Source organism: Kribbella sp. NPDC051137 (genome assembly GCF_040682535.1).
Lineage (GTDB): Bacteria > Actinomycetota > Actinomycetes > Propionibacteriales > Kribbellaceae > Kribbella > Kribbella karoonensis.
Genome location: NZ_JBFBBI010000004.1, coordinates 472914 through 527908, shown reverse-complemented (window position 1 = coordinate 527908; position 54995 = coordinate 472914). Strand labels below are relative to the sequence as shown.

Here is a 54995-nt window from a genome sequence, read left to right as displayed (position 1 = left end):
TCGTTCATCTGCTGGATGTCGTGCGGATGCAGCCCCACTGTCGGCTCGTCGAACACGTACGTGACGTCACTGAGGCTCGACCCGAGATGCCGGACCAGCTTCACCCGTTGCGCCTCGCCGCCGGACAGCGTCGACGACTCCCGGTCCAGTGACAGGTACCCGAGCCCGATCGTCACGAACGAGTCCAGCAGCTGCCGCAACCCGTCGAGCATCGGGCCGACTCCGGAGTGCTTGACCTTGGCAACGAACTCGGCCAGATCGCTGATCTGCATCGCCGAGCACTCGCCGATCGTCCGCCCGTCCACGGTCACCGCCCGGGCCGCCGCGTTCAGCCGTACGCCGCGGCACTCCGGGCAGGTGTCCTGCCGGATGGCGCGCTCGGCGAACGCCCGCGCGTGGCTCTGCATCGACTGCGGGTCCTTGCTCAGGTACTGCCGTTTGAGCTTGCTGACCAGCCCTTCGAAGGTGAGATTGCTCTTCCCGACCCGGACCTTCGTCGGCTCCTGGTACAGGAACCGCTGCCACACCTCGTCCGGGTAGTCCCGCAGCGGGAGGTCCGGGTCGAACAGCCCCGACCGCGCGATCAGCTGCCACGGCCAGCTGTCGATGGCGTAGCCAGGGGCCTTGATCGGGCCTTGGTTGAGGCTCTTCTCGCGGTCCACCAGTTCGTCGAGGTCGAACTCCGTGGTCCGGCCGAGGCCTTCGCACAGCGGGCACATGCCCTCGGCGCGGTTGAAGCTGAACACCGACGGCGGCCCGGCGTACGGCGTGCCCGCGCGGCTGAACAGCACCCGGAGCATGGTGTGCGCGTCGGTCGCCGTACCGACGGTGGAGCGGGCGTTCGCGCCGATGCGTTCCTGGTCGACGACGATCGCGGCGGACAGGTTCTGCAGGGCGTCGACGTCCGGGCGGCCGAGACTCGGCATGAAGTTCTGGACGAACGCGGTGTAGGTCTCGTTGATCAGCCGCTGCGACTCGGCCGCGACGGTGTCGAAGACGAGTGAGGACTTGCCGGAACCGGAGACCCCGGTGAAGACGGTGAGCCGGCGTTTCGGGATGTCGAGCGAGACACCGGCGAGATTGTTCTCCCGGGCGCCGCGCACCTGGATGACGTCATGGCTGTCAGCAGGAAACATCCTTCAATGGTGTCATTGAAGCGGTCGTAAGAACTTTGCTCGTCGATCTACGCTGACGTGGTGACAGAAACCCTCAACGCCGTCAGGAAGGTTGGCGGGCCACCTTCGTGACCTCGTCGAGGAGTTCCTGCAGTTGCGAGGCGAGCCGGGTGCGGCCGCCGGGGGAGAGGGACGCGACCAGTTCGGACTCACGGGTCAGCACCTGGTCGACGGTTTGCTCGATCAGGTCGTGCCCGGCCTCGGTGAGCGCGACGAGCACCGCGCGGCTCCCGTCGTCGGCCGAACGCCGCGTGACCAGCCCGCTGTCCTCGGCCCGGGCCACCCGCTGGGAGATCGCGCCCGCGGTGACGAGCGTCCGGCGGGTCAGCTCCCGGGTGCTCAGTTCGTACGGCGTGCCCGCGCGGCGCAGCACGCTGAGCAGGTCGAGCGTGGCGGGGTCGACGCCGGCGTCCGCGAGCACCCGGCGCCGGTCGTCGGCGAACAGTTTCGCCAGCCGCCACAGGGGAGTGACGATCTCGATCGAGTCGGTCGGCGTCCCGGGCCGCTCACGCTGCCAGGCCCTGGCGATCTCGGCGGCCGGGTACGGGCTGGGGGCGTCGAGCGGATAGTTGTCGGTCACAGCGACCATGGTACGTTTAGGTCTAAACATTTAGCTCTAAACGATGGGAACGAGATGCGAACGATCGTGGTGACCGGCGGGGCGACCGGGATCGGGCGGGCGACCGCGGCCCGGTTCCGAGCGGACGGGGACGACGTGGTGATCACCGGACGCCGGGCCGACATGCTCGAGAAGACGGCGGACGAGCTCGGGGCCAGGGGAGTGGTGTGCGACGCGACCGACCCGGTCCAGGTCGAGCGACTGCTCGGGGAGTTGCCCGAGCGGATCGACGTACTGGTCAACAACGCCGGTGGCAACACCGACTTCGGCCGCCCGGACGGCGATCTCGCCCAACTGAAGGCGAACTGGCTCGCCAACCTCGAGGCGAACCTGATCAGCGCGGTCCTGACGACCACCGCGCTCGCGCCCCGGCTGACCACCGCCGTCGTCCATCTGGGCTCCATCGCCGGCGTCCGCGGCCCAGGCTCGTACGGCGCCTCGAAGGCCGCGCTCGCACTCTGGAACGCCGACGTCGCGGCCGAGCTCGGCCCGCACGGCGTGACCTCGAACGTCGTCGCGCCGGGCTTCACCGCCGACACCGAGTTCTTCCAGGGCCGGTTGACCGGCGAGCGCCGCCAGACGTTGCTCCAGGCAACGCTGACCAAGCGGGAGGGACAGGTCGATGACATCGCCGGTACGATCCACTTCCTGGCCTCATCGGCCGCGCGTCATCTCACCGGGCAGGTGCTGCACGTCAACGGTGGTGCGTACGTCACCCGTTGACGGCTGACAACGTGAGCCAGGTGTGACAATGGGCGACATGCGTCCCACCGTCAAAGATGTCGCCAAGCTGGCCGGGGTGTCGCCGAAGACGGTGTCCAACGTGATCAACGGCGTCGTGTTCGTGCGGCCGGAGACCCGCGCCCGGGTGGAGAGCGCGCTCGCCGAGCTCGACTACGTGCCGAACATGAGCGCCCGCGGCCTGCGCAACGGCCGTTCCGGCATGATCGCGCTCGCGCTGCCCGACCTGCTCCGTCCGTACTCGGCGGAGATCGTCCACCTGGTCGTCGAGCTCGCCCACGACCGCGGCTGGGGTGTGCAGATCGAGCAGACCGCGTCCGAGCCGAACCGTGAGTTCCAGCTGCTGTCCAAAGCGCGGGCCTACCTGGTGGACGGCCTGATCCTGAACCCGGTCAACCTCGACGACAGCGCGGTGATGTCGGCCGGTCCGCTGCCGCCCGTCGTGCTGATCGGTGACGTCGACCAGGACGTCGTCAGCCAGGTGGCGATCGACAACGTCGCCGCCGCCCGCGACATGACCAGGCACCTGCTGGCGAAGGGCTGCCGGCGGATCGTCGCCGTCGGCACCCCCGAGGTTCCCCGCGGCTCCAGCGGTGAAGGTGTGCTCGTCGGCTCGGCGGAGTCCCCGGGTACGGCGGCATCGCGGCTGCGCACCACTGGGTACTGCGAGGCGCTCGAGGAGGCCGGCGTACCGGTCGATCCTGCCCTGCGGATCCCGCTGGACCGCTGGCGACCGGAGGGCGCGGCGACTGTGGTGGCGAAGTACCTGACCGAGCACGAGCTGCCGGACGCGTTCTTCTGTTTCACCGACTCGATGGCGTCCGGGACGCTGTCGGCGCTGTGGGGCGCGGGCGTCGACATCCCGGGGCAGACGCTGGTCGCGGGGTTCGACAACATCCTCGAGAGTCAGTTCATGATCCCGCCGCTGACCACGATCGACTTCGACCGGCGGGCCTTCGTGGCGGCCGCGCTGGACCTGCTCGAGGAGCGGATGGCGGACAAGAACGCCCCGCCACGCAGGGTGATGATCCCGCACCGGGTGATCGAGCGCGCCAGCACCGCACGCTAACGGATACGTTTACACAAAATCACACACGAAGATGCTTGTCTGATCATTCCAACGATGTAATCATCGGTCCCGCCCCCAAAGGAGACCGAATGAGTGAAGATTTCTCCCGGCGCAGCCTGCTCAAAGCGGCGGCTGCGCTGGCCGGTGGCGGGTTGCTCGTCGGCTGCGCACCCGGTGCGTCACGCTCGGCGACCGACCTGAGCTACTGGCACCTTTTGACCGGTGGTGACGGGACGGTGATGGCCGGCCTGGTGGACGCCGTCAACGCCGCGAACCTCGGCTTTCACGCCACCCAGACCGTGCTGGCCTGGGGACCGCCGTACTACACGAAGCTCGCGATGGCCTCGGCCGGCGGGCGTGCTCCGGACGTCGCGATCATGCACGCTTCCCGGCTCGCCGGGTACGCGCCGGGCGGACTGCTCGAGCCGTGGGACGTCGACCTGCTCGCCGAGGTCGGGCTGCACGAGAGCGATTTCCCGGCCCGGGTCTGGGAGAAGTGCCACTACGACGGCAAGCTCTACGCGATCGCGCTCGACACGCACCCGTTCGTGCTCTACTACAACACCGAGCACGCCGAGAAGGCCGGCGTGACCGAGGCACTGCACTCGATGAAGAGCCCGGAGGAGTTCACCGAGGTCGCGACCAAGCTGCAGGCGGTGACCAAGAAGCACGGCCTGTCCTATGGCTATCTGGGTGACGGTGCTCAGATGTGGCGGCTGTTCTACACGCTCTACCGGCAGACCGGCGCGGACATGAAGCTCGTCCCCGGTCAGCAGGCGCAGGTCGACAAGGACGCCGCGGTGAAGACGCTGACCTTCATCCGCTCGCTGCTGAACGACAAGATCGCCTCCCGCAGCGGCGACGGCGGTACGGCGACCAGCGAGTTCCTGCACGGCGAGAGCGGCATGTTCTTCGGCGGCGTCTGGGAACTCCCGGTGCTGAAGGACGCGAAGATGCCCGTCGACGCGCTGCCGATCCCGACCTTGTTCGGCACCCAGGCCGCGTACGCCGACTCCCACACGTTCGTGCTGCCGCGGCAGTCGAAGGCGTCGCCGGAGCGCCGCAAGCACGTGTACACGATGGTGGCGGAGATCCTGAAGCGGTCGGTGAAGTGGGCCGGCGGCGGCCACATCCCGGCGTACCAGCCGGTGGCCAAGGGCGCGGAGTACCAGGCGCTGAAGCCGCAGTCGAACTACGCGGGGATCCCGGCGTACGTGAACTACGACCCGGAGGTCTGGTTCAGCGGCGCGGGCAGCGACTTCCAGAACTACTTCGCCGAGAACGTGCAGAACGTGTTCCTCGGCAGTGGTGATCCGGCGGCCGGCTTCGACGGATTCGTCGCCCGGCTGAACAAGTTGCTCGACCGTCCGCAGCCGGTGTGAGAGGAGACCTGGAAATGTCGACTGTCATCGACTCTCCGGCCGCGGTAGCGGAGGAGAACCCGGCCAAGGGCCGGGCGCGCGCGAAGCGCGGTGAGACGCTCACCGGGTGGGCGTTCGCCGCGCCGTTCGCCGTACTGTTCGTGCTGTTCCTGGTGGTTCCGGCGGTGTACGGCCTGTACCTGAGCTTCACCGGCGAGACGCTGACCGGTGCCGGCAGCGGACTGGTCGGCTTCGCGAACTACGGCGAGGCACTGACCGACCCGGACATGTGGAAGTCGCTCGGCAACACGTTGTGGTTCACGGTGCTGAGCACGATCCCGCTCGTGGTGCTGTCGCTCGCACTGGCCCTGCTGGTGAACCTCGGCCTGCCCGGCCGCTGGCTGTGGCGGCTGTCGTTCTTCATGCCGTACCTGCTCGCGTCCACGGTCGTGGTGATGTTCTGGAGCTGGATGTACAACCCGACCCTCGGGCTGATCAACGGCGTACTGGCGAAGTTCGGGGCCACGCCGGTGGCCTGGCTGCAGGACCCGAAGGTCGCGATGATCTCGGTCGTGATCACCACGCTGTGGTGGACGATCGGCTTCAACTTCCTGCTGTACCTCGCGGCGCTGCAGAACATCCCCGAGCAGCAGTTCGAGGCGGCCGCGCTGGACGGCGCCGGCAAGTGGCGGCAGCTGTTCTCGATCGTGATCCCGCAGCTGCGGCCGACGACCGCGCTGCTGGTGACTCTGCAACTGCTCGCGTCGCTGAAGGTGTTCGACCAGATCTACATGCTGACGAACGGCGGTCCGGCCGGGAAGACGCGCTCGATCGTCGAGTACATCTACGAGTCCGGCTTCACCGGCTACCGGTTCGGCTACTCGTCGGCCATCTCGTACCTGTTCTTCGCGCTCATCGTCCTGGTGTCGCTGGCGCAGTACAAGCTGATCAACCGCAGGAGCGCCGCATGAGCACATCAGTGATCAAGCAAGGACACAAACCGGGGGAGAATCCCTGGAGCCTGTCGAGAATCGCGGCGCTGCTGGTGCTCGCGTTCCTCGCCGTCACCTGGCTGGTTCCGTTCGCCTGGTCGGTGCTGACCTCGTTGAAGAGCGAGGCCGACGCCGGTGCCTCGTCGCTCAGCTTCAACCCGCCGGACGGCTTCAGCTTCGCGGCGTACCGCAAGGTGCTGTCGGCCGGGGACATCCCGTCGTGGGCGTGGAACAGCCTGATCACGTCGGTCGCGATCACGCTGATCACGGTCGCCACCTCGGCGCTGGCCGGGTACGCGTTCTCGCGGGTGAACTTCAAGGGCAAGCGCTGGCTGTACGCCGCGATCATCGCGGCGATCATCATCCCGCCGCAGTTGCTGATCGTCCCGTTGTTCCGGCAGATGCTCGCGTTCAACCTGGTCGACACGTACTGGGGCATCATCCTGCCGCAGGCGTTCGCGCCCGCGATGGTGCTGATCCTCATACGGTTCTTCGACCAGATCCCGACCGAACTCGAGGAGGCGGCGCGGGTGGACGGCGCCGGCCGGCTGCGGGTGTTCTGGTCGATCGTGCTGCCGTTGTCGCGGCCGATCCTGGCGGCGGTGGCGATCTTCGTGTTCATCGGCGCCTGGAACAACTTCCTGTGGCCGTTCATCGTGACCACCGACGCGCACCTGATGACGCTGCCGGTCGGCCTGCAGACGGTGAAGAGCGCGTACGGCCTGCAGTACGCGCAGAACATGGCGTCGGCGATCCTGGCCGCGCTGCCGCTGGTCGTGGTGTTCCTGTTCTTCCAGCGCCAGATCATCAAGGGGATCGCGACCACCGGCTTCGGCGGCCAGTAGTTACCTGAGTTTTCTGAGAGAGCCGGTTCCGGTACGCGGGATTCCGGTCACGATCCCTTGAAAACATCGTCACTCTCAGCAAGGGTTGGCTGATCACTTCCGCGTCGTGACCGAGTGCGGGAAGGACGGGGAAGTGTACGGCCGTGCCTTGAGGAAGCGCGCGACCGTTACCGCCAGCACTCGGGGGCAGTAACGATGAGAAGGGGGAAGTGTGTCAGCGATGAGTAGGCTCGCCGGGCAGTGCCGTGATGCGAGGAGTCACGGCAACGCAGGTCTCGGACGAGCTGCGATCCAACCGGCGGTCTGCACCGGCATCCACGAGGTGAACTCGTCGATCCCGTCGGTGCGGCCGCGACGCGTGGCGGTGCTCAGGTTGAGCAACGGTTTGACCACCACGCTCCGACTCAGGTCCGGTGCGGAGGCACCGGTGCCTGGCAGCACGGTCTACGTCCAGGGTGGCCGGGGCATGGGTGACGAGCCTGTCTCAGGTGGGGTCATCCTCGCGTCGAGCGAGCCCGTCCGGACGTGGGCGAACTGAGTCAGTGACTCGCCGGTCTCAGGTGTCCAACGCCCAGCTGAGGCCGGCAAGTACCTGGAACGGTCAGGACTCCATCGGATCCGTGAACTCACGGATCTCGATGGGGGAGTACGGCGCCTCCGGGAGCCGCGCGGCGATCTGCGTCGCGCGGTCCAGGTTCGCGCAGTCGACCACGTAGTACCCGGCCAGCACTTCCTTGGCCTCGGTGAACGGCCCGTCGGTGACCGCCGGCACACCGTCCCGGACGCGGACCACGCGGGCGTTCTCGACGGTGAGGCCGATGCCGTCGACGAGTTCACCGCTCGCCGTCAGTTCGGCGCTGAGCTTGTGATGTTGTTCCATCACCCCGTCGATGCCCTGCGCGTGCAGGGCATCCCAGGTCTCGTCGTTCCCGTAGATCAGCAGCATGTACTTCATCGCCTCACGGTAGCGACTACCAGGTGGCACCGGCAGGCTGGCGCACCGTCGTGTTGAGGCGGTTGAACATGTTCGTCAGCCCGATCATCAGGACGATCGCGGCGAGTTCCTTCTCGTCGTAGTGGTCGGCCGCCGCGTTCCAGATCTCGTCGGAGACCGCGGTCGGGTTGTCCGCCAGCCGGGTCGCCGCCTCGGCCATCTCGAGCGCGGCCCGCTCGCCGTCGGTGAAGAGGTCGGAGTCCCGCCAGGCGGCCACCTGGTGCAGCCGCTCGTCGGTCTCGCCGTTCTTCAGCGCCGACTTGATCCCGCCGAACACACAGGGCGAGCAGCCGTTGATCTGGCTGGCCCGCAGGTGCACGAGCTCCAGCACCTTGCCGTCGGTGCCGGACTGCCCGATCGCCTTGTAGATGTTCTGGATGCCCTTGGTGGCGTCCGGCAGGATCATGGCGGGGTTGGTCATCCGTGCTTGCATCGTCGTTGTCTCCATCAGGTCTTGGTTGCTTTCATTCCCCTGACGGATGCTGCGCGGCGGATGTGACAGCGAATCGGAGATCTTTCGCGAGCCGGGTTTCCACCGGTACGGCGGGGTCGGAGTACTGCCCGGTCAGGCAGATCGGACCGGCGTACCCGAGCTGCTGCAGCGCCGCGAACACGGCCGGCCAGTCGGACAGCCCGTCCTCGGCCTCGACGAAGTTCGGCTTCCAGGCGCTGCCGGTCCGGACGTAGTGCACGTTCTTCAGGTTGACGATCCCGAGGCGGTCCGCGCCGAGCTCCAGCGTGACCGCGGGATGATCACCGGCCAACGCGTCGTGCGCCGCGTCCCAGACCAGCTTGAACCGCTCCGGCAACCCGTCCAGCAACTGCAGTACGCCGAGCGTCGACGACACGTACCGCCCGTGGTGCGGCTGGACCCCGATCTGGACGTCGTACCGTTCCGTGAGTACGACGGACCGCTCGAGCAGCGCGCGGTTCCGTCGTACCGACGCGGCATAGCCGTCCGCGCCGAGCTCGGCCATGATTCTGATGATCGGGACGCCGGCCTCCGCACAGGCGGCGAACACCGGCTCGGACAGGTCGCTCGCGACGCTGATCGGCGCGACACCTTCGGCCCGCAACCGCGCCGCGAACTTGGGCAGCTCGGCCTCGGCGTTCGCCGGCGTGACGTACGCCGTGTCCCGCACCGGCACCTCGGCGCCGCCGAACCCGATCCCGGCGACCAGCCGACCGAGCTCGGCACCGGGCATGCCCGCCCACGGTTTGGTGAAGACGGACCACAAGTAGGACATCAACGGCCTCCCAGGCCACTCATCGTGATTCCACGGACGAACCATCGTTGGGTAAGGAAGAACAGGACGATCAGCGGGATCGTCGTGACGGTCGCGGCCATCAGCAGCAGGTTCCACTGGGTGCCGTTGGTGTCCTGGAACACCTGCAGCCCGACGGACGCCGTACGGGTCGCGTCGCTGTTCGAGATCACCAACGGCCAGAGCAGGTTGTTCCACTGCCCGATGAACTTGAAGACCGCCAGCGTCGCGATGGCCGGTACGGCGAGCGGCACGATCACCCGGACGAACGCCTGCCAGCGGTTCGCGCCGTCCAGCCGCGCGGCCTCCTCGTAGTCCCGCGGGATGCCCAGGAAGAACTGCCGGAGCAGGAACACCCCGATCGCGGTGAACGCGTGCGGAAGGATCATCCCCGGCCAGGTGTCGATCCCGTGCAGCTTCGCGACCAGCACGAACTGCGGGATCAGCGTCACCTGCGACGGGATCATCAGCGTCGCGAGGTAGATCCCGAACAGCCAGCTCCGGCCCGGGAAGTTCAGCCGGGCGAACGCGTACGCCGCGAGCGCCGCGGTCACCGTTTCGAGGATCGTCGTACCGGCGGCGAAGTAGATCGTGTTCAGCAGGTACCTGCCGAGCGGGACCAGGTCGAACGCGCGGGTCAGGTTCTCCGGGTGCCAGCTGCTCGGCCAGAACGACGGCTTCGCGGCCATCGACTCGGCATCGGACTGGAACGCGACCAGCACCATCATCACGACCGGGATCAGCGTGACCGCGGTGACCAGGAAGCAGGCGAAGACGACGAGCTTGCGCCTGAGCTGAGCTGTCTCAGTTGTCATAGTGGACGAGCCTCCGCTGGAACAGGAACTGGCCTGCGGTGATGATCACGATGAACGCGAACAGGACCAGCGACTGCGCGGCGGCGTACCCCTGGTCGTAGTTCTCGAAGCCGGTCCGGTAGATGTACATGACCAGCGTGGTGGTGCGGGTGCCCGGTCCGCCGTTGGTCATGATCAGCGCCTGGTCGAAGACCTGGAACGAGCCGATCACCGACGTCACGATCACGAAGAACAGCGCGGGGGACAGCATCGGCAGCGTGATGTGCCGGAAGCTGTTCCACGGCGACGTACCGTCCACGCGGCCGGCCTCGTAGAGCTGCTGCGGGATCGCCTGCAGGCCGGCCAGGAACACCACCATGCCGAACCCGAAGCTCTTCCACACGCTCATCAGGATCAACGCCGGCATCGCCCAGGCGTCCGAGATCAGCCAGGACGGGCCGTCGATCCCGAACCGGCCCAGCACGGCGTTCACCAGTCCGTCGTGCGGGATGTACAGCCAGATCCAGACGAACGCCACCGCGACCGTGATGGTTGCGTACGGCAACAGCAGGAGGCTGCGGAAGACCGCGATCCGTTTCAGGCCCTGGTTCAGCAGCAGCGCGAGGGCCAGGCTGACCAGGATCGTGAGCGGGACGCTGACCAGCGTGAAGTACGCCGTGTTGCCGAGTGCGGCCCAGAATGTCGGGTCCGGGCCGAGCCGGGCGAAGTTGTGCAGACCGGCCCAGGTCGGGGCGCTGAACAGGTTCCAGTTGAGGAGCGAGATCACGCCTGCGGCGACGACCGGTCCGGCGGTGAAGATCAGGAATCCGGCGAGGCTCGGGAGGATGAAGAGCCAGGCGGTGAGCGCCTCGCGGCTGCGCCACCGGGGCGTCGGGGCGGAATCTGCTGTCATGGTGTCACCCCTTCCTGGCCGTGGCTTGCCGGACGGTGTCGAGATGCTGCCGCATCAGTACGTCGAGACGTGGCGTCAGGCCGCGGATCGCGTCCGCGACCGTGACCTGGCCGAGGAACGTCCGCGGCAGGTCCTGGCCGAGCAGTTGCTTGACCTGGTTCCAGTTAGTGGTGACGTCGAACGCGTGCCCGCCGGCGAGCCTGCCGGCCAGGATGTCCTGCACGATGCCGAGGTTGTCCGGCGGCGGCTGGAACGCACTGCCCGCGCTGAGCCGCGCCGGGTTGTTGCGGCCGGCCTTCGCGTAGATGTCGAGTGCGCCGGTACTGGTGAGCGTCTTGAGCAGCTTCCACGCGAGGTCGAGCTGCGGCCCCTCGCGTACCCCCGACGGAATCGCGAAGCTGGATCCGGACACGCGCGGCGTACTGCCGTTCGCGCCGGCCGGGAACGGGATGATGTCCCAGTCGAACTTGGCTTTCCGGGCATTCACCACCTGCCACGGGCCGTTCTGCATGAACGCGACGTTGCCCTGCAGGAAGTTCGACAGCGAGCTCTCGGTGACCAGGTTCTTGATCGGCGGCGTCACCTGGTCCTTCACGAACAGGTCGATGACGAACTGGAGCGCCTGCATCGCCTCCGGGTCGCCGAGCGTACTGCGGCTCGCGTCGGCGCTCATCACGTTCCCGCCGGCGCAGTAGATCCAGGAGACCAGGTCGTCGATCGCCGGCGCACAGGTGAAGCCGTACTGCTCGCCGGGTCGGGTGAGCTGCTTGGCGAGGTCGCGGAACGTCGCCCAGGACATCGGCTCGGTCGGCGAGGGCAGCGGGATGTTCTGCTTCTTCAGCAGGTCCTTGTTGTAGTACATGACGGTCGGCGCGACGTCGAAGCCGATCGCGTACGTCGTGCCGTTGAAGCTGGAGATCTTCCGGCTGGTCTCGTAGAAGTCGTCCAGCCGGAAGTCGGGGTCCGCGGCGATCAGGTCGTCCAGCGGGCGGTGCGCGCCGCGAGCGGCGTACGTCGGGATCAGCGTGCCGTTCAGCGCGGTGACCAGGCTCGCCGTACCGCTGACGAGTTGCAGGTCGAGCTTGGTCGGGTAGCCGGGGGACGGGGTCAGGGTGGCGATCGACTTCACCTTGAGCTGCTGCTCGACGTACTTGCCGAAGGCGTCCCAGACCTTCTTCTCGGCGGCGCTGCTGGACCACATGGACCAGGTCGCCGTACCTGCCGACGGACCTGTCGAACATCCGGCCGCCGCGATCCCGAGACCGGCCGCGCCGGTCATCCTCAGGAAGCCGCGGCGGGACAGCTTGGTGTGCATAAGACTCCTCACCGGTAGAGCAGGTCGATCGACTCGGCGCGGATGCGCTCCTCGTCGACCTCGACGCCCAGTCCAGGGGCGGTGGGGACCGTCGCGACGGCCTTCGTGATGCTGAGCCCGTCGACGTACAGATCGGTCAGCAGCTCCGGCCCGTTGAGCTCGGCGGGCAGGGCGAGCTCGAGCTGACTGAACACGTGCAGGGCGGCGGCGAACGCGACGCCGCAGTCGGTGAGGCCGCTGGCCAGGATCTCGAGGCCGCCGGCGAGCGCGGTCTGGGCGGTCTTCAGCGCGTTCCGCAGACCGCCGGACTTGCAGACCTTGATCACCACCAGGTCGGCGGCGTCCAGCCGGATCGCGCGGGCCAGGTCGGGGGCCGAGAAGCTGCCTTCGTCGATCGCGACCGGCAGGTCGATCAGCCCGCGGAGTCGCTGCATACCGAGCGTGTCGGTGCTCGGCACCGGCTGCTCGACACAATGGATCGTGCGGATGTCCCGGGTCCGGTCGAGCAACTGGCGGAGCGCGGCCGGGCGGTACGACTGGTTCGCGTCCAGCCACAGGGGCTTGCCGTCGGCAACGTCCGCGACGGTCTCGATCGCGGCCGCGTCCGCATCCAGGTCGCCGCCGATCTTGACCTTGTACGCCGCATAGTCCGACGACTGCGCCGCGTGCGCGCGGACCGTGTCCTGGTCGCCCACCCCGATCGCCGAGCAGAGCGGGATCTCGTCGTACACCTTGCCGCCGAGCAGCGCGTGCACCGGGACGCCGGCGAGCTTCCCGGCCGCGTCGTGCATCGCGACGTCGACGGCCGCGCGGGCGAACGGGAAGCCGTTCGACACCGCGGGGCTGAGTCGCTTGGCGGCGCGCTGGTGGAACAGCTCGACGTCGAACGGGGTGAGTTCCTCGAGGATCGGCGCCAGGTGGCGGCGAATGACGACGGCCATCGTCTCGGCGGTCTCGTAGCTCCAGCTCGGCAGCGCACGCTGCTCGCCCCAGCCGACGACGCCGTCCTCGGTGGTGAGCTTGACGAACACCACCGCACCGGACTGGTCTGACGCGGCCCCGGGGGAGCCGACGGCGCCGCTGCCGAGCACGAACCGCCTCGCGAACGGCACCGCGACCGGGAACACCTCGACCCGCACGATGCGACTCATGCCGCTCATGCCGCTCATGCCGCGATCGACCAGGTCGCGGGGTCGACGAAGCTCGGTCCGCGGGTCCCGTCCGCGAGCCACCGGATCGCGTCGCGCAGCACGTAGCCGGCGAGCGCCAGGTGTCCCTCGGCGGTGTCACCGGCGATGTGCGGTGTCAGCAGCAGGTTCCCGGACTGCAGGACGTGCTCCGCGAAGGAGGGCGGCTCGGGATCGTAGACGTCCAGCGCCGCGTAGATCCGTCCGCGCAACGCATGTTCGAGCAGCGCCGCCTGGTCGACCGCCGGTCCGCGGGACGAGTTCACCACGACCGCCCCGTCGGGCAGGTTCTCGATCAGCTCGCGCGTGATCATGCCCTTCGTCTCCGGCACGTTGGGCACGTGGATGCTCAGGAACGGCGCAGCGGCAACGTCGTCGAGGGTCGTCGTACGGACGCCGAGCTCCGCGGCCCGCTCGTCCTGGAGGTACGGGTCGTAGACGGCGAGGTCGCACTCGTACGGTGCGAGCATCGCGATCAGCGCCCGCGCCGTACTGCTCGCGCCGACGATGCCGACCTTCGCCCCGCGCAGCTCGTGTCCGCGGTACGCCGTCTGCTTCCACCCGCCGCCCCGGACCGCGGCGTCGAACCGCGGCAACCGCCGCGCCAGCGTGAGCATCGCCCCGAGGCAGTACTCACCGACCGACCAGGCGATCCGGGGCCCCGCCGTGAACACCCCGACGCCGGCCTGGAGCACCTCCGGATCCACGAGGTTCTTCACCGTCCCCGCCGCGTGCGCGATCACCTTCGGCCCCTGCCCCTCGGCCCAAAGCTCCTTCCCGAGCCGAGGCGTCCCCCAACTCGTGAGCAGGACCTCCGCCCCGGCCGCCAACTCAGCGACTGCCGCCGGATCCAAGGCCGGAGGCTTACCCGGCTGCGCCGGGCCGGCCGAGTGCCGGTCCTCGGCCCACACGACCTCGAAGTGCTGATCGAGGAGTGCGCGGGTGTCGGCGTCGATCACGTCGTCGGCACGTTCCGGGGACATCAGCACGGCGAGTCTTGGCACCGGAGTAGCTCCTTCGGTCGGGGTGTGGGGTTGACGGTAGGCGCTTTCCGTTATGCAGGTCCAAGCCCATTTCCGTATGAACCGATACCGTGCACGCATGGACCTGTCGCTCCAGCAACTCCGGGGATTCGTCGCCGTCGCCGAGGAACTGCACTACGGCCGAGCCGCGCAGCGGCTGAACCTCACCCAGCCGCCGCTGACCCGCCAGATCCAGGGTCTGGAGCGGACCCTCGACGTCCGCCTCTTCGACCGCACCGGACGCGGCGTCCGGCTGACCGCGGCCGGCGGCGTCTTCCTCGAGCACGCCCGCCGCGTCCTCGCCCTTCTCGAAGTCGCGCCGGAGGCGACCCGTCGCGCGGCCGACGGCACCACCGGCACGCTGCGACTTGCCTTCACCGCGATCGGTGCGTACGCCGTACTCGCCGACTTCCTGACCATGGTCGGCAAGCGCACGCCCGGCGTGACGGCGGAGCTGACCGAGCTCGTCAGCCCCGCCCAGTTCGAGGCGCTCGCGAACCTGGAGATCGACCTCGGCCTCGTCCGCCCGCCGATCCCCGACCGGTTCGAGTCCCTCCTGGTCCACTCCGAGGACCTTGTTCTCGCCGTACCCGCCGCGCACCCGCTCGCGTCCGGCGCCGGACCCGTCTCACTGGTCGACGTCACCGACGAGTACATCGGCTACAGCCCGGAGGGATCGCAGTACCTGCACGACATCTGCGCCGCGATGATCGGCATGGACCGGTACGCCGTCAGTCAGCTCGCGTCGCAGGTACCGACGATGCTCGCGCTGGTCCGCGCCGGCCTCGGCTGCGCGCTGATCCCGCGTTCGATCATGGCGATGGGCGTCGACGGCGTCCGGTACCGCGAACTCGACGCTTCCGACGCGCACTCGGTCACGCTGCACGCCTGCTGGAGCCCCGACAACCCGAACCCGGCCCTGCAACGCCTCGCCGAGTCCCTGCGCGCCGACCCGCATTTGACTTAGAGCGAACTCTCATTCGTACGCTGCGAAGCATGACTGCTCAGCACAAGATCGGCTCGGGATTCGGGCATGACAATACCGCGGACGACGTCCTGGCCGGGATCGACCTGACCGGAAAGCTCGCGATCGTCACCGGCGGATATTCCGGTCTCGGCCTGGAGACCACGAAGGCGCTGACGAAGGCCGGCGCCCACGTCGTCGTACCGGCACGCCGCCCGGAGGTCGCGCGGGAGGCGCTCGCCGGGATCGATGCCGTGGAGGTCGACGAGCTGGACCTCGGCGACCTGGACAGCGTCCAGGCGTTCGCCGACCGGTTCCTCGCTTCTGGCCGGTCGATCGACCTCATGATCGACAACGCCGCGATCATGGCGAGCCCGGAGACCCGGGTCGGCCCGGGCTGGGAGGCGCAGTTCGCGACCAACCACCTGGGGCACTTCGCACTGGTGAACCGGCTGTGGCCGGCGATCGCGGCGGACGGTGGTGCCCGGGTGGTGTCGGTGTCCTCGTCGGCGCACCGGCGGTCGGACATCCGCTGGGACGACCTGGAGTTCCGGCAGGGGTACGACAAGTGGGCGGCGTACGGGCAGGCGAAGACCGCGAACGTGTTGTTCGCCGTGCAGCTCGATGCCCTGGGCAAGGATTCCGGGGTACGGGCGTTCGCGCTGCATCCCGGCGGGATCCTCACGCCGCTGCAGCGGCACCTGCCGCGGGAGGAGATGGTCGCGTTCGGGTGGATCGACGAGGACGGGAACCTGCTGAGCCCGCACTTCAAGTCGCCAGCGCAGGGCGCGGCGACGCAGGTGTGGGCGGCGACGTCGCCGGAGCTCGACGGGCTCGGCGGTGTGTTCTGCGAGGACTGCGAGATCGCGGAGGTGTCGGAGGACAGCCCGCACGGCGTCAGGCCGTACGCGATCGACCCGGTGTCGGCGGCTCGGCTGTGGACGGTGTCGGCCGAGCTCACCGGCGTGAACGCGTTCGGATAGGGTCAGCGGTTTGTGGAGGCCTTGGAGATTGTCGAGCGGCTGCGCGCGTCCGGTTGTGTCTTCGCGGAGGACGAGGCTGCGCTGATCGTCGAGACCGCCCGGGATGCGACCGAGGTGGCGGCGATGGTCGAGCGGCGGGTCACCGGGGAGCCACTGGAGTACGTCGTCGGCTGGGCGTCGTTCTGCGGGCTGCGGATCGCCGTCGAGCCGGGGGTGTTCATCCCGCGCCGGCGCACCGAGTTCCTGGTCGCCGAGGCGCTGCGGGTGGTGCATGACGGCGCTGTGGTCGTCGACCTCGGCTGCGGCTCCGGCGCCCTCGCCGCCGCCGTCGCGGCGCAGACCAACCGCCACTCGACGGCGGCCGGGGGATCCGCGGCGCGGGGCTCGGCGGGAATCGCGGGACCCGAGGCGCCGTCCACGGCGCGTACCGCGGGACCTGGGGTGCGGCGGTCGGTCGGGGTGTATGCGGCCGACATCGAGCCGGTGGCGGTGCGCTGTGCGCGGCGCAACCTGGCGCCGTTCGGCGGGGTCGTCTTCGAAGGTGACCTCTTCGCCGCGCTGCCGGACGACCTGCGCGGGCGGGTCGACGTACTGCTCTCCAACGTCCCGTACGTACCGACCGACGAGATCCGGCTGCTGCCGCCAGAGGCGCGGCTGTACGAACCGCGCGTGACCCTCGACGGCGGCCCGGACGGACTCGCCACCCTGCGCCGGGTCGTCGCCGGCGCAGGGGAGTGGCTCACACCGGGCGGCCACCTGTACGTCGAGATGAGCGACCGCCAGGCACCCGTCGCGCAGGCCGTGATGGCCGCGGCCGGCATGCCCGCCGAGGTCGTCACCGATGACGACCTCGGCGCGAACGTCGTCCACGGATGGCTAGACCCGGCGCTGGACGTGGAGTAGGTATTCGCGCCGGTTGAGCGGATCGTGGTCGGTGCGCGGGCGGTCCGGCACCGGCCCGCTCACCGGCTGGTAGCGGTCGAACGACGACTCCAGAACGCCTTCGCCGCGGGTCAGCGCGGGGAGTTGCTGTTCGAGTTCGTACACCGCGGCCGCTGGGATATCTCCTTCCAGCGTTGAGGTTTCCGCGGCCAGGGCCGGTACCTGCGGGATCGCCCGGAGCCGGGCGAGGGTCGCGAGTACGGCGCGGGTCGTGTCGGTCGGGATCTCCAGCCGGAAGCGGTGCAGCGGCTCGTGCACCGTCGTACCGGCCTGCTGGAGAGCGGTCATCAGGACCAGCGGGGTGAGGAACCGGAAGTCGCCGGCCGTACTCGACATGCTCTTGTCGAACACCGCGTGCGCGTGACTCTGCCGGGCGGAGTACCCCGAATGCGTCATCACCACGTGGGCGTCCGGGATCTGCCAGCCGTGCAGGCCCTGGTGCAGCGTCTCGCGGACGGTCTCCTCGACGGCCTTGATGAACGCGTACGGCATCGAGCCGAGTTCGACCTCGAGCTCGAACGTGACGCCCGCGTCGATTGGCCCGGGCTCGACCCGCAGTCCGACCGTGGCGAGGAACGGGTTCGGGTCCTTCTTGTTGAACTCGACGGCCTGCCCGGTGCCGGCGATCCGCTCGATGCAGATCGTCGTGGTCTCGCGGAAGTCCACCGCGATCCCGTACTCGGTGGCCAACGTGGTCTCGATGACCTCCTTCTGTACTTCGCCGTACAGCGACACGTACGTCTCCTGGCGGAGGTCGTCCTGGCGCAGGTTGATCAGCGGGTCCTGCTCGGCGAGCTGGGTGAGCGCGACCTGCAGGTTGCCCTTGTCCGACAGCCGCCGCGGCGTCACCACCGTCTCCAGCGTCGGCGGTGCGAACTTCGCGGAAACAATTCGCCGCCTGGTGACGGTTTTGTTCCGGAGATCCGAGATCGTGTCGCCGATCCTGATGTCGGGCAGGCCCCAGAGTTTGCCGATCTGTCCCGGGCCGAGCGTGTCGCCGTACGTCTCCAGCGCGGTGATCTTCCCGTCCGTGTCGCCGTACCGGACGCGGTCGCGGACGGAGGCGGTGCCGGAGAACAGCCGCACGTACGCGATCTTCTCGCCGGCCGGACCGCGTTCCACCTTGAAGACCGTGCCGTCGAGCGGGGCGTCCGCCGTACCGGCGCGGGGGAGCAGGTCGCGGATCCCGTCCGTCAGCGCGTCGGTGCCGGCGCCGGTGATCGCGGACCCGAAGTACACCGGGTGCACCGTCGCCCGGCGGGTCTGGTCCACGAGTACGTCGTGCAGCGCGAGCGGGGCGCCGTCGACGTACCGCTGGAGCAGGTCGTCGTCGTGCTCGGCGAGGACGTCGAGGAGCGCGTCGTCCTGGACTATCGGCTTGAACGCCGCCTCCGGGGTGCCGAGACCGACCGCCTCGCCCATCGGGACGATCGCCGGGGTCAGCCGCGCCGCCAGCTGCCGCAGTACGCCGTCGTACTGCGCGCCCGGGCGGTCGAGCTTGTTGACGAAGATCACCGTCGGGATGCGCATCCGTTGCAGGGTCCGCATCAGGATCCGCGTCTGCGCCTGGACGCCCTCGACCGCCGAGACCACCAGTACCGCTCCGTCGAGCACGCTCAACGCGCGCTCCACCTCCGCGATGAAGTCCGGGTGGCCCGGAGTGTCGATGAGGTTGACGTTCAGGTCGCCGATCCGGAACGCGGCGACCGCGGTCTTGATTGTGATGCCGCGCTGCCGTTCGAGCGCGAGCGAGTCGGTCTGGGTACTTCCGTCGTCGACGCTGCCGACCGCGTCGATGACGCCGGCGGCGTACAGCAGCCGCTCGGTGAGGCTGGTCTTACCGGCGTCGACGTGCGCCAGGATCCCAAGGTTCAGTACTTCCACGCAGCTTCATGTCCTTCGAACAGGTGTGAGTCGTTTCCATGCCAGACATGAAGCGAGGTCGCATGACGGACTCCTGTCGATCACCTGTTCGCGGTACTGCGTTCGAGTACACCAACTCCTCTCCGGGCGGACAAACCATTTAGCTCGGCCCTACATGTCAGTCGATCAGTGTGCCGAGCGGGGTGCCGCCCGCGATGGTGGTTGCCGCGTGCGGACGGTCGATGTCGAAGACGTGCAGCGGCAGGCGGTGGTCGCGGGCCAGGATGAACGCGGACTGGTCCATCACGCCGAGACCGCGGTCGATGACCTCCTGGTAGCTGAGGTGGTCGAAGCGGCGGGCGTCGGGGTGCCGGTTCGGGTCGGCGTCGTACACGCCGTCGGTGCCGTTCTTGGCGACCAGCAGTGCGTCGGCCTGGAGCTCGATCGCGCGTTGCACGGACGGGTAGTCGGTGGTGGTGAACGGCTGACCGTTGCCGCAGGCAAGCAGCACGATCGCGCCCTTCTCCAGGTGCCGGAGGGCGCGCAGCCGGATGTACGGCTCGGCGAGGTTGTCGATCGGGACCGCGGTCATCAGCCGTACGTTCTCCGCACCGAGCGCCGTGAGCCGGCCGCGGAGCAGGACCGCGTTGATGACCGTGCCGAGCATGCCGATGTTGTCGGCCTCGACCCGGTCGATTCCCCAGTCCTCGGCGCGGTTGCCGCGGAACACGTTCCCGCCGCCGATCACCACCGCGACCTGGACCCCGGTGGCGCGCAACGCGATCACCTCGGTCGCGAGGTGCGTCAGCCGGTCGCTGCTGAAACCGAACTCGTTCAAGCCGGCGATCGCCTGCCCGGAAAGCTTGACGACGAGCCTGCGATACATGCCGACAGGTCTATCACGAACTGTCGGCCCGCGCGGCTAGCCTCGGGGGATGAGCGAATGGCGGAAGCTTGCGCAGGCGTGGCACACCCGGTTCGGTACGTCGTCACTCGCCGACGGAGCAGCGTTCGCGCAGGCGGTGGCCGCGGCGTGCGCGGATCCGGAGTTGCGGCTCGCGCCGGCGTACGTCGACGTCGCGACCAGGGATCCCGCCACGGCCGAGCGGATCAGTGCGCTCGCGGCCGAGCACGGTCTGACCGCGGACCCAACGGCGGTCGCACAGCTCGAGATCGGGCTGGACACGGCGGACCTGGTGGAGATCGGGCCGTTCTGGGCGGCGGTGCTGACCGGGAGCACGGACTCCTTCACCGGGAATGACGTCATGGACCCCACCCGCCGGGTCGCGAACCTGTGGTTCCAGGGCACGACACCGCACGAGGCACCGCGCCAGCGCTTCCACCTCGACCTGTGGCTCCCTCCCGAGGTCGTGCCGTCCCGGATCGAGGCCGCGCTCGCCGCCGGGGGCAAGGTGGTGTACGACGACGAGGCGCCGATGTTCACCGTGCTCGCGGATCCGCAGGGCAACAAGGTCTGCTTGTGTACGTCGGAGGGACGCTAGATCTGCTAGCGTTGGCCGCGACTCGAGGAGGTGTGTGATGGCTAGGAAGGCTCTCCGGTTCCGCGCCGTTCCCTCCTCGGATGCTGTTCTCTGACAGCTCTTCTCCGGACCGTTCGGTGCGTTTCCCCGTACGTGCCGATCGAACCGGAGATCACGCATGTCCTCCGTGGACACCCAACTTCATGCTGCCCTCGCCCGTGCGGTGAGCGGCGTACCGCATCACGAACTGCGACGCAGGGCCGAGGCGCTCTCGCACCGCTACCGCACCGAGCAGATCGACGACGCGTCGCCGGGGATGAGCGACCCGCTCGACGCCCTCGCGTACGCCGTCGTACGGATGCCGGCCACCTTCCGCGCCCTGCACGCGGCGCTCGGGGCGGTCGTGCGTCACGTCGACAGGCCCGTCACCACCCAACTGGATCTCGGCGGAGGGACCGGGGCCGCCGCCTGGGCCGCCGTGTCGCACTGGCCCGGCCTTGCGATCGAGATCGTCGAACGCCAGTCCGCGGCCGTCGGAATCGGACAGAAGCTTGCTCTAGGCAACTGGCAGTGGACGACCGCCGACGTACGTCGCTGGACCGGCCGGCCGGTCGACCTGATCACGATTGGATACGTACTCAGCGAGTTGACCACCGACCTGCGGCGCGAAGTCCTGCAGAACGCTGCCCGCAACGCGCAGACGATCGTCGTCGTCGAGCCCGGCACGCCTGCCGGCCACGCCCGTATCCTCGAAGCCCGCGCGCTGCTCATCGAGCACGGCTTCCGGATCGCCGCGCCGTGCCCGCACCAACGCGACTGTCCGGTGGACTGGTGCCACTTCGCGACCCGCCTGCCACGCACCGAACTGCACCGGCTGCTGAAGGACGGCACCCGCAACTTCGAGGACGAGAAGTTCACGTACGTCGTCGCGACCCGGCACCCGGTCCGCCCGGCGGCATCCCGGGTGATCGCCCGCCCGGCCGCCCCGAAACACCGGGTCGTCCTCGATCTCTGTACGTCCGACGGCACCGCGGAGCAGGTCGTCGTACCGAAGTCGTCACCCGCCTACCGGTCGGCGCGGAACACGACGTGGGGGGATACCTGGGACTAGCACCGCAGCCCGCGGCAGGCTACCGTCCGCGGGCTGCGACCGGTTGCATGGTGGTGGCGCGGACGATGAGCGACGTGCTGAGCAGTACGCGCCGGTCGGGCCCGTCGGGGTTCTCCAGGCGCTCCAGGAGGAGCTCGACGGCCGCGGCGCCGGCCTCGGCCGCGGGGGAGGAGACCGTGGTGAGCGGCGGGTAGACCTGAGCCTTGAGTACGTCGTCGCAGCCGACGATGCTCAGGTCGTCCGGCACGGACAGGCCGTGCTGCACCAGTCCGGCCAGCACGCCGTGTGCGAGGACGTCGTCGAACGCGACGGCCGCGGTAGCGCCGGTGTCCAGCAGTGCCGGCACCGCCTGCATCCCGGCCTCGTAGTTCGAGACCTGGCCGGGCATCATCACCGCCTCGATGTCCGCCCGCTCCGCGGACCGCTTCACCGCCTTCTTGCGCTGCGCGTTCGCCCACGACCGCGACGGTCCGGCGAGGTAGGCGATCCGTGTGTGGCCGAGTTCCGCGAGATGCTCGACGGCCGCACGGACGCCGTCCGCGCTGTCGACGAGCACCCGCGGCAGGCCGGCGAGGTCGCGGTTCACCAGCACGACCGGGCGCCGCTCGGCCAGTTCGCGGATCTGCCGTTCGCTCATCCGGCTCGCGGCCAGTACGAAGCCGTCGGCCTGCAGGGTGAGCCTGCCGACCATGGTGTGTTCGCGGGCCGGGTCCTCGTCGGTGTTGCCGAGCAGCAGCGCGAGCCCGGACGTCTCGGCCCGTCCCTGCGCGGCACCGATCATCGGCGGGAAGAACGGGTTCGCGATGTCCGGCACGATCATCGCGAGCAACCCGTGCCGCCCGGTCGACAGCGCCTGCGCGGTGGGATTCGGCACGTACCCGAGCTGGGCCGCTGCCTCCCGGACCCGTGTCACGGTGTCCGGACGAAGCACCCGCGGATTGCTGAACGCCCGCGAGACCGTCGCGCGCGAGACCCCCGCGAGCGCCGCAACGTTGGTGATCGTCGGCGACGGTGACATGCTGCGCAGCCTAACCGTCCACGCAACCGGTTGCACGCGTTCCCGCTGTCACGGATGCGCGACGTACGCCGTCTTCTCCTCCGGGTCGAAACCGCAGCGCCGGTAGAAGGCGTGGGTCGACTCACGGCGGGAGCCGGTCTGAAGCATGACCTTGTAGCAGCCGGCGTCCCACGCCGCCTGGAGTGTCGCGGCCATGATCTGCTTGCCGAGCCCTGTGCCGCGGCGGGCTTCGTCGACGACGACGTTCTCGATCACGGCGTACGGCGCGCCGCCGCGGGTCAGGTTCGGGATCAGGTTGAGGTACGTCGTGGCGACGATGGCATCGCCGTCGACGAGCACGTACAGGTGCAGGCCGGGGCGGCCGAGGATCGTGGTGAACGTGTCGCGGGCGTCCGGTACCGATGGGTCGGCCGGGTGGAGCTGCCGGTACAGGGCGAGGACTCCGTCGAGGTCGTCGGCACGCGCCGGACGGAAGGCCGTCACAGGTCCGCCACCAGCAGGCAGAAGGGGTGCCCCGCCGGGTCGGCCAGCACATACAGCGGCTCGCCGGCGTCCGCCGCACGGTCGTGGAGCACGCGTGCGCCTAGGTCCTCCGCGCGCTTCCGGTGCCGCTCGAGTTCCTCGACGGACGGTACGGCGTAGTCGAGGTGCGCCTGCATCGGCACCTCGGGCGACGGCCAGGTGGACCGCTTCAGCTCGGCGACCTGCTGGATCGCGAGCTGACGGTTGCCGTCCGCGTCGAGCAGCACGATCCAGGTGTCGTCGTCGCCCGGCCGGAACCGCAGCCCGAGTAGGTCCCGGTAGAACTCCGCAAGCCCGCGCGCGTCCGTGGCGTCGAGCGCGGTGTGCATCCGCCGCGGGTACACGAGCTCGAAACGGACGATCACCAGTTCGTCGTTCGGCTTCAGGTCCGGGTAGTAGCTGCTGAGCCCGGCGATCACGTCGTGCGCACCGGCGAAGCCGTCCTCGAGCGCCTCTTCCTCGGTCACGGCGTCGACCCGCTTCGCGACCGTCCACACGATCCGCCCGGGCAGCCGCACCTCCTCGTCGAACTCGAACACGAGCGTGACCGGCCCGACCTCGACGGGATCGTTGTAGCGCATCGTGATCCGCTTGGTCCCGGCCCGGACCGCGTCGAGATGCGTGGCGCGGAAGCGCAGCTCCTGAAGCCCCATGGCGCCCGAGCCTACGTGCTGCGGAAGGACTGCCGATAGGCATTCGGCGGTACGCCGACAGCGCGCTGGAAGTGCCGCCGCAGCGTGGTCGCGGTACCGAGCCCGGCCGAAACGGCGACCTTCTCGACGGGGACGTCGGTCGACTCGAGCAACTGCTGGGCCCGGCGTACGCGTTGGGTCAGCAACCACTGCAGCGGTGTCTGACCGGTGACCGCGCGGAACTGCCGGCCGAGGTGGCGCGGGCTCGTGCCGGCGTGCTTGGCAAGGTCTGCGACGGTCAGCGGCTGATCGAGTCGTTCCTGCGCCCAAGCGAGGAGGTTGGCCAGCGAGTGGTCACCGCTCGGCTGCACGGGTGTCGAGACGAACTGTGCTTGGCCGCCGGCCCGGTGCGGCGGTACGACGAGGCGGCGAGCGACGGTGTTCGCGATCGTGGCGCCGTGATCTCGGTGGATGAGGTGCAGGCAGAGGTCCACAGCTGCCGCCTTGCCGGCGGCCGTCAGCACGTCGCCGTTGTCGGTGTAGAGGACGTCGGGGTCTACTTCCGCTTCCGGGTAGCGGGATTGGAGTTCAGCGGTGTGGGCCCAGTGGGTGGTGGCCCGGCGGCCGTCGAGCAGGCCTGCGGCGCCCAGGACGAAGGCGCCGGTGCAGAGCGACGCGATGCGAGTCCCGGAACTGTGGGCGGAGCGGATGGCGGCTACCAACGCGGCAGGTGGTCGCTCGTCGACGTCGGCCAGGGCGGGGACGAGGATGGTGCCGGCGCTCGCGAGCTGGTCCAGATCGTGTGACGGTGCCACCTGGAACGGGCCGACCTGGATGGGCGTGGGGCCGCAGAGCTGGACGTCGTACCAGTCGTCGACCCCGACCGGCGGGTTGCCGAAGATCTCGTAGGCGATGCCGAGCTCGAAGTGCAGCAGGTGGCCGATGGCCGCCACCGCGACGGTGTGCATGTCCGAAAGTGTACGGACGGTGTCGTTCCGGACTCTCACACTCGTGCAGCCGACGGCACGAGACTCGACCCATGAACGCCATCGTCGTATACGGCGCCACCGGCCACACCGGCCGTTTCGTCGTCGAAGAACTCCGCCGCCAGCACCTCCCGGTCATCGTCTCCGGGCGCAACGCGACCACCCTCGCGACGCAGTGGCCCGACCTGGACGTACGCCCGGCGGCCGTGGACGACCCGCACGCGCTGGATACCGCGCTGAAGGAGGCCGAGGCGGTGATCAACTGCGCGGGTCCCTTCGCCGTGACCGCCGAGCCGCTGATCGACGCGGCCGCGCGCCGGCGGATCCCGTACGTCGACGTCGCCGCGGAGATCGAGGCCAACGTCGCGACCTTCGCCCGCCGCAGCGACATCCCGGTGGCTCCGGCGATGGCGTTCTTCGGCGGCCTCGGTGATCTGCTCGCGACCGCGACCCGGCAGACGAGGGCGGACCTGGTGCAGGTCGCCTACGGGCTGAGCAGCTGGCATCCGACGCCCGGCACGCGGGTGGCCGGGCAGATTTCGCACGATCGCCGGAACGGGCGGCGGGTGCGGTTCGCGGACGGGCGGCTGCAGTACCACGCGGATCCCACGGTGCAGCAGGACTGGCAGTTCCCGGAGCCGGTCGGCCGGCGGGGGGTGTTCGCCGAGTTCAGCATGGCCGACATCGTCACGATCCCGAGCCACCTCGACGTCCGTGAAGTGCGGACGTACATGACCCTGGAAGCAGCGGGCGACCTGGCCGACGCGGACACCCCGGCACCGGTCGCGGTGGACGAGCAGGGTAGGTCGGACCAGACGTTCGTGGTCGACGTACGGGTCGGCGACGTACGGGCGTCAGCCACCGGGCAGGACATCTACGCGATCTCGGCGCCGCTCGCGGTGGGCGCCGTACGGCGGATCCTGGGTGGTCGGACGCGATCCGCCGGGATCGCGTCGGCGGGGGCGATGTTCGACGCCGTCGAGTTTCTCGAGGAATTGCCACTCTCGTTCGAGCTGCGGTAAATCGATTCCCGGCGGGACAATGGTGGTGCCCCTGCTGACCGCCCGCACAGCCGGAGGCACCGCCATGCCCGAGATCCGCCCGTCCCGTCGTACCCTCCTCCACCTCACCGCAGCCGGCACCGCAGCCGGCATGGCCGGCACTGTCACCGGAGCAGTCGGCCAGGTACTCCCGGCGTACGCTGACGGGGTCGACTACACCGCGCGCAAGACCTTCGACGACTGGGACCGCCTGTTCCAGAAGGGCGGTCCTGGCCAGCCGGACCAGCCGAACGACAACTCCAACCGTGACGGCCGGTCGGGCATGCTCGCCTGGAGCCAGTCGTACGTGCTGCTCGGCCTGGTCCGGATGTACGAGACGTATCGCGACACCTATTACCTGGACCGGCTGATCGACAACGTCGACCAGGTGCTCGGCGTACGGGACAGTGCGCGGGGCGTGACCGACTACCGCGGCCTGTCACTGCCCGCGTGGCGCGCGGACCACCCGTACACCACCGGCTACGCAACCCTTGCCGACGGCAACGGCCAGCCGCTGCTCGACCTCCGCGAGGCGCTCTCGTACGCCGAGGACACGACCGTCACCGTCAGCGCCGGAACTCGCGCCGACACCTTCACTGTCCGGCTCGAGAACACGTCAGTGAACCGGTCGGTCACGCACACAGACCTCTCGCTGGACCCGGCGAGCCCGGACTACGCGGTGACACGTATCTATGCGGCCGCCCCCGGGCCGCTGCAGTTGACAGCATTCGATCGGGGTGCGCGGCCAGGCGCCGTACCGGCGTTCGGCAGCTACCCGATGCACTGCATGCCGGTGATCTTCGCCGTACACACCGGCATGATCACGTACCCGATCGCCGCCTTCGTCCGGATCGTCGCGAGCTCACCGGTACTGCGCCGGCGGTACTGGCGGAAGGCGTCCGAGTACCTGACCGCCTGCCGCGAGGCCGTCGCCGTGCACGACTGGGAGTACCGCGACGGCGGCTACCTGGTCTGGCCGAAGACCCAGCCGCTGCCGTACGACGGATGCGAGCAGCCGATCAACCAGTCCGTCGGACTCGGGCAGACGCTCGTCGAACTCGCACTGGTGACCGGCGACCCGGCGTACCGGGCGAAGGCGGCGGCAATGGGGCGGATGCTCGCGGCGCAGCTCACCGCCGACAGCGGAGACGCCTACGTCTGGCACTACTGGCCGACGGGCGGGCACATCTACGACGGCTTCGCGAAGACCGGGGACCCGGAGACCGACGTCTCGATCTTCACGCCGTCGGGAGGGCCGGCGCGGCAGTTCGAGGACATCAGCCACGGTGCGATCGACGTCGAGTTCGCCGTACGGGCGTTCCGCGCGAAGCTGGCGTTCACCGGTCGGGACATGGAGCGGATCGCCCGGACGTTCACCCGCAACGTCGCCGCGACCGATGCCGACGGGCTGCCCGCGATCCACACCACCGTCGGCGGCGGCACCCTCGGCGGCCCGTCCGTCGCGGCCCAGGCTCCGCGCTGGATGCAGGTGACACCGTGGGACCCGCGGGTGCATGCTCACTGTCTGGCGCTCTACAACCGCAACCAGCCGACTCCGGAACGCGACGGCCAGCAGGCCATCGGCTTCGGCTGGCTCCTCGCCAATGTCGCCTACCTCAACTGGGGAGCCCGATGAGTACGACGTACCTGATGACCTCCAGCCTGAACGGCTTCGTCGCCGGCCCGGACGACGAGCTCGACTGGCTCTACGACCTGCCGCCCGCGGACCGCGACTTCGGTGCGTTCCTCGACGGCGTCGGCGCGGTCGCGATGGGCGCGTCGACGTACGAGGCGATCCTGCGCGACTCCGGGCTGCTAGAGCATCCCGAACGCTGGCAGCAGGCGCACGGCGATCGCGCGACCTGGGTCTTCACCCACCGCTCCGACCTGCCGAAGGTCCCCGGCGCGAACCTGACGTTCGCAAGCGACGTCACCGCCGAGCACCCGGCGATGGTCGAGGCCGCCGGCGGCAAGGACGTGTTCGTCGCGGGCGGCGGCGGGCTGGCGGCCGCGTTCGCGGCGGCCGGCGTACTCGACCGGGTCGTCATCGGGATCACGCCGGTGCTGCTGGCCGGCGGGAAACCGTTGTTTCCGGCTGAGGCGCGGTTGAGACTGGACGGGGTGGAACAGAAGGGTCAGGTCGTCTTCCTGTCCTACCAGGTCCTGTGACTCCTGTGGCAGGATTCCACTGTGAGTAGCGGGACGACGGACGAGCAGCGCCTCCAGGACCTGGCGCGACTGCGGCGCGTGAAGGATCGGATCGACCGCGAATACGCGCAGCCGCTGGACGTCGAGGCGCTGGCCCGTGGGGCGCACATGTCCGCGGGACACCTGAGCCGCGAGTTCAAGCGCGCTTACGGAGAGTCGCCGTACGGGTACCTGATGACCCGGCGGATCGAGCGCGCGATGATGCTGCTGCGGCGCGGCGGGATGAGCGTCACCGACGTCTGCTTCGAGGTCGGCTGCCAGTCGCTCGGCACGTTCAGCACCCGGTTCACCGAGCTCGTCGGGATGCCGCCCAGCGTCTACAAGGACGCCGCGGCCGACGCCACGGTCGGGATTCCGTCGTGTGTCGCGAAACAGGTGACGCGACCGATCAGGAATCGAGAAGCTACTCCGGCGTCCGGCACGTAGCGTGACCCCCATGAGTCTGAAGATCCTGAACAGCTTTCTGCCGCACACCGATCCGGAGGAGTCGCTGAAGTTCTACCGCGACCTGCTCGGCTTCGAGGTCCGGATGGACGTCGGGTACGAGGGGATGCGGTGGATCACGGTCGGCCCGCCCGGCCAGCCGGACACCTCGATCGTGCTCACCCCGCCGGCCGTCGACCCGGGCATCACCGAGGACGAGCGGAAGACGATCTTCGAGATGATGGCCAAGGGTACGTACGCCACCGTCGTACTGCAGACCGACGACGTCGACGCGCTCTTCGACCGGCTGCAGGCCGCCGACGCCGAGGTCATCCAGGAGCCCGTCGACCAGCCGTACGGCGTCCGCGACTGCGCGTTCCGCGACCCGGCCGGGAACCACGTGCGGATCAACCAGGCCCGCTGACCACTTTGGGGGAGAACAGTATGAGTCGCGACGACCACGTTGCCGACAGCCACGACATGATCCGGGTGACCGGTGCCCGGGTGAACAACCTGAAGGACGTCAGCGTCGAGATACCGAAGCGCCGGCTGACCGCGTTCACCGGGGTGTCGGGGTCGGGCAAGAGCTCATTGGTGTTCGGCACCGTCGCGGCCGAGTCGCAACGGCTGATCAACGAGACGTACAGCGCGTTCGTGCAGGGCTTCATGCCGACGCTGGCCCGACCGGAGGTCGACGTACTGGACGGCCTGACCACCGCGATCATCGTCGACCAGGAGCGGATGGGCGCGAACCCGCGGTCCACCGTCGGTACGGCGACCGACGCGAACGCGATGCTCCGGATCCTGTTCAGCCGGATCGCCGAGCCGCACATCGGCCCGCCCACGGCGTACTCGTTCAACGTCCCGAAGCGCACCGCGACCGGCTCGCTGAGCGTGGACAAGGGCGCCGGCGAGAAGAAAGTGGTCCGCGAGCAGGTGTACGCCGGCGGTATGTGCCCGCGTTGCGAGGGCATGGGCTCGGTCACCGACTTCGACCTGACCGCGCTGTACGACGCCGAGAAGTCGCTGGCGGAGGGTGCGCTGACGATCCCGGGCTACAGCATGGAGGGCTGGTACGGGCGGATCTTCCGCGGCTCCGGCTTCTTCAACATGGACAAGCCGATCAAGAAGTACACCAAGAAGGAACTGCACGACCTGCTCCACCGGGAGCCGACCAAGATCAAGGTCGAGGGCATCAACCTCACCTACAACGGGATCATCCCGGCGATCCAGCGGTCGTTCCTGTCCAAGGACGTGGATGCGATGCAGCCGCACATCCGCGCCTTCGTGGAGCGCGCGGTGACCTTCACGACCTGCCCGGACTGCGGCGGCACCCGGCTCGGCGAGGAGGCCCGGTCGTCGAAGATCGACGGGCTGAACATCGCGGACCTGACCGCGATGCAGATCACCGACCTGGCCGCCTGGGTGCGGAAGCTGAAGGCGCCGTCGGTCGCACCGTTGCTGAAGGCGCTCGGCGAGGCGCTGCAGGCGTTCGTCGACATCGGCCTCGGGTACCTGTCGCTCGACCGCCCGGCCGGCACGCTGTCCGGCGGCGAGGCGCAGCGGACGAAGATGATCCGGCACCTCGGGTCGTCGCTGACCGACGTCACGTACGTCTTCGACGAGCCGACCATCGGGCTGCACCCGCACGACATCCAGCGAATGAACGAGCTCCTGCTGCAGTTGCGCGACAAGGGCAACACCGTCCTGGTCGTGGAGCACAAGCCGGAGACGATCGCGATCGCCGACCACGTGATCGACCTCGGGCCGGGCGCGGGTTCCGGCGGCGGTGAGGTGGTGTTCGAGGGGACCGTCGAGAAGCTGCGGACCAGCGGCACGCTGACCGGACGGCACCTCGACGACCGGGCGTCGCTGAAGGACTCGGTCCGGACGGCGTCGTCGGCGCTGGAGGTCCGCGGCGCCTCGCTGAACAACCTGCAGGACGTCGACGTCGACGTACCGCTCGGTGTGCTGACGGTCGTGACCGGAGTCGCCGGATCCGGGAAGAGCTCGCTGATCCACGGGTCGATCGCGGACCGGGACGGCGTGGTGGCGATCGACCAGGGCGCGATCCGCGGCTCGCGGCGGTCGAATCCGGCGACGTACACCGGTCTGCTGGAGCCGATCCGGAAGGCGTTCGCGAAGGCGAACGGGGTGAAGCCGGCGCTGTTCAGCGCGAACTCCGAGGGTGCCTGCCCGGCCTGCAAGGGCGCGGGCGTGATCTACACCGAGCTGGGTGTGATGGCGACCGTCGAGACGCCGTGCGAGGAGTGCGAGGGGCGGCGCTTCCAGGCGGCGGTCCTGGAGTACACGTTCGGCGGGAAGAACATCGCCGACGTCCTGGCGATGCCGGTGTCGGAGGCGTTGCCGTTCTTCGCCGACGGCGACGCGCGGACGCCGGCCGCGGAGAAGATCCTGGAACGGCTCGCGGACGTCGGGCTCGGGTACCTGTCCCTCGGGCAGCCGCTGACCACCCTGTCCGGCGGTGAACGCCAACGGCTGAAGCTGGCCACGCACATGGGGGAGAAGGGTGGCATCTACGTCCTCGACGAGCCCACCACCGGCCTGCACCTCGCCGACGTCGAGCAGCTCCTCGGCCTGCTCGACCGGCTCGTCGACTCCGGCAAGTCCGTCATCGTGATCGAGCACCACCAGGCCGTGATGGCACACGCCGACTGGATCATCGACCTGGGCCCCGGCGCCGGCCACGACGGCGGCAAGATCGTCTTCGAAGGCACCCCCGCCGACCTGATCAAGAAGCCGAAGACCCTGACCGGCAAGCACTTGGCAGAGTACGTCGCCTAGCCGGAAGCTGCTGCGCGCTCGAGCCGGGTGATCCCCTCGACCCGCCGCTCGCGCAGCAGCTCACCGCCCAACGTGTACGCCGCACCCGCGGCGGCCGACCGTCCCGCGTGTTCGACGATCGCGTCCACCAGCGTGGCCGCCATCCCGAGCCGCGGGTATTCGGCATGGAGCTCCGACGCCTCATCTGCTCCGAAGTCTGCTCCGAAGTCGGCCGCGATGCCGGCGCGCGTGAGGTAGGCCAACACCCCACGCCGCTCGGCGATGCCGCCCGACGTGTGCAGCGCGATCGCCTCCCACACCCGCTCGGTCGCGCCCTCGTCGACGCCGTGCTCCCGCAGCAGCCCCGCGGCCAGATCAGCGCCTTCCACCTCGAACCGCGCCACCCCCTGCGCGAGCTTCCCGGTTCCGAGGTCATGCATGACGGTCGCGGCGTACAAGAGGTCCCGGTCGTACGACAGGCCCTCACGCGCGCCGATCAGGTCGGCGAGGAAGAACGACCGCACGCTGTGGTCGGCGATCGCGCGCACCTCCGACGTGCGGACGATGGTCAGGATCGCCTCGGCCAGCGGGCCGGTCGGCAGGCTCAGGTCCATACCGGCACGGTACGGCGCAGACGGTCGGACGACAGCCGGTCCGTAGGTCAGATACCGGCAAGATCTCGCCCAAGATCTCGCCCGAACCGGTCAGGAATCGAGAAGCAGCCGAGGGTGGTCCGGAAATAGCGTTGGCGGTGTTGGAAGACCACTGAACTGGAGATGACGAAATGACCACCACACAAGGCGTCCAGACGATCCTGCACCCGGTGACGGACCTCGAGAAGGCGAAGCCGGTGTACGCCGCCCTGCTCGGTGTCGAGCCGGTCGCGGACTCGCCGTACTACGTCGGGTTCGAGGCCGCCGGCCAGCAGATCGGGCTGGTGCCGAACAGCGACATGACCGCGCCGGTCGCGCACTGGCACGTGACCGACATCGAGGACCGGATCAAGGCGATCGTCGAGGCCGGCGGCACCCTGAAGTCGCCGCCGAAGGACGTCTCGAACGGCCGCCTGGTCGCGCTCGTGACGGACCCCGACGGGAACGTCCTCGGGCTGCTCCAGGACCCGTCCTGACCATGTGCAACCTCCCTCCGGAGGTTCGCGCCGCGCTGTACGGCGATCGCCGCGAGGCCGACGTACCGCGTGATCCGGCGGAAATGCCGATGCCCGTCGAGGAACCCGTGGGGCATCATCTGCTGCATGACTGAGCGCAGCTACGTCCGCCTGCAGGCCGGTTACCGCGGCCGGCTGGGCATCGAGGTCGGCCTGTTCGTCGCGGTGGACCACCTGCGGCGGGCGGGCCGGCTGACGGCGGCCGAGGAAGCGCAGTACCTCGACATCGACGACTGGTTCCTCGCCGAGCTGCCGAACCCGGACTTCTATGCCGACGGCAACAGTGCCGGCGCGGTGACCTGGTTCAAGGAGCCGGTCCCCGCGCCGATGCAGGAACGGGCCGACGCGTTGTGCGCGATCCTGACCGCGCACGACGTCGCCTGGGAACGGGTGACCTCGACCGACCCGGGGACCGTGGTGTACGAGGACGAGTTCCAGGTCGGGGTGGTTCCGTACGTCCGCGGCGAACCGACACCACTACCGGCCGGAACGACGCTGACGCCGACCTCAGGCGGATCCAAGCGCGCCGTCGCCGCTTCACCGGTGCGGCACGTGCTCTTCGACGCGGACGGCGTACTGCAGGACCTCCCGGGCGGCTGGTACACCGCGATGGAGCCGTACCTCGGCGACCGTGCGAAGGAGTTCCTGCACGAGACCTGGTCCGACGAACTGCCGATGCTCGCCGGACGGGGCGACTACCTCCCGATCCTCGCGGAATCGCTCGAACGGTACGGCGTACGCACGCCCGTGACCGAGGTGTACGACGCCGTCTGGAAGAACATCGTGCTGATCGAGGAGTCGCTCGCCATCGTCCGGGCGCTCCGCCGCAACGGGTACGGCGTACACCTGGGGACGAACCAGGAGAAGTACCGGGGCGCGCACATGCGCACGGTGCTCGGGTACGACGAGCTGTTCGACGTCAGCTGCTACTCGTACGACCTCGGTGTGGCGAAACCCGACCCGGCGTTCTTCACCCACGCCGCCGAGCGGATCGGCGCCGACCCGGACACGATCCTCTTCGTCGACGACACCGCGAAAAACATCACCGGCGCCCGCACCGCCGGCCTCCGCGCCGTCCACTGGGACTTCACCCAGGGCCACGACACCCTGCACACCCTCTTCGACCAACACGGCGTCGACGCCCGAATCACCGCCTGAGGCGCGGTCTGGGCGAGACCGATCGTTCTGTCTGGTAGTGTGGGAGGCAGTACACGGGCCAGAAAGGGAAGTGGATGTCGGAAGCGCGGATGCGGCTGCTCAGCACGGCGACCGGACTCTTCTACGCCGAAGGGATCCACGCCGTCGGCGTGGACCGGGTGATCGCCGAGGCTCAGGTCACGCGTGCGACGCTGTACCGGCATTTCCCGAGCAAGGACGACCTGACCGTCGCGTACCTGACCGCAGCCGACGAGGCGATCCGCGCCCGGGTGGAGAACGCCCGTGACGCCAAGTCGACTGCCGACGACGTGATCCGGGAAGTCGCGAAGTCGATCACCGACGACATCAACAGCCGGGGCTTCCGCGGCTGCGCGTTCCTGAACGCCGCCGCGGAGTACCCCGACCCCGCGCACCCCGTCCACCAGGCCGTCCTCAGGCACCGCGACTGGTTCCTCACCACGATGACCGAGCTCTTCACCGCCACCGGCAAGCCCGACTCCGAGCCCGCCGCCCGGCACTTCGTGATGCTCCGCGACGGCGCCATGACCGCGGGCTGCCTCAGCGACCCCGACCCCATCTGCGAAACCTTCCATCGCGGCGTCGACGGCCTCCTCACATATCGCAGCCGCAACGCCTGAGTCCTGCTTGGATAGGCGGCATGGACCTGAGATTTCCGCGGCCGCTGCGCACCGGCGACCGGATCGGCGTCACCTCGCCGTCGGCAGGTGTGGGGAAGCGCGCCGAACCCCGCATCGAGTTCTGCGTCAACTGGCTCCGCGACCGCGGGTACGACGTTGTTGTCGGCGACTGCATGAGTGCCGACCACTGGGTCTCCGCACCGAAGGAGCAGCGGGCGGCCGAGCTCACCGCGATGCTCGTCGACCCGGCCGTCCGCGCGATCGTCCCGCCCTGGGGCGGCGCCGGGACCGCGCTGGATCTTCTGGACCAGCTCGACTACGACGCGATCGCCGCGGCGGACCCGACCTGGGTGATCGGCTACTCCGACTCGTCGACCTGGATGGTCCCGCTCACCCTGCGCGCCGGCCTGCCGACGCTGCACGGCGACAACCTGGCGGACACGCCGTACGAAACGCCTGAAGGTCTGACGCACTGGCTCGACCTCGCCGCCGCGACCGGCCCGGTCGTGCAGCGTGACAGCCGGCTTCGGGCGACCTGGCAGCCGCTCACCACCGCGACCGCGACGACCTGGAAGGATCCGCAATCCGCCAGCTGGCACCTGCACGGCGCAGCTGAGCTCGACGTCACGGGCACCCTGATCGGGGGCTGCATCGAGGTGATGGCCGGCATCGCGGGCACGCCGTACGGCGACGTCCGCACGTTCGGCGCCGACCACGGCGACCTGATCGTCTATCTGGAGGCCGCGGACGAGGAGGCGTTCGGGATCTGCCGGTATCTGCACCAACTGCGGTACGCCGGCTGGTTCGACCACGCGGCCGCGATCCTGATCGGACGCACGAACGCGCCGGCGTCCGAAGACGACGGAGGACTGACGCAGGACGGGGCGGTACTGGACGCGCTCGGCGGCCTCGGCATCCCGATCGTGTTCGACCTCGAGATCGGGCACGTCCCGCCGCATCTGCCGCTGCTCAACGGCGCAACCGCACGCGTGACCGTACGCGGCGACCTCCACGAGATCGCTCAGACCTGGCCGCAGCCGGGTTGACCTTGACCTTAGGGGAATGGCGAGGGTCGGCGTCAGGCGCATCCGGCGCCGCACTCGAGAGGATGGGACCCACGTGCTGAGCATCGGCGAGTTCGCGCGGGCGAGCGGGCTGACCCCCAAGGCGCTCCGCTTGTACGACGAACTCGACCTGCTGACGCCCGCCGCGGTCGATCAGCACAACGGCTACCGGTACTACACCGACGACCAGGTCGAACAGGCTCGCCTGGTGGCCCGGCTCCGGTCGGCCGCCGTACCGCTGCCGCGGATCGCCGCGATCATCCGGGCGGCCACTCCGCAGGACGCCGCCGACGAGGTGCTGTCGTACTGGCGCCACGTCGAGGCGGACCGGGCCGCGGCCCGCGAGGTCATCACTTCTCTCGTTGCCCTCCTCAAAGGACAGGACAACTCCATGGCATCACCCGACGCACTCAACATCACCCTCGGCGAACTGATCGCCGGCCTGTACGAGGACCACCCGGACGCGGACGACCTCACCCGGATCGCCGAGGCCCGCCGCCGGGCCCGCGCGCTCACCGACCTCGGCGAGCAGCTCGTCGACCACTACGTCAGCGAGGCCAAGCTCGGCGGCGCGTCGTGGAGCGAGATCGGCGACGCGCTGGGTGTGTCCGGTAAGAGCGCCGAGCGGTCGCGCACGTCCGACGTCTTCGCTCGGTACACCAACTTGAACCGGCACTGCATCGTCCTCGCCCAGGAGGCCGCCCGCACCCACAAGCACGACCTGATCGGCACCGAGCACCTCCTGCTCGGCCTGCTGTCGGAGCCCAGAGGACTGGCGTACGACGTACTCACGGCGCAGGGCACCTCCGAGCAGCAGGTCCGCGAGGCGGTCGAGGCGGCACTGCCGGCCCCGGGGGAGAAGGCGCTGCCGGGCCACATCGCGTTCGGCCCGGACAGCAAGGAGGCCATCAAGGAGACGCTCCGCGCGGCGAGCGAACTCGGGCACGACTGGGTCGGTACCGAACACACGCTGCTCGGGCTGATCCGCGTCGAGGACAGCGGCGCGGCGCGGATCCTGCGCGGTCTCGGCTTCACGCCGGACACTCTGCACGCGACGATCAAGTCCGAGATCGCCGCGCGGCTCGCGGAGTAGTTGCTCAGGACAACGGCAGCAGCGCCTGGCAGGCGTCGACGTTGTGCAGGTCGATGTCGGTCCGGCGACGCTCCTCCCAGGTCTTCCGGCTCAGCCGCCAGCGGTTGAGCCGGGCGGGCTCGCCGCGCCGCGTGGCCCAGTCGAACCCGTCGGGCTCGTACCCGAGCGCCCGTGAGATCGCGTTCGACCCCAGGTTGTCGACGAACGCGTCGCTGCTCGCCTCCTTCGCGCCGAGCCCCTCGAACGCGAGGTGCAGGATCGCCTGCCGCATCTCCTTGCCGAGGCCGCGCCCGCGGTGGTCGGCGGACAGCCAGGAGAACGACGTGACGGTTCCGAAGGTGGCGAAGCTGACGCCGATGACGTCCTGCATACCGACCGGTTCGCCGTTGACGACGACCACGAAGTTGAGCCGCCACCTGTCGGCGTCGACGTTCCCGCGGGCACGCCACATCGAGCGCAACCACTTGGCCACGCGGAGGTCCGGGTCGTCCTCGTGGAACGAGATCGGGTCGTCGTAGGGCGACGGATCGGCGTTCATCTTGCCCGCGTGCACGACAGGCGCGAGCTGGTCGAGCAGCTCGTCCGTGGCGGCACGCAGCTCGAGGAGCGGCGTACTGACACGCAGATCAAGGAGGGGATAACTCAGCATCACAGTGCACCCTAGTGGTTGAAGGCGGGGAACAGGCGTGGCGGGGGATGGGCCGCGTCGGTCCAGCGAGCCGTCATCGCGGCGGCGAGCTCGCGGGACCACCGCGCCAGCGCCGGCAGGACGCCGGCGCGCTCGGCGAGCTGGTCGAACACGCCGATCTGCTGGACGATCTGACCCCGCCGGCGCCAGCTGTCGTGGGCCGACTGGTCGCCTCGGGCAACGAGTGGCAGCCGGACCACTCGGCTGGCGAGGGCTGCCGCCGCACCGACCGCGACCGCCTGGTCAAGGCCGTCCAGCGCGACGATCCTGCGGTAGGCATCGTCGGCGGCGCGGATGATCGCGTCCGGCAACGTGCACCAGTGTGCGCTGTAGTGGGGGAATGGATAGTGCAGGAAGGACGCGTCGAACCCCACATGGCCGAAGCGCGAGCCTTCGAAGTCGACGAGCTGCACGCCGTGGTCGGTCACCAGCGCGTTCGTCGGGTTGAGGTCGCGGTGCACGAGGGCGGCGTACGGGCCCGGCTTGTCGAACTGGGCGCGGACGAAAGCGATGTCGTCCCGCGCGGCGTGGGCGTCCGGGAGCCCCAGCTCCGCGCACGCATGCTCGACGACCGCCCAGCTGTGGATGCCTCCGGTCCCGGCCTCCGCGCCGGTCGTGACGTCGACGGGCCCGAACTCCGCGAGTGCCGACTCGTGTTCCGTACGACGGTCGCGCGTCGTGGCGTGCAGCCGCCCGATGGTCCGCGCGAAGTCCACCATCGCGGCGGCGGCGCGGTCCGGGTCGTCGCCGAGCAGGACCGTCTCCAGCGTCGGCCACGTGCCGAGATCCGACTGGACGATGACGCCGGCCTGGTCGTCGACCAGGATCACCCGGGCAGCGACGTCACTGACCTCGGCCGTACGCAAGCCGGCAACCTCACGCCGCAGGTACGCCGGCCCGCCGTGCCCCTCGCCGTCCACGCGTCGGGTCTTCACGATGACGGGCTCGTCGCGCTCGAACACCAGCCGTGTCACCGGCGCCCACTCGTGGCCGACCTGCTGTACCTCGACCACGACCGGCCGGTGTCCCCACACGTCCGTGAGCCCTACGAGTACCGCGTCACGCCGGTCGTCCGTCAACGGATACTGCACGTCAGCGGTCCTGGTACTCGGCGAAGATCTCCTCCAGGACATGCTTCGCGCTCGCAGCCGCCGCGGCATCCTCGGGATCGTCGTACGTGGAGCGATAGGTTGCGAGTGCCTTCCACAGCGCCCAGCCGCGGCCGCGTGCCCAGGTCGGATCGTCCACCGCCAGCCGGTCCCGGAACGCCTTGCGGCCTTCGGCGTCCAGCAGCGTCCAGGCGACCGCCAGGTCGCACGCCGGATCACCGACCCCGCACGTGCCGAAGTCGATCACCGCTGACAACCGGCCGTCGTCCAGCAACAGGTTTCCCTCGGCGACGTCGCCGTGGAACCAGCGGTCCACCCGATCCCAGCGTGCCTCGAGCGAGTTCGTCCAGATCTCTCGGGCCAGCTCGACGTCGACCTGGCCGGCGAGTTCGTCGAAGGCAACCTGCGTGTTCTTGTCGTACGTGCGCAGCGTGCCACCGCGGTACCAGTTGTGGACACCCGGCTGAGGGCCGTCCGTGGCGTCGACGCGCTGCAAGGCGGCGAGGAACCCCGCCAGGTCGAGCGCAAACCGCACGGGATCGGCGATGCGGTCCGGAGCCGCGGGCACGCCGTCGAGCCACCGGTAGACCGACCACGGATGCGGGTACTCCGGCGTCGGCACACCTTGCGCCAGCGGCACCGGGATCGGCAACGGCAGTTGGGGAGCGAGCACCGGAAGCCACCGGTGCTCCTTCTCGACCGCCTGCGCGTACTCGGCCGCACTGGGCATCCGCACGACCATGTCGGTGCCCAGGTGAAACGTCCGGTTGTCCCAGCCGCCGTTGGCCACCGGCCGTACGGCGAGATCGGCCCAGCGGGGGAACTGCTCCGCGACGAGACGACGTACCTGGGCAGCCGCGACCTCGATGCGTTCCGGCACGGGACCGAGATCCGGTGTCTCACTCATCCCGACAGCATGCCCGACAACGCGCCCCCGGGCCTCCGGTTTTCTCGACATCACCGGCCGGTTGCTGTTGGATCGGGTGATGCCGAAGACCGACTACGACGAGTTCGCCGAGGCGTACTCCGCGGACAACGAGACCAATCTGCTCAACGGCCACTACGAACGCCCGGCGATGCTGAAACTCGCCGGCGACGTCGCGGGCCGCCGCATCCTCGACGTCGGCTGCGGCTCCGGCCCGCTGTCAGCCGCGCTCCGCGACAAGGGCGCGATCATGACCGGCTTCGACCAGAGCACCGCGATGCTCGAACTGGCCCGCCGGCGCCTCGGCGACGACGTCGACCTGACCGCCGGCGACCTTGCCGAGCCGCTCCCGTACGAGGACGCGGCCTTCGACGACGTCGTGGCGTCGCTGGTGCTGCACTACCTCGAGGACTGGGCCAAGCCGCTCGCCGAACTGCGCCGTGTCCTGAAGCCGGGCGGCCGCCTGCTCCTGTCGGTGAACCACCCCATCCTGTACCAAGCCCTGAACCCTGACGGCAGGTACTTCGACGTCGTCGAGTTCTCGTACGACGCCGAACACGCCGGCCGCACCGTCGTCTACACGAACTGGCACCGCCCGCTGCAGACCATGGTCGACGACTTCACGGCCGCCGGCTTCCGCATCGTCTCCATCACCGAGCCGCCGATAGCGCCCGACACCCCACGCGACCTGATCCCGGAAGAGCTGAAGCACGTCGAGAACCCGCGCTTCATCAGCTTCATCTTCTTCGTCCTCGAGGCCGCCTAGGTCAGACGGACGAAGACCGGCACGGGAGGTGCGCCCTCCAGCTGTGCTGTGAGCCGCGCAGCTCCGGCTGGGCAGAACGGGGTGAGCTCCGTCGCGATCGTGCGACATGCCCGCGCGACGCGACTGAGGAGACGATGGCTGAGGTGCGTGTCGCCGTCCGGGTCCTTCAGCCTCTTCCACGGCTCCGCCGCGTTGAGCAGCTGATTCGCGATGCCGACAGCGGCAACCAGGTGGGCGGTTGCTGCCCGGAAGTCCGCGGTCCCGAGGGCGGCGTCGACGTTCGACGGGAGCGCGGTGCAGGCGCTGTCGAGGCCGGCGCTGTCCCAGGTCGGCCCGACGACGGGTTCGTCGTCGGTGCACGGCTGTCCGTCGTAGTACTTGTGCAGCAGGGTCGTGGTGCGGTTGGCGAGGTTCCCGATCCCGTTGGCGAGGTCGGTGTTGTAGGCCTGGACCAGGCGTTGCGCGGTGAACTCGGTGTCGCCGAGCAGCGGCACCTCGCGGGTGATCCACCAGCGCAACGCGTCCGTACCGTAGGCGTCGACCAGGTCGACAGGATCGACGATGTTCCCGGTGCTCTTCGAGAGCTTGGTGCCGCCGACGTTGACATAGTCGTGGACGTGGATCGTGGTCGGGAGCGGCAGACCTGCCGAGAGCAGGAGGCCGATCCAGTAGACGGCATGGAAGCGGGTGATGCCCTTGCCGATCACGTGCACGCGTTCACCGTCGCCGGCCCACCAGGACTCGAACTCCTCGCTGTCGCGGTCGACACCGAGCGCGGTGACGTAGTTGGTGAGGGCGTCCCACCACACGTAGATCACCTGAGCGGGGTCTTGGGGGACAGGTATGCCCCATCCACCCGCGCGATCAGCCGGCCGCGACACGCTGAAGTCCTGCAGGCCTTGGTCGAGAAGCGCGAGTACCTCGTTGCGCTTCTGGGCCGGGTTGATCGTGAGCGCTCCGGAGGTGATCGCGTCCCTGATCTGCTCGCAGTACCTGGAGAGGCGGAAGAACCAGTTGGTCTCGGTCACCTGCTCGGGCTGTACGCCGTGCTCCGGGCAGACGCCCTCGACCAGTGAGTCCGGCTCGTAGAACTGCTCGCAGCCGACGCAGTACAGGCCTGTATAGGTGTGCCGGTAGAAGTCGCCCGCTGCTGCGCAGCGCTCCCACAGATATTCCACGCCGGGACGATGTCGCGGATCGGACGAGGTCCGGATGTAGTCGTCACAGCTGAGATCGAGAACATCCTGCAGCGCCTGGAACCTGTCGGCCGCCGTGCTGACATAGTCGGCCACCGGCTCGCCGGCTCTCCGTGCCGCGAGCACGTTCTTCAACGCGTGGTCGTCAGTACCCGACAGAAACCGGACCGGCTGGCCCCGAAGCCTCCGGTGACGAGCAAGCACGTCCGCCTGCACAAACTCGAGCGCATGCCCGAGATGCGGGGCAGCATTCACGTAAGGGAGTGCGGTGGTGACGTAGTACATGAGTTCCTCCTGACACAGCGGCAGGAGGCCCCACATCACGCCGAGCCCACCACCGCGGGCTCGACCGACTGCTTTTCAGCGCAAGACGACAAGGCCCACCAAGGGACCCATCATTCGCCGCACAAAAGCCATACCCCGAGACTACCGGGCCGCCCAGCTCCCGACGAACCAATTCACTGGCACCTCCCGGAAGGAACCTGCCAGGCTGCCACCTATGGCCGAGGTCGTAGTTCCGCTCACCACTCGCAATCTGACCGAGTCGGATCTGCCCGCGTGCGGCTGGTACGGCACAGCCACGGATCTCGTGTACGTAGCCGAGGCGATGTCGGCGGGATCGACTATACGAAACCACCCGGCGCGGCGACCATCTGGCAACTGTCGGTGCGGGCGGAGCTGCGATCCTGCGGGATCGGCACAGTCCTGATCGGCGAATTGGAGCAACGAGCACGCGACCACGGACTCCGCTGGGTCGAACTGGGTGTCGACGACAACAACTCACGCCCGCGCACGTTGTACGAGCGTCTGGGATACGCGCAAACCGGGCACGAGTCCGCCTCCTGGAACCAGCAGGCTCCGGACGGCTCCACGACGCGCTACGAAACCCGGATCACCCTGATGCGCAAGCAGCTGTCGTAGGCAGCTAGGTCCTGCTTCTGACATTGGTGAGATAAGTCCGGGCAACAACAGATCCCCGGCCCCCAGGGCTTGTTCACTGACCCCAGCGGCTGTGCACAGGCCAGGTCGGGCAGGTCCACCGGCTCGTCTTTGTGCACCAGATCCGCACCGTCGCGCCGGACCGGCACGGATCTCGTGCACAAAGTGACCTCGAGTAAGCCGCTGCGGGACATCTTTGTGAAGCCACCGACCGTTTTCGCCGCCGCCGCATGGTCGGTGGCTTCACAAAGTTGAGGCCGGGCGGACCCGACACCTGTCACCCGAACGAACTTCAGCCAGCCGCGCGGGACACTACCCAGCAGCCACGCGGACCGCTTCCAGGATGCTCGGCAGGGTTTCTGGGTGGGCCAGCTTCAGGTTTGTGAGGTAGCTGGGGCGGAACCAGCGGAGGTCGTCGTGTTCTTCGGGTGCTGCGTTGAAGGGTTCTCCTGCCCAGCGGGTGACGAGGAAACCGTGCATGGTGAGGACCGGGTTGTTGACCGTCATGGCGATGGGGCGAGGGTTGTCGATGTCGACGCGGATCTCCTCCCGGCACTCCCGGGCGACGGCCTCGTGGGGGAGCTCGCCGGGCTCGACGTGGCCGCCGAGGAAGCTCCAGCTGTCGGGATACGCCTCGCGCCCGGGGTGCCGATGCGCGAGCAGCACGAGGCCGTCGCGGACGAGTACAGCGGTTGCGATCTCAATCCGGGCGCCCATGCGCGGCATCCTAGGCGCGACCACCGACAAGCCACGGACATCCTGCACATCGCTCCCGCCGTCGGCGATGCTGTAGGCGTGGAGTACGTGTCCAGAGTGCCGCGACCGCCGTTGGACGGGCTGATCGACGACCTCTACTTCCTGGAGGGTACGCCGCCGTACGCCCGGCTGATGCTGCCACCGATGCCGGCCGCGCTGCTCATCGTCAACCTCGGAGAACCGTTCCGCATCCGCGCCGGTGCCGACATCGAGGCGGCCGAATACGCGGACGGCTGCGTGATCACCACGCCCACCCGCGCGCTGGAGTTCGGCTACCCACCCGGGTCGCGCTCCGTCGGCGTGCACTTCAAGCCGTGGGGGCTAGCGCCGTTCCTGCCGATGCCCGCGGCCGAGCTGTGCGACCTGCCGGTGACGGTCGAGCAGGTCTGGGGCCGGCCCGCGATCGCCGAACTGCGGGACCGGCTGGCCGCCGCGAGCGGACCGCAGGAGATGCTGACGCTCCTCGAGGAAGAGCTGATGCGACGACTGAGCGAGAGCGCCGGCCTCGGGCTGGTCCGCCATACGAGCAGCGTCATCGCGGCGGCCGGCGGGGCGGTGGCGATCGGCGACCTGAGCGTGGCCGCCGGTGTCAGCAGTACTCATCTGACCCAGCGGTTCAAGGAGCTGATCGGTGTCACGCCGAAGCGGCTGGCGCGCACGTACCGCTTCGCCGGCATCGTGTTCGCGATCGACCCGGCCGGACCGATCGACTGGGGCGAACTCGCGGGTGGCGCGGGCTACTTCGACCAGGCCCACTTCGGCCACGAGTTCCGGGCGTTCACGGGACTCACGCCGACCCGGTACGTCGAAGTCCGCCGGCGGTTCCTGCGCGAACATCCCGGCCACGTCCTGGACAGCTGGCCGCTGCCGGCCGATTGATTTCTTACAAGAACGACAGCTCGCGACACGCTAGTTTGGGGCTCCCCAAAGCAGAGGAGAGCCCCGTGGGCAAGGTGGTCATGTACAGCTCGGTGTCGGTGGACGGCTTCGTCGCGGACGAGAACGACCAGCCCGGACCGCTGTTCGACTGGCTGCTCACCGGTGATGTCCCGTTGGACGAGGGCGGCGTCCTGAAGGTGTCGCAGACGTCGTACGACTACACCCGTCCGTACTGGGACCAGATCGGGGCGACAGTCGTCGGCCGCCACGTCTTCGACATGACCGACGGCTGGGACGGAAAGCCTCCGGGTGCAGTCGAGCACGTGGTCGTCGTGACGCACCGTCCGGCGCCCGAGGGCTGGGATCCCGACGCGCCGTTTCATTTCGTCGACGGCGTGGAGGCAGCCGTCGCCAAGGCACAGGAGCTTGCGGGGGAGCGGATCGTAGAGGTCGCGGCCGGCGACGTCGGGGGACAGGTGCTTGCCGCGGGTCTGGTCGACGAGGTGCGGATGGACGTCGTACCCGTCGTGCTCGGATCCGGTAAGCGATACTTCGGTGCGGTCGACGCGCAGCACCTGCTGGAGGATCCTGGCGAGGTGGTCCAGGGCAACCGTGTGCTTCACCTGCGCTATCAGGTACGCCGTTGAGCGTCGAGCGTGTCTTCCCCGACGGCACCGCCGACGAGCGTGAGGTGCTGACCGGGTTCCTCGACTGGCAACGGGCAACCGTACGTCGAAAGGTCGACGGACTGCCGATCGAACTGGCCGATCGCGCCCTGCTGGAGACGTCCCCGCGCATGACGGTCGCCGGGGTCGTCTCGCATCTCCGGCAGACCGAGCACGACTGGTTCGCCGGCAGCTTCCCGTCCCTTGCGGACGAAACCTTCGCCCGGGACAGCGACGGAGGCTGGCGCACCGGCGGTCGCCCAATCCCCGACCTCTTGAGCCGCTACGAAGCCCGCCACCTCGGCCACCTGGACATCCTGCGCGAGAAACTCGACGGCACACGCGGCTATTGAACTGGGGACCTCATGGCTGAAGTCTGTCTTCGAGACGCAACGCCCGGCGACGCGGATGTGCTTGCGGAGCTGCATGCGCGGTCGCGGGCTGTGTACTACGGTGCCGGCGGTCATCAGGTGGCAGCGGTTCCTGACGAGAGGTACCGGGAGACGTGGCGCAGCATGGTGGCAGACGCTCGACTCACCGTCCTCGTAGCTGCCTTGGGCGAGGACATCGCCGGCGTGATCACGCTGGACCTCAACAGAGTGTTTCCGACCAATGCACCTCACGAGACCCGCGTCCGACTCGCCGGGATCTTCGTCGAGCCGTCCCAGTGGTCGAGCGGGGTTGGTAGCGCTCTGATGGCACGCTTCATCTCCATCGCACGCCAGACCGACGCCGTGGGGGAGGTAGACGTCTGGGAGCGCAACTCTCGCGCGATCCGGTTCTACGAGCGACACGGCTGGACCCGAGACGGAACTTCACGGCCAGGGCCGGCCGGCGCGGACTACGTCGGATTCGTACACCGCTGTAGCTGACGGTTGCCGCCGAGGGGGAGTGGACGCACCGAAGTTGTCGGAGGCTGCTGTCAGACTCCGGACCATGCTCCCGCCTCGCTTGCATCCCGGTGACCGCGTCCGCTTCGTGTCCCCAGCCAGCACACCCGACCGGGAGCTCGTGGCGAACGGGGTCAACCTCCTCACCGGTTGGGGCCTCGAGGTCGAGCTCGGCGACCACGTCTTCGACAGCCTGGGCTACCTGGCCGGCGCCGACGAGGACCGATTGGCCGACCTGAACGACGCCTTCCGTGACCCAGGAGTACGTGCGGTCTTCGCCACCCGCGGCGGCAAAGGCGCCTACCGTATCGCCGGCGGCCTGGACTTCGACGCCGTACGACGTGACCCGAAACCGCTGATCGGATTCAGCGACATCACGGCGTTGCACCTCGCGCTGTGGAAGGAGGTCGGCCTGGTCGGCATCCACGGTCCCTCCATGAGCTGGTACGAGCCGAACTGCGGTCCCGAGTGTGCCGAGGCCTTACGCCAGGCCCTGATGACCACCGACGAGATCGTCGTTCGCCAGGATCCGAACGAGCTGAGCGCCGCGCTGACCGAAGGCGAAGCTGCTTCTGGATTGCTGATGGGCGGCAACCTCGACACCGTTCGCGGGGCGATCGGCGTCGACCTGCCCAGCCTGAACGGCGGCATCCTCCTGATCGAGCTGAACCATGGCACAGGTCTTGGCATGGTCGACCGTCAACTGACCCAGCTGATGCGCTCGGGTCTGCTCGACGGCCTGCGCGGTGTCGCCGTCGGGCAGGTCATCGGATTCGAGGACGACGTCTGCAACGGATGGACCGTGCTTGACGTCCTGCGCGACCGTTTGTCGAAGCTCGACGTTCCGATCCTCGGCGGGCTGCCGATCGGACACGGTGCACAACCCGCCACCGTCCCACTCGGCTCCGTGGCGACAATCAACCCCACAGCAGGCACGCTCACCGTCGACCCAGGCGTCCGCTGAACGGTGAGCGACTAGGTGTCCGTCATCGCCGGTTCGTGCAAGTACGTGATGCGCTTGCCCGATGCGGTCCCGTACGCGATCTCGCGGCGGGTGGCCTCGCCGAGGTACCCACCGGGGTTCACGATGCGTACCTCGTCTGCGAGATCGATTCGGCGCAGGTGCAGCTCACCCAAGGCTTGTACGAGCGAAGAATCCAGCACCGACGCCTCGGTGGCCTCCGGTGCCAGAACGATCGCCAGGTCCAGCGTCAGGCGCGTGCGCTCGGCGGCAAACTCCTCGCTGAAACGCAGCGAACCGCACAGACAGACGATCCTCGGACGAGCAACCGGCACGTTGGACATGGACACCCTTCGAGAGCCAAGGTCGTCCAGCATCTCACGCTGCCGGCGCTCGGTTCAGTCCGGTTCGCAGAGACAGAGTTGGAGGGCCGCATCTGCGGTGAACGGTGCCCTGGACCAATCGCCGAGGCGTTCAACAAGCCGGAGACCGCCCAGCGAGAGCAGCAGGGGCAACTCCTGGGGAAAGATGCTCCTGATCTCGAGGGGCGCGACAGCGAAGTCGGCCTCGGTATCGGTCGAGAAATGCCAGCTCCCGCGAGTTACCTGCGCGGCCGCGTCATAGGTCTCCGCGACATCGACGTACACCACGCCACGATCCGGATCCACGAACGACAACGCCTCACGTCTGCGTCGAACGCCGTCAGCCTGGGCGAGCATACGCACGCTCGGGTTGAACACTTCGAAAACGAGCCGCCCTCCAGGCGCGAGGTGCCTTTTCACCGACCGGAAGCAGCCCACCAAGTCCTCAGCCTCCTGCAGATGGAGCAAGGAATTGCCGGCGATGAACACGAGGTCAAAAGTTCGACCCAGGTCGAACTCGCGCATGTCGCCCTGCACCCACTCCACCTGTACGCCGCGCTCGTCCGCCTTGCGCCGAGCTTCGGCAAGCATCTCCGGTGAGAGCTCCAGTCCCACGCACGGATGCCCGTCGGCCGCGATCGGGATCAGCTTTTGCCCAGTGCCACACCCGAGCTCCAACACACGCCCATTGCACCGATCGGCCTCGGCCCGGTAGAAACCCACGGCCCGCCCGCCACCGGGAAACAACCGGTCGTACAACCTCGCATCCGAGTAGAACTGCCCACCCATCGAGAGGCTCCTCTCACTCGCGTCGTTCAACTGGCACCGCGACGAGCCTGTTCTCGCACCCAGGCGTCGAACTGCTCGGCGTTCTCTTTCTGCTCAGGCATGCAGAAATCGAGTGCGGTCTGCAGGTCGGCCTCCAGAGCGTCACTGGGTCCCTGATCCATCCGCAGCAAGGCTCCGGCGCTCGCGAAGAAGACGCCGTGATTCGGGCGCTTCATGTAGCCGAGATCGCCGTTCCCGACCTGTTGCAGCATGCCGCCCGGCGTCAGCAGGCGATCGAGCACAGGCCACCAAGCATGCTCGAGCTGCGCAACGATGTCGGTCGCAGCGCTGACCGCAGACTCGGCATCGCGGACCTCCCACCAACCGTCTGTTCCCGCGGGCGCCTCAGCGGGATGGAGCCGTTCGCGATAGAGGCCCAAGTACTCGGTCACCGACTTCGGCATGCCGGCGCCCAGCCGCTCGCGCTGCCAGCGCAGCCAAGGCTCTGGGGCAACGGCCAGATTGACGACGCACCTGAGGCGTTCGGCGGTGCTCCACGACGAGGACTGGACATTCACGACAGCCCAGTCGCCTGAGGCGTTCGACTTCCGCCAGGTGGGCGCAGAGCCCTTGTATCCGTGGCTGCGGGCGTTAGGTCCCAACACGTTCCGCAGCGCGACCTTCAAAGCCTCTTGGGCCGTCACGGCGACACGATCTCACAGTGGGCTATCGCGCACGCCGAACGGGTTGTCCGGCCACGCTGATTGCCACGACGTACACAGGGGGGAGAAGGTCTCTCTCTGCTGTTTCAACTTGACTGATATCGACGGCTCTTGGAGTACAGAGAGTCGGGCGGCTGGAGTCAGAGCTTGCGCAACGCGGCAAGGGCCCGGTCGCGGCCGGTGCGGACCCGAGCGAGGTCCGGCTCGCCGTACCGGGCGCTGATCCGCGTCAGGCGTTCGTAGTGGGTGACGGCCAGCTCGGCGTGCTCGCGAACCCAGGCCTGCTCCTGGAGATCGGTCGGAGTCAGTGGCTGGCCGCCGATCGGCTGGTAGTGGCCGGAGGACCGACTGTACTCATCAGCCAGCCGCCGCGATTCCACGAGCCGCATCGCCCTGAGCCGTGCGAGCCGCACCAGCGCGTCCGCCGCATGCGCAACAGCCTGCTCGCCCTCCGCTCCGAGGGTGTTGTCCACCTTCGCCGGATCACCGCCGGCCGGGTCGAGCCGGTGGTACAGCTGCCAAGCCTTCTCCGCCTGATCCACCGCGGCGTACAGGTGACCGCCAACGCTGTGGATCTCGGTGAGGTCGTAGTGCAACGATGCCAGCACCTGCGCATCCTTCGACGTCAGCTCCGACGCCGCGGCGGCACGCTGGATCGCCAGCTGCGCACGCCGGTTGGCGGCCGCGGCCTCCCGCCAGTTCCCCGTCGCGACGGCGGCCTGACTACGCCGCAACTGCTTCTGTGCCACTCGCCGCCAGTTGTCGGCCGACCGCCAGATCCTCATGAACCGACGCTAACGAGTCCGGGGGGCGAGAATGTTGGGCTGTCAGGAACCGGTCTATGGTGCCGGCGAACAGCGTCACGCAGACGTCAGTTCGAGGAAGAGGAAGCAGATAAATGAGCGCCCATCCGCGGTCGGCAGGAGCTCTGGGGGAGTGTCGGCGGCCGGAGGCGGCTCGCTCACCTTCGAGATGTGGAAGCCTGCGTCGACGAAGGCGTTGAAGACGGCCTGCAGGGGACGGTGCCAATAGGTCATCCACACTGTCTGGCCGTCCATCTCGTAGTCGTCGGAGTACTGGGTGAGGGCGAAATAGTCGGCGTCCGGATGGCCCACGGCGTACACGGTGGGATGCATGGTCGCCACGACCAGCCGCCCTCCTGGTTTCAGGACCCGCCGCAACTCGGCGAGCGGCGGCGCCCAGTCCTTGATGTAGTGCAGGACGAGGGACGCAACCGCTAGGTCGAATTCGCTGTCGCCGTACGGCAGTTGTGCGGCGAGGTCTGCAACTCTGAGGTCCACGTCGTCGCCCAAGCGTTGCCGGGCCAGATCGATCATCGCGGCGCTACCGTCGAAGCCCGAGACGTCCGCACCTCTGTCCTGCAGTTGCTTGCTCAACGGGCCGGCGCCGCATCCGACATCGAGCACCCGGAGGCCTGACACGTCGCCCGAGAGGCGAAGCAGTTCTGGCCGCGCGTAGTAGGCGTTGTAAAGGTTGCGGTCGTTTGCTGAGGAGTACGCGAGAGCGAACGCGTCGTACTGATCGGGCTCGGGGTCCTGTCTGGAAGACATGGAAAGTTCCTACCATCCGGTCCGGTTCGTTTGACCGGACCGTAGAACCGAGCCCGACGGAGATGCTGAGACGGGGGAGCGGGCGCCCGGAGTTCTACGCACGATCACCCGAAGATCCGAATGTGGAAGGGTATGACTTGTGATGGACGAAGTGGTCGAACGGCTCGCTGTCATTCCCGGCGTCGTAGCTGTCGTGCTGGGTGGAAGCCGAGCCCGTGGCGAGCAGCGTCCCGACAGCGACACAGATCTCGGAATCTACTACCGTGGTCGCCTGGATATCGATCAGCTCCGCGAACTGGCGGCCGAGGTCGCCTCGAAACACCAGGTGTTCGGCTTGGGCGACTGGGGACCATGGGTGGACGGCGGCGCCTGGCTCACGATCGGCGGGCACGCTGTCGATTGGATCTACCGGGACCTCGATCGAGTGAACGGTGTGTGGGACGAGTGCCGTGCAGGTCGCTTCACGGTCGAACGTCAGGTCGGGCATCCGCTCGGCTTCTACAGCCACACCTACGCCGGCGAAGTCGCGCTGTGCCAGACACTCGCCGATCCGACGGGTGAATTCACCAAGCTGCAGGTAGCCACTCGGCAGTACCCCGGCCCACTGGGCGACGCGCTGGTTGAGGCGCTGTGGGAGGCACAGTTCTCGATCGTCGGCGCTCGGAAGGCGCCACACGACAGGGTCTACGTCGCAGGATGCCTGTTCCGCGCGATCGGCGTGATGGCTCAGGCGCTGCATGGCCACGCGCATCGATGGACAGTCAACGAGAAAGGAATCGTCGCCTCCGCCGCAAGGTTGCCGCAGGCACCAGCTGGGTTCGAGGCGTTGGCAGAACGCGCCGTGATCGACATCGAGGCCGCAGGACGCCTCCTCGAAGCCGTACGTACTGCAACCTCCCGTTGAACAACTGACAGAGACCGTCTCCGCGACTTCCGGATCCACGTGCAACGACGCGTCACGTCTGCCTTCTGCGCCATTAGGCCGCGGAGAGCCCCAGCTGGAAGGTCAGTCGTCAGGACGGGTGTACGCCGGTGACGGTGCCGTCGGACTTGGTGGTGTAGAGCCCTTTGGACAGGTCGACCAGGATGAGCATGTTGCCAAACGGGTCCTGTACGACGGCGACCCGACCGACCGGGATGTCTGTTGAGTCTGAGATGACGGTGCCGCCGGCCGCGACGAAGGTGGCGATCGCGGACGGGACGTCGTTGACGAGCCAGTTGGGTTCGTAGCGGTTGCCGGTCGTCAGGACGAGTTCGCTGTCCCCGTCCGGCAGTTCCAGACCGGCTTGGCCGATGGCGTCGTTGCGCCACTTCAGGCGGTGCCTCAAGGACTCGGTGTAGAACCGAAGACCGTCGTCCAGGGTGGGCACGGGAACCTGCACTGCGTCGACTCGTTGGAGGAGGCCACTGATCATTGGTTCAGCTTCCCTCACCTGACCAGCATTGACACGTGAAACACCCGTGGTTTCAGCGCCGATAACGGACATTATGTCAACTAGTGGTCTGCGCAGCGCATCAAATGAGTCAGTTACGTGGCCGCGGAACCACTACCCCGCATGACCTCATCGGTCGCGTTCGGCGCTGACGATCAGGAAGTTCGGCAGCGCGACGTAGGACTCGATCGCCTCGATTCCGCTGTCTCGTGCGACCTGTGGATCAAGTCTCGGTTCGCACAGTTCAATCACGCGACACCCGAGACCGATGACCTCGTTGATGTAGGCAGACAGCGGGCGGTGAAAGTCGGGTGCATGACCCTCTGGCATCTCGTACTCATCCAGGTATCGATCAAGTTGGTAATGACCGTGATCCCGCCACGTTGGGTACAGATTCTCGAACGCCGGATGAGTAATCGAGAAGACGAACCGGCCGCCCGGCTTCAGCGCGCCGACGCACGCCGCCATCGCCGACTGCCAGGCGGGTATGGCGAGCAGCACCATGCTGCAGACCACCGCATCGAACGGCTGGCCAACCTCCGGCAACGTCGAAAGATCAGCCTGCACGAACCTGATCCCCTGACGCCGTTCCTGCTCGATCTTCTGAGCACGCGCCAGCAGTGCGGCAGCCGGCTCCACACCAACCACCTCGGCTCCGCCTCCGGCCAACAGCCGACTCAAATAGCCTTCGCCGCTGCCTGCATCGAGCACTTTCCGACCATCGACAGGCCCCAGCATCCGGAGCACATTCCCATTCATCAAGTGGCGCTTGGGAAAGTCGCCCTGATCGTCGTACGCCTCAATTGCGTCAATCGGCATCGCCGCCCACGCTGCGATCGCCTCTGAGTTGCTGATCGTGGACATTCGGTCGCACCTCTCCGACATGTAACCACCTATCGCCTCGTCCAGCCCGCTCTGCATGCGGTTTTGTCACCGCCGCCATCAGCGGACGGGAATGCGCAGGATCTTGATACGCAGAGCGTCGGCTAGTAGTCACGTATTGCATCAGGTCAATCCTCGGCGCGGGCTGTTTGCCACTACCCCGGTGTTTATACCTTGCTCGCGACCACCGTGTAGTTTTCGGCCTCGGGATCGAACGTGCTTGCTTCCGTCCGGAGTCCGACGCGATGCAGGTCCGCTTCGAGTACCTCGTGCCGGTAGGGCCAGCAGGACAGCAGTTCCGAGCGGACGAGAACCGGCCCAGCTGCATCAACTTGCGCGATCGCGATCTCGATGTGGTGCTCATCCTCCCACTGCGGCGCAATCTCCCAGCGGTACGCCACGACGGCATCGCGACCGTTCCGGCGGACGAGTCGGTCCCAGATGTCCAGCCGGGAACCTCTGGCTCTCACGAGTTCCCACGTGCGGGACGTGATTACCAAGCGCCCGCCAGGACGCAGAAGGCGTGACATCGACTCCAGAGCAGCACCCCTGCCTGTCGCGCCCACGGCATGGTGAAGGGAGTTGCCTACGCAGAACACCATGTCGAACGTGTCGTCCTCGAAATGATCGGGCAACTCTTCCCAGTTCGCGTGCACCGCCCGGACGGACGCCCCAAACTCTTCAGACAACTCTGCAGTCCGACGAACCATTGCTTCGCTGGCATCAGTTGCGACAACCTCTATGCCACGTCCGGCGAGGCCAACCGCCAACTGTCCGGTTCCGCACGAACAGTCGAGGACGCGTGCGTTCGGCGGCAGGAGGCTCAGGACGTCATCGTACGATGCGGCGAATTCGGCCGGAGGCAATTTTGCATCCGAGATGAGCCATTCGTACACCTCGGCAAGCACGTCATATTCCGTCACAACCATTACCTCCGTCACGTACCAGGCTCACGGCGGGACGCCAGTCCATCATCGGAGCAAGCCGGGTTCCAATGGTTTTCGCATGGCCCGAAGGGCGACTGGGAGAATCACGCCATGCCGCTGACGAATCCGTGGCTCGCCGTCCCCACGCCGACAGAGCCGCTCCCCCGGGCCGAACTAGAGGAGCGCATCCTGAATCTGCTGTCGTCCCAGAACGCGGAACCTACTCCGTGATCCGCGGATTCAGGTAACAGCCGGCAGCCACAGGTCCACTGCGGCGGCGGTGACTGGAAAACCGGCTGAACCTGTGCGCATCGCGTCCTAGGGTTCGGATTGATGACCGACCTCTTCACGTCGCTGCCCGATGCACGTACGACGGCGCCGTCAGCGTCTGCCGATCCGGCTCGGCGGGTTGATTGGCGACGGCTTCGTGGGCCGGGCTCCACGTTGGCGCTCGCGGCCGCCGGGGTCGCGTCGCTGGGGTCCACGCTGGGCAGCGTGGTGGCCGGGCATCTGGCGGCACGGCCGAGTTGGCGGCTGGTTGGGCTGTTGATGGTGTGTCTGGTCGGCGGGGCCGTGATCAACAGCTTTGGCAAGGTCGTCTGGGTGGGTGTTTCCGATCGGGTTGAGGGTCGGCTTCGGGAGGACGTACTCCAGGCCGCTCTGCAACAGCCGCTGGCCGCGCTCAACGAACAGGCCGTCGGCGAGATCCTGGACCGGGTCGACGACGACTCCCACGAGGTCGGCAACCTGCTGCGTTCGCAGCTGTGGATGCTGGCGGGAACCCTGCTCGGGACGATCCCGATGTGGATCGTCGCCGCGGTGACCTGGTGGCCGGCCGTTGTGCTGTTTCCGGTGCTGGCCGTGGTCACCTGGCTCGCCATTCACAAACTCCTCGCCGAGATCGCCAGCCGGACCGTCGTCGAGGAGATGGCCTGGACCGATCACGCCGCCGCCCTCGAGGAAGGCATCGCCGGCCGCGACGATCTCCGGACGAGTCTGGGCCAAGCCCACGTCGTGGCCCGGGTGGCCCGGCTCTCGGCTGCGGTGCACGAGAAGTTCAACGCGAGAGTCACCGTGTACAGCCGGCTCGCCCGTCGGGCCGGTGTGCTGTTGCACGGCCTGCTGGCAGCGATTGGCGTCGCCGGGATCGCCCTTGCCATCGACAACCATCTCACCGTGGCACGGTTGGTGACCCTGTTCCTGGTCACCTCGACCTTCGTCGGGCAGATCGCGGCGGTCGCCAACAACCTGCCTGATCTCCAGGCTGGGCTCGGCGCCATTACGCGGCTGCGGCAGATGCTCGCCGCCGAACCCGAGCCGGAAGGCGGGTCCGAGCTGCCGTCGGACGGCCCGATGGACCTGGAGATCCGCGACCTGAACTTCTCGTACGCCGAAGGCACCTTCGCACTCCGCGACATCAACCTGCGCGTACCGGACGGTCAGACCATCGCTCTGGTCGGACGCACCGGCTCGGGCAAGTCGACGCTGGCCTCACTGATCTCGCGCGCCGCCGAACCGCCGCCTGGCAGCGTGTTCCTGGCCGGTCACGATGTCGGCGATCTCGATCTGCGAAAGCTGCGCGCGGCGGTCGGTGTGGTCACCCAGCGGACGGAGATCCTGGCCGGCAGCCTCGCCGACAACATCGCGCTGTTCAACGACGAGCTGCCCAGGCCGGTCATCGAGGCAGCCGTCGTGGAACTCGGGCTCGGCGACTGGGTCGCGGGCCTGCCCGACGGCCTGGACACACTGCTCGGCCCAGGTGGCACCTCGTTGTCCGCGGGCGAGGAACAGTTGGTCGCGTTCGCCCGGCTGCTGGTCCGCGACGTCCGAGTGGTGATCCTGGACGAGGCGACCGCGCGGATGGATCCGCTGACCGAGCGGCTGGTGATCGCCGCCTCGGACCGGCTGCTCTCCGGGCGTACCGGTGTCCTGATCGCCCACCGGCTCCCGACGATCACTCGAGCGCCGCTGGTGGCAGTCCTCGACCGCGGCCGGATCGTCCAGCAAGGAGTCCGTGCCGGGCTGGCCGTCTCCCCCGGCCCGTTCCGGGAACTCTTGCAAGCCGGCGATTCCGGCCCGACGTACGACGGTCACCACGAGCCGGACCCGAACCGAACGCCCGATCCCCCGGCTGCTCCGCCGGCTGCTCCCCCGTCCGATTCCCCGACCGATCCGCCGACCGATCCC

At 68.4% G+C, this 54995-nt stretch carries 61 protein-coding genes (1 of these 61 only partly in view); 31 read left to right on the top strand and 30 right to left on the bottom strand.

Annotated elements, in window-relative coordinates; translation table 11 throughout:
- Both AB0M51_RS23765 and AB0M51_RS23760 read right to left on the bottom strand, forming a co-directional pair.
- Positions 1-1136, bottom strand: partial view of an excinuclease ABC subunit UvrA gene (locus AB0M51_RS23765; RefSeq protein WP_344195317.1) — the start only. The gene continues 1150 nt to the left of window position 1, outside the view; the window shows 1136 of its 2286 coding nt (coding positions 1-1136); the start codon lies at positions 1134-1136; the stop codon falls past the left edge of the window.
- 82 nt (positions 1137-1218) lie between these two features.
- Positions 1219-1755, bottom strand: coding sequence for a MarR family transcriptional regulator (locus tag AB0M51_RS23760; protein ID WP_344195318.1), 537 nt, complete (start codon positions 1753-1755; stop codon positions 1219-1221).
- Between the two features lie 54 nt (positions 1756-1809).
- Here AB0M51_RS23760 and AB0M51_RS23755 point away from each other — a divergent pair, with 54 nt between their 5' ends.
- The 5 genes from AB0M51_RS23755 to AB0M51_RS23735 all read left to right on the top strand — a co-directional run bounded on the left by AB0M51_RS23755 (position 1810) and on the right by AB0M51_RS23735 (position 6802).
- Entirely contained in the window at positions 1810-2517 is a 708-nt protein-coding gene (locus AB0M51_RS23755) for an SDR family oxidoreductase (RefSeq protein WP_344195319.1), read from the top strand.
- A gap of 37 nt (positions 2518-2554) precedes the next feature.
- Positions 2555-3604: a LacI family DNA-binding transcriptional regulator gene (locus tag AB0M51_RS23750; RefSeq protein WP_344195321.1), complete on the top strand. Its 1050-nt coding sequence runs from the start codon at positions 2555-2557 to the stop codon at positions 3602-3604.
- A gap of 89 nt (positions 3605-3693) precedes the next feature.
- Positions 3694-4986, top strand: coding sequence for an extracellular solute-binding protein (locus AB0M51_RS23745; protein WP_344195323.1), 1293 nt, complete (start codon positions 3694-3696; stop codon positions 4984-4986).
- A 14-nt stretch (positions 4987-5000) separates the two neighbouring features.
- Complete coding sequence (locus tag AB0M51_RS23740) at positions 5001-5936, top strand: sugar ABC transporter permease (RefSeq protein ID WP_344195325.1); 936 nt, start codon at positions 5001-5003, stop codon at positions 5934-5936.
- Positions 5933-6802, top strand: a complete 870-nt coding sequence (locus AB0M51_RS23735; protein ID WP_344195327.1) for a carbohydrate ABC transporter permease — start codon at positions 5933-5935, stop codon at positions 6800-6802. Before AB0M51_RS23740 ends, AB0M51_RS23735 begins: the two co-directional genes overlap by 4 nt.
- A 601-nt stretch (positions 6803-7403) precedes the next feature.
- Here AB0M51_RS23735 and AB0M51_RS23730 read toward each other — a convergent pair.
- Genes AB0M51_RS23730 through AB0M51_RS23695 form a run of 8 tightly spaced genes read right to left on the bottom strand, consistent with a single transcriptional unit; the run spans position 7404 to position 14274 of the window.
- Positions 7404-7757 (bottom strand): YciI family protein, encoded by a 354-nt coding sequence (locus tag AB0M51_RS23730; protein ID WP_344195329.1) that lies wholly within the window; start codon positions 7755-7757, stop codon positions 7404-7406.
- Positions 7758-7773: 16 nt separating this feature from the next.
- Complete coding sequence (locus AB0M51_RS23725; RefSeq protein ID WP_344195331.1) at positions 7774-8217, bottom strand: carboxymuconolactone decarboxylase family protein; 444 nt, start codon at positions 8215-8217, stop codon at positions 7774-7776.
- A 43-nt stretch (positions 8218-8260) separates the two neighbouring features.
- Positions 8261-9043 (bottom strand): sugar phosphate isomerase/epimerase family protein, encoded by a 783-nt coding sequence (locus AB0M51_RS23720; protein WP_344195333.1) that lies wholly within the window; start codon positions 9041-9043, stop codon positions 8261-8263.
- Complete coding sequence (locus tag AB0M51_RS23715) at positions 9043-9876, bottom strand: carbohydrate ABC transporter permease (protein ID WP_344195335.1); 834 nt, start codon at positions 9874-9876, stop codon at positions 9043-9045. The genes AB0M51_RS23720 and AB0M51_RS23715 overlap by 1 nt, the downstream gene beginning before the upstream one ends.
- On the bottom strand, positions 9866-10768 hold the full coding sequence (locus AB0M51_RS23710; protein ID WP_344195337.1) for a sugar ABC transporter permease: 903 nt from the start codon (positions 10766-10768) through the stop codon (positions 9866-9868). The genes AB0M51_RS23715 and AB0M51_RS23710 overlap by 11 nt, the downstream gene beginning before the upstream one ends.
- Before the next feature lie 4 nt (positions 10769-10772).
- The gene (locus AB0M51_RS23705) at positions 10773-12083 is read right to left on the bottom strand and encodes a sugar ABC transporter substrate-binding protein (RefSeq protein WP_344195339.1); all 1311 of its coding nucleotides are present in this window, start codon (positions 12081-12083) and stop codon (positions 10773-10775) included.
- 8 nt (positions 12084-12091) lie between these two features.
- On the bottom strand, positions 12092-13234 hold the full coding sequence (locus tag AB0M51_RS23700) for an enolase C-terminal domain-like protein (RefSeq protein WP_344195341.1): 1143 nt from the start codon (positions 13232-13234) through the stop codon (positions 12092-12094).
- Between the two features lie 14 nt (positions 13235-13248).
- On the bottom strand, positions 13249-14274 hold the full coding sequence (locus tag AB0M51_RS23695; protein ID WP_344195343.1) for a hydroxyacid dehydrogenase: 1026 nt from the start codon (positions 14272-14274) through the stop codon (positions 13249-13251).
- A gap of 97 nt (positions 14275-14371) precedes the next feature.
- On the opposite strand from AB0M51_RS23695, the gene AB0M51_RS23690 reads away from it, so the two are divergent.
- The 3 genes from AB0M51_RS23690 to AB0M51_RS23680 are packed head-to-tail and all read left to right on the top strand — an operon-like array spanning position 14372 to position 17142.
- On the top strand, positions 14372-15259 hold the full coding sequence (locus AB0M51_RS23690) for a LysR substrate-binding domain-containing protein (protein WP_344195345.1): 888 nt from the start codon (positions 14372-14374) through the stop codon (positions 15257-15259).
- Between the two features lie 29 nt (positions 15260-15288).
- Entirely contained in the window at positions 15289-16239 is a 951-nt protein-coding gene (locus AB0M51_RS23685; RefSeq protein ID WP_344195347.1) for an SDR family NAD(P)-dependent oxidoreductase, read from the top strand.
- A 12-nt stretch (positions 16240-16251) separates the two neighbouring features.
- Positions 16252-17142, top strand: coding sequence for a HemK family protein methyltransferase (locus AB0M51_RS23680; protein ID WP_344195349.1), 891 nt, complete (start codon positions 16252-16254; stop codon positions 17140-17142).
- Here the strand turns inward: AB0M51_RS23680 and AB0M51_RS23675 are convergent.
- Positions 17116-19065 (bottom strand): translation factor GTPase family protein, encoded by a 1950-nt coding sequence (locus AB0M51_RS23675; RefSeq protein ID WP_344195351.1) that lies wholly within the window; start codon positions 19063-19065, stop codon positions 17116-17118. The genes AB0M51_RS23680 and AB0M51_RS23675 overlap by 27 nt on opposite strands.
- Before the next feature lie 157 nt (positions 19066-19222).
- Complete coding sequence (gene pyrH / locus AB0M51_RS23670; RefSeq protein ID WP_344195353.1) at positions 19223-19930, bottom strand: UMP kinase; 708 nt, start codon at positions 19928-19930, stop codon at positions 19223-19225.
- Between the two features lie 49 nt (positions 19931-19979).
- Here pyrH and AB0M51_RS23665 point away from each other — a divergent pair, with 49 nt between their 5' ends.
- Both AB0M51_RS23665 and AB0M51_RS23660 read left to right on the top strand, forming a co-directional pair.
- Positions 19980-20546, top strand: a complete 567-nt coding sequence (locus tag AB0M51_RS23665) for a VOC family protein (RefSeq protein ID WP_344195355.1) — start codon at positions 19980-19982, stop codon at positions 20544-20546.
- Between the two features lie 157 nt (positions 20547-20703).
- Positions 20704-21636 carry a small ribosomal subunit Rsm22 family protein gene (locus AB0M51_RS23660; protein ID WP_344195357.1) on the top strand — a complete coding sequence of 311 codons (933 nt, stop codon included), beginning with the start codon at positions 20704-20706 and terminating at the stop codon, positions 21634-21636.
- 19 nt (positions 21637-21655) lie between these two features.
- Here AB0M51_RS23660 and AB0M51_RS23655 read toward each other — a convergent pair whose 3' ends face one another.
- From AB0M51_RS23655 to AB0M51_RS23640, 4 genes are read right to left on the bottom strand one after another with little or no spacing between them, the layout of a single operon-like run.
- Positions 21656-22654, bottom strand: coding sequence for a LacI family DNA-binding transcriptional regulator (locus tag AB0M51_RS23655; RefSeq protein WP_344195359.1), 999 nt, complete (start codon positions 22652-22654; stop codon positions 21656-21658).
- A 48-nt stretch (positions 22655-22702) separates the two neighbouring features.
- On the bottom strand, positions 22703-23137 hold the full coding sequence (locus AB0M51_RS23650) for a GNAT family N-acetyltransferase (RefSeq protein WP_344195361.1): 435 nt from the start codon (positions 23135-23137) through the stop codon (positions 22703-22705).
- On the bottom strand, positions 23134-23829 hold the full coding sequence (locus AB0M51_RS23645; protein ID WP_344195363.1) for a VOC family protein: 696 nt from the start codon (positions 23827-23829) through the stop codon (positions 23134-23136). The genes AB0M51_RS23650 and AB0M51_RS23645 overlap by 4 nt, the downstream gene beginning before the upstream one ends.
- 11 nt (positions 23830-23840) lie before the next feature.
- Complete coding sequence (locus AB0M51_RS23640) at positions 23841-24776, bottom strand: helix-turn-helix domain-containing protein (protein WP_344195365.1); 936 nt, start codon at positions 24774-24776, stop codon at positions 23841-23843.
- Positions 24777-24847: 71 nt separating this feature from the next.
- Here AB0M51_RS23640 and AB0M51_RS23635 point away from each other — a divergent pair, with 71 nt between their 5' ends.
- The 6 genes from AB0M51_RS23635 (at position 24848) to AB0M51_RS23610 (ending at position 31270) form a co-directional block, all read left to right on the top strand.
- Positions 24848-25816 (top strand): saccharopine dehydrogenase NADP-binding domain-containing protein, encoded by a 969-nt coding sequence (locus tag AB0M51_RS23635; RefSeq protein ID WP_344195367.1) that lies wholly within the window; start codon positions 24848-24850, stop codon positions 25814-25816.
- Between the two features lie 64 nt (positions 25817-25880).
- Positions 25881-27470: a hypothetical protein gene (locus AB0M51_RS23630; RefSeq protein WP_344195369.1), complete on the top strand. Its 1590-nt coding sequence runs from the start codon at positions 25881-25883 to the stop codon at positions 27468-27470.
- Complete coding sequence (locus AB0M51_RS23625) at positions 27467-28003, top strand: dihydrofolate reductase family protein (RefSeq protein WP_344195371.1); 537 nt, start codon at positions 27467-27469, stop codon at positions 28001-28003. Before AB0M51_RS23630 ends, AB0M51_RS23625 begins: the two co-directional genes overlap by 4 nt.
- A gap of 21 nt (positions 28004-28024) precedes the next feature.
- A complete protein-coding gene (locus AB0M51_RS23620) occupies positions 28025-28468 on the top strand; it encodes a helix-turn-helix transcriptional regulator (protein ID WP_344195373.1) in 444 nt (147 codons plus the stop codon).
- A gap of 10 nt (positions 28469-28478) precedes the next feature.
- Complete coding sequence (locus tag AB0M51_RS23615) at positions 28479-28889, top strand: VOC family protein (RefSeq protein ID WP_344195375.1); 411 nt, start codon at positions 28479-28481, stop codon at positions 28887-28889.
- A gap of 20 nt (positions 28890-28909) precedes the next feature.
- Entirely contained in the window at positions 28910-31270 is a 2361-nt protein-coding gene (locus tag AB0M51_RS23610; RefSeq protein ID WP_344195377.1) for an excinuclease ABC subunit UvrA, read from the top strand.
- Here AB0M51_RS23610 and AB0M51_RS23605 read toward each other — a convergent pair.
- Entirely contained in the window at positions 31267-31863 is a 597-nt protein-coding gene (locus AB0M51_RS23605) for an HD domain-containing protein (protein WP_344195379.1), read from the bottom strand. The two genes, AB0M51_RS23610 and AB0M51_RS23605, sit on opposite strands and share 4 nt — an antisense overlap.
- Before the next feature lie 170 nt (positions 31864-32033).
- Between AB0M51_RS23605 and AB0M51_RS23600 the strand changes: the two genes are divergently transcribed.
- The 6 genes from AB0M51_RS23600 (at position 32034) to AB0M51_RS23575 (ending at position 36370) form a co-directional block, all read left to right on the top strand.
- Positions 32034-32378 (top strand): VOC family protein, encoded by a 345-nt coding sequence (locus AB0M51_RS23600; RefSeq protein WP_344195381.1) that lies wholly within the window; start codon positions 32034-32036, stop codon positions 32376-32378.
- A 2-nt stretch (positions 32379-32380) separates the two neighbouring features.
- Positions 32381-32512, top strand: coding sequence for a hypothetical protein (locus tag AB0M51_RS23595; RefSeq protein WP_344195383.1), 132 nt, complete (start codon positions 32381-32383; stop codon positions 32510-32512).
- Entirely contained in the window at positions 32505-33575 is a 1071-nt protein-coding gene (locus tag AB0M51_RS23590; RefSeq protein ID WP_344195385.1) for an HAD-IA family hydrolase, read from the top strand. Before AB0M51_RS23595 ends, AB0M51_RS23590 begins: the two co-directional genes overlap by 8 nt.
- Positions 33576-33649: 74 nt before the next feature.
- Entirely contained in the window at positions 33650-34213 is a 564-nt protein-coding gene (locus tag AB0M51_RS23585; protein ID WP_344195387.1) for a TetR/AcrR family transcriptional regulator, read from the top strand.
- Between the two features lie 20 nt (positions 34214-34233).
- Positions 34234-35259 carry a S66 peptidase family protein gene (locus AB0M51_RS23580; RefSeq protein WP_344195389.1) on the top strand — a complete coding sequence of 342 codons (1026 nt, stop codon included), beginning with the start codon at positions 34234-34236 and terminating at the stop codon, positions 35257-35259.
- A 73-nt stretch (positions 35260-35332) separates the two neighbouring features.
- The gene (locus tag AB0M51_RS23575) at positions 35333-36370 is read left to right on the top strand and encodes a Clp protease N-terminal domain-containing protein (protein ID WP_344195391.1); all 1038 of its coding nucleotides are present in this window, start codon (positions 35333-35335) and stop codon (positions 36368-36370) included.
- A 4-nt stretch (positions 36371-36374) separates the two neighbouring features.
- Here AB0M51_RS23575 and AB0M51_RS23570 read toward each other — a convergent pair whose 3' ends face one another.
- From AB0M51_RS23570 to AB0M51_RS23560, 3 genes are read right to left on the bottom strand one after another with little or no spacing between them, the layout of a single operon-like run.
- Positions 36375-37019: a GNAT family protein gene (locus tag AB0M51_RS23570; protein WP_344195393.1), complete on the bottom strand. Its 645-nt coding sequence runs from the start codon at positions 37017-37019 to the stop codon at positions 36375-36377.
- An 11-nt stretch (positions 37020-37030) separates the two neighbouring features.
- Positions 37031-38149 carry a hypothetical protein gene (locus AB0M51_RS23565; protein WP_344195395.1) on the bottom strand — a complete coding sequence of 373 codons (1119 nt, stop codon included), beginning with the start codon at positions 38147-38149 and terminating at the stop codon, positions 37031-37033.
- A 1-nt stretch (position 38150) separates the two neighbouring features.
- On the bottom strand, positions 38151-39074 hold the full coding sequence (locus AB0M51_RS23560) for an aminoglycoside phosphotransferase family protein (RefSeq protein WP_344195397.1): 924 nt from the start codon (positions 39072-39074) through the stop codon (positions 38151-38153).
- Between the two features lie 79 nt (positions 39075-39153).
- Here AB0M51_RS23560 and AB0M51_RS23555 point away from each other — a divergent pair, with 79 nt between their 5' ends.
- On the top strand, positions 39154-39858 hold the full coding sequence (locus tag AB0M51_RS23555; protein ID WP_344195399.1) for a methyltransferase domain-containing protein: 705 nt from the start codon (positions 39154-39156) through the stop codon (positions 39856-39858).
- Here AB0M51_RS23555 and metG read toward each other — a convergent pair.
- A complete protein-coding gene (metG, locus tag AB0M51_RS23550) occupies positions 39855-41339 on the bottom strand; it encodes a methionine--tRNA ligase (protein ID WP_344195401.1) in 1485 nt (494 codons plus the stop codon). The two genes, AB0M51_RS23555 and metG, sit on opposite strands and share 4 nt — an antisense overlap.
- 381 nt (positions 41340-41720) lie before the next feature.
- Here metG and AB0M51_RS23545 point away from each other — a divergent pair, with 381 nt between their 5' ends.
- Entirely contained in the window at positions 41721-41975 is a 255-nt protein-coding gene (locus AB0M51_RS23545) for a GNAT family N-acetyltransferase (protein ID WP_363750419.1), read from the top strand.
- A 330-nt stretch (positions 41976-42305) separates the two neighbouring features.
- Here the strand turns inward: AB0M51_RS23545 and AB0M51_RS23540 are convergent, their stop codons facing one another.
- The gene (locus tag AB0M51_RS23540; RefSeq protein WP_363750417.1) at positions 42306-42710 is read right to left on the bottom strand and encodes an NUDIX domain-containing protein; all 405 of its coding nucleotides are present in this window, start codon (positions 42708-42710) and stop codon (positions 42306-42308) included.
- A gap of 78 nt (positions 42711-42788) precedes the next feature.
- Between AB0M51_RS23540 and AB0M51_RS23535 the strand changes: the two genes are divergently transcribed.
- From AB0M51_RS23535 to AB0M51_RS23515, 5 genes are all read left to right on the top strand, one after another.
- Positions 42789-43628, top strand: coding sequence for a helix-turn-helix domain-containing protein (locus AB0M51_RS23535; protein WP_363750415.1), 840 nt, complete (start codon positions 42789-42791; stop codon positions 43626-43628).
- Positions 43629-43693: 65 nt separating this feature from the next.
- Positions 43694-44275, top strand: coding sequence for a dihydrofolate reductase family protein (locus AB0M51_RS23530; protein ID WP_363750411.1), 582 nt, complete (start codon positions 43694-43696; stop codon positions 44273-44275).
- A complete protein-coding gene (locus AB0M51_RS23525; protein ID WP_363750409.1) occupies positions 44272-44646 on the top strand; it encodes a DUF664 domain-containing protein in 375 nt (124 codons plus the stop codon). The genes AB0M51_RS23530 and AB0M51_RS23525 overlap by 4 nt, the downstream gene beginning before the upstream one ends.
- Positions 44647-44658: 12 nt before the next feature.
- Entirely contained in the window at positions 44659-45165 is a 507-nt protein-coding gene (locus tag AB0M51_RS23520) for a GNAT family N-acetyltransferase (RefSeq protein ID WP_363750407.1), read from the top strand.
- Between the two features lie 64 nt (positions 45166-45229).
- The gene (locus AB0M51_RS23515; RefSeq protein ID WP_363750405.1) at positions 45230-46147 is read left to right on the top strand and encodes an LD-carboxypeptidase; all 918 of its coding nucleotides are present in this window, start codon (positions 45230-45232) and stop codon (positions 46145-46147) included.
- Between the two features lie 11 nt (positions 46148-46158).
- On the opposite strand, the gene AB0M51_RS23510 is transcribed toward AB0M51_RS23515, so the two are convergent.
- The 5 genes from AB0M51_RS23510 to AB0M51_RS23490 form a co-directional block, all read right to left on the bottom strand.
- Complete coding sequence (locus AB0M51_RS23510) at positions 46159-46488, bottom strand: hypothetical protein (protein ID WP_363750403.1); 330 nt, start codon at positions 46486-46488, stop codon at positions 46159-46161.
- Positions 46489-46542: 54 nt separating this feature from the next.
- Positions 46543-47295 carry a class I SAM-dependent methyltransferase gene (locus AB0M51_RS23505; protein ID WP_363750401.1) on the bottom strand — a complete coding sequence of 251 codons (753 nt, stop codon included), beginning with the start codon at positions 47293-47295 and terminating at the stop codon, positions 46543-46545.
- Positions 47296-47321: 26 nt separating this feature from the next.
- Positions 47322-47978: a DUF4304 domain-containing protein gene (locus AB0M51_RS23500; protein WP_363750399.1), complete on the bottom strand. Its 657-nt coding sequence runs from the start codon at positions 47976-47978 to the stop codon at positions 47322-47324.
- A 158-nt stretch (positions 47979-48136) separates the two neighbouring features.
- A complete protein-coding gene (locus AB0M51_RS23495; RefSeq protein WP_363750397.1) occupies positions 48137-48781 on the bottom strand; it encodes a hypothetical protein in 645 nt (214 codons plus the stop codon).
- Positions 48782-48856: 75 nt separating this feature from the next.
- Positions 48857-49567 (bottom strand): class I SAM-dependent methyltransferase, encoded by a 711-nt coding sequence (locus AB0M51_RS23490; protein WP_344195425.1) that lies wholly within the window; start codon positions 49565-49567, stop codon positions 48857-48859.
- A gap of 142 nt (positions 49568-49709) precedes the next feature.
- Between AB0M51_RS23490 and AB0M51_RS23485 the strand changes: the two genes are divergently transcribed.
- Complete coding sequence (locus AB0M51_RS23485) at positions 49710-50471, top strand: nucleotidyltransferase domain-containing protein (RefSeq protein ID WP_363750395.1); 762 nt, start codon at positions 49710-49712, stop codon at positions 50469-50471.
- A 109-nt stretch (positions 50472-50580) separates the two neighbouring features.
- Here the strand turns inward: AB0M51_RS23485 and AB0M51_RS23480 are convergent, their stop codons facing one another.
- From AB0M51_RS23480 to AB0M51_RS23470, 3 genes are all read right to left on the bottom strand, one after another.
- Positions 50581-50949 (bottom strand): hypothetical protein, encoded by a 369-nt coding sequence (locus AB0M51_RS23480; protein ID WP_363750393.1) that lies wholly within the window; start codon positions 50947-50949, stop codon positions 50581-50583.
- A 180-nt stretch (positions 50950-51129) separates the two neighbouring features.
- Positions 51130-51864 carry a class I SAM-dependent methyltransferase gene (locus tag AB0M51_RS23475; protein WP_363750391.1) on the bottom strand — a complete coding sequence of 245 codons (735 nt, stop codon included), beginning with the start codon at positions 51862-51864 and terminating at the stop codon, positions 51130-51132.
- A 185-nt stretch (positions 51865-52049) separates the two neighbouring features.
- Positions 52050-52811, bottom strand: coding sequence for a class I SAM-dependent methyltransferase (locus AB0M51_RS23470; RefSeq protein ID WP_363750821.1), 762 nt, complete (start codon positions 52809-52811; stop codon positions 52050-52052).
- A gap of 330 nt (positions 52812-53141) precedes the next feature.
- Here AB0M51_RS23470 and AB0M51_RS23465 point away from each other — a divergent pair.
- On the top strand, positions 53142-54995 hold a 1854-nt coding region (locus tag AB0M51_RS23465; RefSeq protein ID WP_363750389.1), incomplete at its 3' end, for an ABC transporter ATP-binding protein.

Excerpts from the sequence above, each read along its gene's own strand:
- AB0M51_RS23755 (WP_344195319.1), top strand. The coding sequence starts at position 1,810 with ATGCGAACGATCGTGGTGACCGGCGGGGCGACCGGGATCGGGCGGGCG.
- AB0M51_RS23750 (WP_344195321.1), top strand. The coding sequence starts at position 2,555 with ATGCGTCCCACCGTCAAAGATGTCGCCAAGCTGGCCGGGGTGTCGCCG.
- AB0M51_RS23745 (WP_344195323.1), top strand. The coding sequence starts at position 3,694 with ATGAGTGAAGATTTCTCCCGGCGCAGCCTGCTCAAAGCGGCGGCTGCG.
- AB0M51_RS23740 (WP_344195325.1), top strand. The coding sequence starts at position 5,001 with ATGTCGACTGTCATCGACTCTCCGGCCGCGGTAGCGGAGGAGAACCCG.
- AB0M51_RS23735 (WP_344195327.1), top strand. The coding sequence starts at position 5,933 with ATGAGCACATCAGTGATCAAGCAAGGACACAAACCGGGGGAGAATCCC.
- AB0M51_RS23730 (WP_344195329.1), bottom strand. The coding sequence starts at position 7,757 with ATGAAGTACATGCTGCTGATCTACGGGAACGACGAGACCTGGGATGCC.
- AB0M51_RS23725 (WP_344195331.1), bottom strand. The coding sequence starts at position 8,217 with ATGACCAACCCCGCCATGATCCTGCCGGACGCCACCAAGGGCATCCAG.
- AB0M51_RS23720 (WP_344195333.1), bottom strand. The coding sequence starts at position 9,043 with ATGTCCTACTTGTGGTCCGTCTTCACCAAACCGTGGGCGGGCATGCCC.
- AB0M51_RS23715 (WP_344195335.1), bottom strand. The coding sequence starts at position 9,876 with ATGACAACTGAGACAGCTCAGCTCAGGCGCAAGCTCGTCGTCTTCGCC.
- AB0M51_RS23710 (WP_344195337.1), bottom strand. The coding sequence starts at position 10,768 with ATGACAGCAGATTCCGCCCCGACGCCCCGGTGGCGCAGCCGCGAGGCG.
- AB0M51_RS23705 (WP_344195339.1), bottom strand. The coding sequence starts at position 12,083 with ATGCACACCAAGCTGTCCCGCCGCGGCTTCCTGAGGATGACCGGCGCG.
- AB0M51_RS23700 (WP_344195341.1), bottom strand. The coding sequence starts at position 13,234 with ATGAGTCGCATCGTGCGGGTCGAGGTGTTCCCGGTCGCGGTGCCGTTC.
- AB0M51_RS23690 (WP_344195345.1), top strand. The coding sequence starts at position 14,372 with ATGGACCTGTCGCTCCAGCAACTCCGGGGATTCGTCGCCGTCGCCGAG.
- AB0M51_RS23685 (WP_344195347.1), top strand. The coding sequence starts at position 15,289 with ATGACTGCTCAGCACAAGATCGGCTCGGGATTCGGGCATGACAATACC.
- pyrH (WP_344195353.1), bottom strand. The coding sequence starts at position 19,930 with ATGTATCGCAGGCTCGTCGTCAAGCTTTCCGGGCAGGCGATCGCCGGC.
- AB0M51_RS23665 (WP_344195355.1), top strand. The coding sequence starts at position 19,980 with ATGAGCGAATGGCGGAAGCTTGCGCAGGCGTGGCACACCCGGTTCGGT.
- AB0M51_RS23660 (WP_344195357.1), top strand. The coding sequence starts at position 20,704 with ATGTCCTCCGTGGACACCCAACTTCATGCTGCCCTCGCCCGTGCGGTG.
- AB0M51_RS23655 (WP_344195359.1), bottom strand. The coding sequence starts at position 22,654 with ATGTCACCGTCGCCGACGATCACCAACGTTGCGGCGCTCGCGGGGGTC.
- AB0M51_RS23645 (WP_344195363.1), bottom strand. The coding sequence starts at position 23,829 with ATGGGGCTTCAGGAGCTGCGCTTCCGCGCCACGCATCTCGACGCGGTC.
- AB0M51_RS23640 (WP_344195365.1), bottom strand. The coding sequence starts at position 24,776 with ATGCACACCGTCGCGGTGGCGGCCATCGGCCACCTGCTGCACTTCGAG.
- AB0M51_RS23635 (WP_344195367.1), top strand. The coding sequence starts at position 24,848 with ATGAACGCCATCGTCGTATACGGCGCCACCGGCCACACCGGCCGTTTC.
- AB0M51_RS23630 (WP_344195369.1), top strand. The coding sequence starts at position 25,881 with ATGCCCGAGATCCGCCCGTCCCGTCGTACCCTCCTCCACCTCACCGCA.
- AB0M51_RS23625 (WP_344195371.1), top strand. The coding sequence starts at position 27,467 with ATGAGTACGACGTACCTGATGACCTCCAGCCTGAACGGCTTCGTCGCC.
- AB0M51_RS23615 (WP_344195375.1), top strand. The coding sequence starts at position 28,479 with ATGAGTCTGAAGATCCTGAACAGCTTTCTGCCGCACACCGATCCGGAG.
- AB0M51_RS23610 (WP_344195377.1), top strand. The coding sequence starts at position 28,910 with ATGAGTCGCGACGACCACGTTGCCGACAGCCACGACATGATCCGGGTG.
- AB0M51_RS23605 (WP_344195379.1), bottom strand. The coding sequence starts at position 31,863 with ATGGACCTGAGCCTGCCGACCGGCCCGCTGGCCGAGGCGATCCTGACC.
- AB0M51_RS23600 (WP_344195381.1), top strand. The coding sequence starts at position 32,034 with ATGACCACCACACAAGGCGTCCAGACGATCCTGCACCCGGTGACGGAC.
- AB0M51_RS23595 (WP_344195383.1), top strand. The coding sequence starts at position 32,381 with ATGTGCAACCTCCCTCCGGAGGTTCGCGCCGCGCTGTACGGCGATCGC.
- AB0M51_RS23590 (WP_344195385.1), top strand. The coding sequence starts at position 32,505 with ATGACTGAGCGCAGCTACGTCCGCCTGCAGGCCGGTTACCGCGGCCGG.
- AB0M51_RS23585 (WP_344195387.1), top strand. The coding sequence starts at position 33,650 with ATGTCGGAAGCGCGGATGCGGCTGCTCAGCACGGCGACCGGACTCTTC.
- AB0M51_RS23580 (WP_344195389.1), top strand. The coding sequence starts at position 34,234 with ATGGACCTGAGATTTCCGCGGCCGCTGCGCACCGGCGACCGGATCGGC.
- AB0M51_RS23570 (WP_344195393.1), bottom strand. The coding sequence starts at position 37,019 with ATGCTGAGTTATCCCCTCCTTGATCTGCGTGTCAGTACGCCGCTCCTC.
- AB0M51_RS23560 (WP_344195397.1), bottom strand. The coding sequence starts at position 39,074 with ATGAGTGAGACACCGGATCTCGGTCCCGTGCCGGAACGCATCGAGGTC.
- AB0M51_RS23555 (WP_344195399.1), top strand. The coding sequence starts at position 39,154 with ATGCCGAAGACCGACTACGACGAGTTCGCCGAGGCGTACTCCGCGGAC.
- metG (WP_344195401.1), bottom strand. The coding sequence starts at position 41,339 with ATGTACTACGTCACCACCGCACTCCCTTACGTGAATGCTGCCCCGCAT.
- AB0M51_RS23540 (WP_363750417.1), bottom strand. The coding sequence starts at position 42,710 with ATGGGCGCCCGGATTGAGATCGCAACCGCTGTACTCGTCCGCGACGGC.
- AB0M51_RS23520 (WP_363750407.1), top strand. The coding sequence starts at position 44,659 with ATGGCTGAAGTCTGTCTTCGAGACGCAACGCCCGGCGACGCGGATGTG.
- AB0M51_RS23515 (WP_363750405.1), top strand. The coding sequence starts at position 45,230 with ATGCTCCCGCCTCGCTTGCATCCCGGTGACCGCGTCCGCTTCGTGTCC.
- AB0M51_RS23510 (WP_363750403.1), bottom strand. The coding sequence starts at position 46,488 with ATGTCCAACGTGCCGGTTGCTCGTCCGAGGATCGTCTGTCTGTGCGGT.
- AB0M51_RS23505 (WP_363750401.1), bottom strand. The coding sequence starts at position 47,295 with ATGGGTGGGCAGTTCTACTCGGATGCGAGGTTGTACGACCGGTTGTTT.
- AB0M51_RS23495 (WP_363750397.1), bottom strand. The coding sequence starts at position 48,781 with ATGAGGATCTGGCGGTCGGCCGACAACTGGCGGCGAGTGGCACAGAAG.
- AB0M51_RS23490 (WP_344195425.1), bottom strand. The coding sequence starts at position 49,567 with ATGTCTTCCAGACAGGACCCCGAGCCCGATCAGTACGACGCGTTCGCT.
- AB0M51_RS23485 (WP_363750395.1), top strand. The coding sequence starts at position 49,710 with ATGGACGAAGTGGTCGAACGGCTCGCTGTCATTCCCGGCGTCGTAGCT.
- AB0M51_RS23475 (WP_363750391.1), bottom strand. The coding sequence starts at position 51,864 with ATGTCCACGATCAGCAACTCAGAGGCGATCGCAGCGTGGGCGGCGATG.
- AB0M51_RS23470 (WP_363750821.1), bottom strand. The coding sequence starts at position 52,811 with ATGGTTGTGACGGAATATGACGTGCTTGCCGAGGTGTACGAATGGCTC.